At 39.3% G+C, this 57,671-nt stretch carries 40 protein-coding genes and 2 tRNA genes (1 of these 42 running past the window's edge); 25 read left to right on the forward strand and 17 right to left on the reverse strand.

Annotated elements, in window-relative coordinates:
• Positions 1-242 precede the first annotated feature (242 nt).
• Positions 243-674: a serine O-acetyltransferase gene (locus tag ASJ81_RS11275; RefSeq protein WP_212556068.1), complete on the reverse strand. Its 432-nt coding sequence runs from the start codon at positions 672-674 to the stop codon at positions 243-245.
• A 1,028-nt stretch (positions 675-1,702) separates the two neighbouring features.
• Here ASJ81_RS11275 and ASJ81_RS11280 point away from each other — a divergent pair.
• On the forward strand, positions 1,703-3,607 hold the full coding sequence (locus ASJ81_RS11280) for a phosphoadenosine phosphosulfate reductase domain-containing protein (protein WP_095644530.1): 1,905 nt from the start codon (positions 1,703-1,705) through the stop codon (positions 3,605-3,607).
• A 99-nt stretch (positions 3,608-3,706) separates the two neighbouring features.
• Here ASJ81_RS11280 and dinB read toward each other — a convergent pair whose 3' ends face one another.
• Positions 3,707-4,804: a DNA polymerase IV gene (dinB, locus tag ASJ81_RS11285; protein ID WP_095644531.1), complete on the reverse strand. Its 1,098-nt coding sequence runs from the start codon at positions 4,802-4,804 to the stop codon at positions 3,707-3,709.
• Positions 4,805-5,771: 967 nt separating this feature from the next.
• On the opposite strand from dinB, the gene ASJ81_RS11290 reads away from it, so the two are divergent.
• From ASJ81_RS11290 to ASJ81_RS11340, 11 genes are all read left to right on the forward strand, one after another.
• Positions 5,772-6,344 carry a DUF7344 domain-containing protein gene (locus ASJ81_RS11290; protein ID WP_141241684.1) on the forward strand — a complete coding sequence of 191 codons (573 nt, stop codon included), beginning with the start codon at positions 5,772-5,774 and terminating at the stop codon, positions 6,342-6,344.
• 919 nt (positions 6,345-7,263) lie between these two features.
• Positions 7,264-7,836: a DUF7344 domain-containing protein gene (locus ASJ81_RS11295; RefSeq protein ID WP_095644533.1), complete on the forward strand. Its 573-nt coding sequence runs from the start codon at positions 7,264-7,266 to the stop codon at positions 7,834-7,836.
• A 718-nt stretch (positions 7,837-8,554) separates the two neighbouring features.
• Entirely contained in the window at positions 8,555-9,067 is a 513-nt protein-coding gene (locus ASJ81_RS11300; RefSeq protein ID WP_170943289.1) for a TasA family protein, read from the forward strand.
• A gap of 213 nt (positions 9,068-9,280) precedes the next feature.
• Entirely contained in the window at positions 9,281-11,275 is a 1,995-nt protein-coding gene (locus tag ASJ81_RS11305) for a PKD domain-containing protein (RefSeq protein WP_095644535.1), read from the forward strand.
• Between the two features lie 147 nt (positions 11,276-11,422).
• A complete protein-coding gene (locus ASJ81_RS11310; protein ID WP_095644536.1) occupies positions 11,423-12,460 on the forward strand; it encodes a signal peptidase I in 1,038 nt (345 codons plus the stop codon).
• Between the two features lie 519 nt (positions 12,461-12,979).
• A complete protein-coding gene (locus tag ASJ81_RS11315; protein WP_095644537.1) occupies positions 12,980-14,101 on the forward strand; it encodes a DUF5305 family protein in 1,122 nt (373 codons plus the stop codon).
• A 427-nt stretch (positions 14,102-14,528) separates the two neighbouring features.
• Positions 14,529-15,512 (forward strand): ATP-binding cassette domain-containing protein, encoded by a 984-nt coding sequence (locus ASJ81_RS11320; protein WP_095644538.1) that lies wholly within the window; start codon positions 14,529-14,531, stop codon positions 15,510-15,512.
• Complete coding sequence (cbiQ, locus tag ASJ81_RS11325) at positions 15,505-16,353, forward strand: cobalt ECF transporter T component CbiQ (protein WP_245860080.1); 849 nt, start codon at positions 15,505-15,507, stop codon at positions 16,351-16,353. Before ASJ81_RS11320 ends, cbiQ begins: the two co-directional genes overlap by 8 nt.
• Positions 16,354-17,402: 1,049 nt before the next feature.
• Positions 17,403-18,389 (forward strand): hypothetical protein, encoded by a 987-nt coding sequence (locus ASJ81_RS11330; protein ID WP_095644539.1) that lies wholly within the window; start codon positions 17,403-17,405, stop codon positions 18,387-18,389.
• A gap of 1,213 nt (positions 18,390-19,602) precedes the next feature.
• Complete coding sequence (gene cbiM / locus ASJ81_RS11335; protein ID WP_095644540.1) at positions 19,603-20,268, forward strand: cobalt transporter CbiM; 666 nt, start codon at positions 19,603-19,605, stop codon at positions 20,266-20,268.
• A complete protein-coding gene (locus tag ASJ81_RS11340; protein WP_095644541.1) occupies positions 20,265-20,570 on the forward strand; it encodes a PDGLE domain-containing protein in 306 nt (101 codons plus the stop codon). Before cbiM ends, ASJ81_RS11340 begins: the two co-directional genes overlap by 4 nt.
• 87 nt (positions 20,571-20,657) lie before the next feature.
• Here the strand turns inward: ASJ81_RS11340 and nth are convergent, their stop codons facing one another.
• Positions 20,658-21,365 carry an endonuclease III gene (gene nth / locus ASJ81_RS11345; RefSeq protein WP_095644542.1) on the reverse strand — a complete coding sequence of 236 codons (708 nt, stop codon included), beginning with the start codon at positions 21,363-21,365 and terminating at the stop codon, positions 20,658-20,660.
• Between the two features lie 109 nt (positions 21,366-21,474).
• Entirely contained in the window at positions 21,475-22,827 is a 1,353-nt protein-coding gene (locus tag ASJ81_RS11350) for a dihydrolipoyl dehydrogenase family protein (protein ID WP_095644543.1), read from the reverse strand.
• A 352-nt stretch (positions 22,828-23,179) separates the two neighbouring features.
• Between ASJ81_RS11350 and purH the strand changes: the two genes are divergently transcribed.
• Positions 23,180-24,796, forward strand: a complete 1,617-nt coding sequence (gene purH / locus ASJ81_RS11355) for a bifunctional phosphoribosylaminoimidazolecarboxamide formyltransferase/IMP cyclohydrolase (RefSeq protein ID WP_095644544.1) — start codon at positions 23,180-23,182, stop codon at positions 24,794-24,796.
• A gap of 1,130 nt (positions 24,797-25,926) precedes the next feature.
• On the opposite strand, the gene ASJ81_RS11360 is transcribed toward purH, so the two are convergent.
• Positions 25,927-26,118: a hypothetical protein gene (locus tag ASJ81_RS11360; protein WP_095644545.1), complete on the reverse strand. Its 192-nt coding sequence runs from the start codon at positions 26,116-26,118 to the stop codon at positions 25,927-25,929.
• Between the two features lie 150 nt (positions 26,119-26,268).
• Here ASJ81_RS11360 and ASJ81_RS11365 point away from each other — a divergent pair, with 150 nt between their 5' ends.
• Both ASJ81_RS11365 and ASJ81_RS11370 read left to right on the forward strand, forming a co-directional pair.
• Positions 26,269-27,531 (forward strand): anion transporter, encoded by a 1,263-nt coding sequence (locus tag ASJ81_RS11365; protein ID WP_095644546.1) that lies wholly within the window; start codon positions 26,269-26,271, stop codon positions 27,529-27,531.
• A 185-nt stretch (positions 27,532-27,716) separates the two neighbouring features.
• A complete protein-coding gene (locus tag ASJ81_RS11370) occupies positions 27,717-29,825 on the forward strand; it encodes a methyltransferase domain-containing protein (RefSeq protein ID WP_095644547.1) in 2,109 nt (702 codons plus the stop codon).
• 548 nt (positions 29,826-30,373) lie between these two features.
• On the opposite strand, the gene ASJ81_RS11375 is transcribed toward ASJ81_RS11370, so the two are convergent.
• The 3 genes from ASJ81_RS11375 to ilvE all read right to left on the reverse strand — a co-directional run bounded on the left by ASJ81_RS11375 (position 30,374) and on the right by ilvE (position 35,649).
• Positions 30,374-31,468 (reverse strand): OBG GTPase family GTP-binding protein, encoded by a 1,095-nt coding sequence (locus ASJ81_RS11375; RefSeq protein WP_095644548.1) that lies wholly within the window; start codon positions 31,466-31,468, stop codon positions 30,374-30,376.
• Positions 31,469-32,387: 919 nt separating this feature from the next.
• Entirely contained in the window at positions 32,388-34,313 is a 1,926-nt protein-coding gene (locus tag ASJ81_RS11380) for a molybdopterin biosynthesis protein (RefSeq protein WP_095644549.1), read from the reverse strand.
• A 457-nt stretch (positions 34,314-34,770) separates the two neighbouring features.
• The gene (gene ilvE, locus ASJ81_RS11385) at positions 34,771-35,649 is read right to left on the reverse strand and encodes a branched-chain-amino-acid transaminase (RefSeq protein WP_095644550.1); all 879 of its coding nucleotides are present in this window, start codon (positions 35,647-35,649) and stop codon (positions 34,771-34,773) included.
• 351 nt (positions 35,650-36,000) lie between these two features.
• Between ilvE and ASJ81_RS11390 the strand changes: the two genes are divergently transcribed.
• Positions 36,001-36,075, forward strand: a tRNA-Arg gene (locus ASJ81_RS11390).
• 526 nt (positions 36,076-36,601) lie between these two features.
• Here the strand turns inward: ASJ81_RS11390 and ASJ81_RS11395 are convergent.
• The 9 genes from ASJ81_RS11395 to ASJ81_RS11435 all read right to left on the reverse strand — a co-directional run bounded on the left by ASJ81_RS11395 (position 36,602) and on the right by ASJ81_RS11435 (position 45,260).
• Positions 36,602-37,210 carry a sulfite exporter TauE/SafE family protein gene (locus ASJ81_RS11395; RefSeq protein ID WP_095644551.1) on the reverse strand — a complete coding sequence of 203 codons (609 nt, stop codon included), beginning with the start codon at positions 37,208-37,210 and terminating at the stop codon, positions 36,602-36,604.
• A 149-nt stretch (positions 37,211-37,359) separates the two neighbouring features.
• Entirely contained in the window at positions 37,360-38,523 is a 1,164-nt protein-coding gene (locus tag ASJ81_RS11400) for a 4Fe-4S binding protein (RefSeq protein ID WP_095644552.1), read from the reverse strand.
• Between the two features lie 502 nt (positions 38,524-39,025).
• Positions 39,026-39,739 (reverse strand): PspC domain-containing protein, encoded by a 714-nt coding sequence (locus ASJ81_RS11405; RefSeq protein WP_245860082.1) that lies wholly within the window; start codon positions 39,737-39,739, stop codon positions 39,026-39,028.
• A gap of 251 nt (positions 39,740-39,990) precedes the next feature.
• Positions 39,991-41,466: an SO_0444 family Cu/Zn efflux transporter gene (locus ASJ81_RS11410; RefSeq protein ID WP_095644553.1), complete on the reverse strand. Its 1,476-nt coding sequence runs from the start codon at positions 41,464-41,466 to the stop codon at positions 39,991-39,993.
• The gene (locus tag ASJ81_RS11415; RefSeq protein ID WP_095644554.1) at positions 41,463-41,810 is read right to left on the reverse strand and encodes an ArsR/SmtB family transcription factor; all 348 of its coding nucleotides are present in this window, start codon (positions 41,808-41,810) and stop codon (positions 41,463-41,465) included. Before ASJ81_RS11415 ends, ASJ81_RS11410 begins: the two co-directional genes overlap by 4 nt.
• 211 nt (positions 41,811-42,021) lie before the next feature.
• Positions 42,022-42,795 carry an energy-coupling factor transporter transmembrane component T family protein gene (locus ASJ81_RS11420; protein WP_095644555.1) on the reverse strand — a complete coding sequence of 258 codons (774 nt, stop codon included), beginning with the start codon at positions 42,793-42,795 and terminating at the stop codon, positions 42,022-42,024.
• A gap of 133 nt (positions 42,796-42,928) precedes the next feature.
• A complete protein-coding gene (locus tag ASJ81_RS11425; RefSeq protein ID WP_095644556.1) occupies positions 42,929-43,768 on the reverse strand; it encodes an ATP-binding cassette domain-containing protein in 840 nt (279 codons plus the stop codon).
• Positions 43,744-44,568, reverse strand: coding sequence for an energy-coupling factor transporter ATPase (locus tag ASJ81_RS11430; RefSeq protein WP_095644557.1), 825 nt, complete (start codon positions 44,566-44,568; stop codon positions 43,744-43,746). Before ASJ81_RS11430 ends, ASJ81_RS11425 begins: the two co-directional genes overlap by 25 nt.
• Positions 44,569-44,696: 128 nt before the next feature.
• Positions 44,697-45,260 carry a biotin transporter BioY gene (locus tag ASJ81_RS11435; RefSeq protein ID WP_245860084.1) on the reverse strand — a complete coding sequence of 188 codons (564 nt, stop codon included), beginning with the start codon at positions 45,258-45,260 and terminating at the stop codon, positions 44,697-44,699.
• A 428-nt stretch (positions 45,261-45,688) separates the two neighbouring features.
• Here ASJ81_RS11435 and ASJ81_RS11440 point away from each other — a divergent pair.
• The 9 genes from ASJ81_RS11440 to scpB all read left to right on the forward strand — a co-directional run.
• A tRNA-Arg gene (locus ASJ81_RS11440) sits at positions 45,689-45,763 on the forward strand.
• A gap of 777 nt (positions 45,764-46,540) precedes the next feature.
• On the forward strand, positions 46,541-46,996 hold the full coding sequence (locus ASJ81_RS11445; RefSeq protein ID WP_245860086.1) for an N-acetyltransferase: 456 nt from the start codon (positions 46,541-46,543) through the stop codon (positions 46,994-46,996).
• A gap of 225 nt (positions 46,997-47,221) precedes the next feature.
• On the forward strand, positions 47,222-47,887 hold the full coding sequence (locus tag ASJ81_RS11450) for a metal-dependent transcriptional regulator (RefSeq protein WP_095644559.1): 666 nt from the start codon (positions 47,222-47,224) through the stop codon (positions 47,885-47,887).
• A 45-nt stretch (positions 47,888-47,932) separates the two neighbouring features.
• The gene (gene feoB / locus ASJ81_RS11455) at positions 47,933-49,912 is read left to right on the forward strand and encodes a ferrous iron transport protein B (protein ID WP_095644560.1); all 1,980 of its coding nucleotides are present in this window, start codon (positions 47,933-47,935) and stop codon (positions 49,910-49,912) included.
• Between the two features lie 284 nt (positions 49,913-50,196).
• A complete protein-coding gene (locus tag ASJ81_RS11460) occupies positions 50,197-50,436 on the forward strand; it encodes a hypothetical protein (RefSeq protein WP_095644561.1) in 240 nt (79 codons plus the stop codon).
• 753 nt (positions 50,437-51,189) lie between these two features.
• Complete coding sequence (locus ASJ81_RS11465) at positions 51,190-52,206, forward strand: hypothetical protein (RefSeq protein ID WP_095644562.1); 1,017 nt, start codon at positions 51,190-51,192, stop codon at positions 52,204-52,206.
• Positions 52,207-52,263: 57 nt separating this feature from the next.
• Complete coding sequence (gene smc, locus ASJ81_RS11470) at positions 52,264-55,791, forward strand: chromosome segregation protein SMC (protein ID WP_095644563.1); 3,528 nt, start codon at positions 52,264-52,266, stop codon at positions 55,789-55,791.
• Positions 55,784-56,686 (forward strand): segregation/condensation protein A, encoded by a 903-nt coding sequence (locus tag ASJ81_RS11475; RefSeq protein WP_095644564.1) that lies wholly within the window; start codon positions 55,784-55,786, stop codon positions 56,684-56,686. The genes smc and ASJ81_RS11475 overlap by 8 nt, the downstream gene beginning before the upstream one ends.
• Before the next feature lie 343 nt (positions 56,687-57,029).
• A protein-coding gene (gene scpB / locus ASJ81_RS11480; protein WP_095644565.1) for an SMC-Scp complex subunit ScpB crosses the window boundary here: on the forward strand, positions 57,030-57,671 show its 5' portion. The gene runs 474 nt beyond the window's last position; only the first 642 of its 1,116 coding nucleotides appear in the window; its start codon is at positions 57,030-57,032; the stop codon falls past the right edge of the window.

Genomic DNA, 57,671 nt, shown 5'->3' on the forward strand with positions numbered 1-57,671 from the left:
ATAATTATATTTTAAATGGCATTAAGTTTTCGACATTTCAAGTGCGTAAGTCCTAATGAATTTAACCTTAGTTCCTAAATATTTCTGACAATTACTTTTAGTAATAGTAAGATTTTCCTTTTTCGGTTTAAATGCTTTACGACCTCATTTTCAGATTATTTCTGCCCCTGGAAATGAATTATCGGACAACCTATGAAAACCATGTATTTGTGGCCTTCTGCGCTCCCGATGTAATAAATTCGTTATTTGAGAACTGTTACTTGAGAGGGATCTACCTTCACAGCTAAGTTAGAGACATTAGAATGGAATAATTCCTTATTTGCGGTTAGAGTTCCATTTGATCCCTTATTATTTATTTTTTTAGCAGGAACTCCTGCGATAGAAATGCCTTTTTCATAAAATGATTTATTTACAACGGAATTTGCTCCAATTGCAATATCGTCCGCAATTGTAATATTCCCAAAAATTTTAGCCCCCGGCCCGATGTATACATTATTTCCTATTTGTGGAGCCGAAGTTTCGTCTCTGTTAGATCCTATATTGGTACAGGCATGTATCCTGCAATTTTCTCCAACCCTGACATTCTTGTTTATAATAATAGTTCCTCTATGAGCTATGCATAACCCTGGGCCAAAAACATTTAGGGGTATAGTAAACCCTAGACGAATACTCATCTGGTGATATCTGTACTGTATATATTTTAAATATAATTTGGAAATCAAGGATTTTTTACAATTAGTATAATACTCAACCTTTCTTAGGATTCTCTGAAATTTCCATATATCATCACCAACTAACTTAGGCTTCCGATAGTTTTTTCCACAAGCTAACTTATCTGCTTTAACATAAAAGTCGTAATCTGCTTTTGATTTGATTATAAAAACCCCCCCTTATTCAATAATAGGTACTAGGAATTTCCTATATCAATCTAGTGTCATGAAAATTTAGTTATTGGTAACCTTATGAGCTCAAAATCGGTGTATGCTGATGGAAGCTATCAAGATTATGCTCAACAATTAAATTGCCGAGACACTAGTGTCGAGTCAATCACTAAAGATTCAATAATTGCGAGTAATTGTAATCGATTTTATACGATATTTTGCTGTTAACTCAATACTGAAATTACAAATATATTCAATTGACCTGGTTAGTTCTGAAACAAAGATCAAAGTTTTAAGGAACGTCAATAAAGTAACTATACATATTTAATTAAAGAGATGGGAACTAAGATAAAATTTTCTTAAATGTTTAGAAAACTTTAACATTGTTGAAACTTTTAAACGATTTTTCGAAATAAATAAATTACTTTAAAATGCTTGGTTTTAATAATGTCCCTTAGTAGTTTTATGAGGTTCAATTAAAACTCAAGAGAGACCAAAGTTAAAACGGACATCGTTACTCAAAAATTAAGAAGAAAAATCGAGAAAACTTGAAAAAAAGAGAAAAGTTTTCAAATGAATTTTTGCTCAAGCTTTTTTTTAAAAAGCTCACGAAAAATCAAAATTTGTCAAATGAATTTTTGCTCAAGCTTTTTTTAAAAAGCTCACGAAAAACCAAAATTTGTCAAATGAATTTTTGCTCAAGCTTTTTTTAAAAAGCTCACGAAAAACCAAAATTTGTCAAATGAATTTTTGCTCAAGCTTTTTTTTAAAAAGCTTGAGCCAAAGCCTTTTAAAGGTTAACCTCTCTCAATCTGCATGACATGTCCAGACCAGCATATCTTGGAAAAATGCTTCTGCACTGGTGTGAGGCCTGTAATGTGCCTGTACTAGGTAAAAAGTGCGGATGCGGCAAAAGTACAAAAAAAGTTGAGGTAACCCCTCCGGGAGATATCCGCCCGGCTTTTGATTATGATATAAAACGCATAAACTCGATTTCGGAAAAGGAGTTCAATGCGCCCCTTATACCTGAAGGACACCTTGTAGTGCTAAATAAAGCTCCATATGAAGACCGAATGGACGAGATTATAGTTGACGGGGAAGTAATCGCGTCTCTCAGATTTGAGATCGAGAGCTGTGAATGGGTTCTGCTTCCCAGGCTCGAAGGGGCAAGAAGGCTTTTCCAGGGAAGGGATAAAAAAGCTCTGAAAAAGTGGGTTTTTATCGAGCAGTCAGTAGTGCCTTTTATTCTGGAAAAAGGAGCAAGTGTTCTGGCACCAGGGGTTCTTGATGCCGATCCACAAATCAAAAAAGAAGATGAGGTAATTGTACTGAATCCTGCGGGGGACGTAATATGCTGTGGGCGGGCCCGAATGACAGGAAAGGAGATGTGTGAGGAAAACCGCGGGCATGCCGTAAAACCACGCTGGAGCGGAGAACCAGAGCCTCAAAAAGCAAAACTTGGAGGACAAACCTGGGAAGATGCCGTAAAAGCCAATGAAAAAATTCTGGACGGCATGATAGAAAGATCCCACGCTTTCATAAAAAATGTCGCAGGAAGTATGGATCTGAAGGTAAGCGTATCCTATTCCGGTGGAAAGGATAGCCTTGCTGTGCTCCAGCTAGTTGATGAGAGTCTTGACGATTACGAGATTATGTTTGCAGATACCGGGCTTGAGTTTCCGGAAACCGTTGAGAACGTCAAGCAGGTTGTTGAGCATTATGGGAAAAAACTCAGGAGCTCAAGTGCAGGAGAAGCTTTCTGGGACTCGATAAGTGTTTTTGGCCCTCCTACCATGGACACCCGCTGGTGTTGTAAGATCTGCAAACTAGGACCGATCACCCGGTTAATTGATGAGAACTACGAAGGTGGATGCCTTAGTTTCATAGGACAGCGTCAATATGAATCTCATGCCCGTTCAATCAGTAAGAAAGTCTGGAAGAATCCATGGGTGGGAAACCAGGTAGGAGCATCTCCTATACAGGAATGGACGGCCCTTCATATCTGGCTTTACCTTTTCAGGACAAAAGCCCCCTATAATCCGGCTTATGAGAAAGGATATGACAGGATGGGATGCTGGCTCTGTCCATCTTCCTCCCTTGCAGATTTCTTCCAGCTTGAAGAAAGCCATCCCGAACTTGCAAAAAAGCTGAACTCCCATCTCCTTGTCTATGCTAAAAAAATGGGGCTCTCTCCTGAATGGGTAAGGTATGGTTTATGGCGCTACAAGCGGTATCCTCGGATTCTCCAGGAACTTGCTGAGAAAAAAGGAATTTCTCTTCTTCCATCCCAGGAGACACCAACAGAACTTCGTTTTGAAGTAGCAACAGGGTACAGGCCCTGCAAAGCAGGAGGAATTTCTGCGGACGGAAGTTTCGGGCAGGCAATTGATATAGAAACCCTGAAAGAAAGCGGAATGCTTTCACCCATAGGAAAGGCTTCTTTTATAGAAGGAGCTGCTTCAGTCGCTTTTAGAGAATCCAGAGCACAGGTTTTTGCCTCGGGAAATGTCAATGGGAGAAGTGAAAACGAAAAAGAGCTGAAAAAGCTTATGAGAATTATTGAGTTCTCGGTAAGAAGGGCTTTACTCTGTCAGGGATGCGGAGTTTGCGTGGGCCACTGTGAGCATAATGCAATTGAAATGAAAGAAAAGAAGGTAAGAATTAAAGAAAATTGTACTCACTGCGGAGCATGTATTGAAGTCTGCCCGCTTGTTAAATTTATATAAATTTTTACAATTGACACGAGTTAGAACTGGAGTAATATTGTAGAAAGAAAAAGTGAAGCCTTCGATAGAGGTAAATGTAAAACTTCAAAAAAGGCAAAGTTAATAATCAAAAAGGCTTTTCTGGCCTACCCTTTTCTGAAGTTCCCCTACCCTGACACCTATCCGCCTGAACTCAGTATGACTTTCCGAAACAAACTCACCCAGGATTTCGCGAGCTACCTCGAGGAGAGACTCCTTTGAATAAACAGGGTGGTTTAACGTACGGCTTTTGGTATACATTTTAAACTTTGAATTTATGACCGTAACGGTTACAGTCCTGAAGGAAAGATCCCTTGAATCGAGTTTTGAAATCACATCCTCTGCCAGCCTGTCAAGTAACTGAGAAATAAGATTGATGTCGAGCGTATCCTCAGGCAGAGTTGCAATCCTTCCTATCTGTTCCGAGCCATCCCTTTTTTTTACTGGAGAATCATCGATTCCTGCCGCAGCCTGTTTAAGCCAGATACCCCGTGTTTTTCCGAAAATAGAGATAAGATCAATAACATCGTGTTCAGCAAGGTCTTTTATTGTGACTATGCCCATTTCCTGCAGTTTTCCTGCAGTTACATTCCCTATCCCCCAGAGTTTGGACACTTTGAGAGGCCAGAGAAAATTCTCTAATTTATCCGGACTTATGACCGTAATCCCATCGGGTTTCTGGACAGAGGATGCCATCTTGGCAATAAGCTTATTTGAGCCTACTCCCACAGAGCAGGTCAGCTTCTCTTTATCCTTTATTTCATTCTTAATCTGGGTTCCAATCTCAAAGGCCAAGTTAAAGTCTCCACCTGTTTTTTCCGTAATTTCCAAGAAAGCTTCATCTATGCTTATCTGTTCAAACGCCTCTCCAGTCTCCCTGGCATCCGTATAACTCCTGAGAATTTCCATAATCCGATCCGAGACCGAAGTGTAGAAGTCCTTTCGGACAGGTAGAAAAACAGCTTCAGAGTTCAATTTTTTTGCCTTCGAACAGGACATGCCTGCTCTGATCCCGGATTCCCGTGCGATATAATTGCAAGTACTTACAGCTCCACTGAACTCGCTTCTTCCGGACAGCATGCAGACTACGATAGCTTTTCCCTGAAGTTTAGGGTTTTCCCGTTCTTCAATGGCTGCAAAAAAGTAGTCCATATCTACATGGAGAACAACACGTTGCATCGAAAAAAATAGGTTGGGAAGATTTGTATAATTATCTCTTAAGCTCTCTATAGGAAGAGTCCATCTTTATTACATTAATGATGTTTTAGGTCACACGGAGAGGGCATGCCCTAGAAACGTTGAACCTTACAGAAAGAAATATAGAAGCATTTGTTTCAAATAAATATACGTGAAAATACTGTATTATATACACTTGCAAATATGCTTAATAATATAAACTATTTCTTATAAACTTTTTCTTTTTAATGCCGATGCAAGAATCTATTAAAAAATTAAAGGGCATAGAAGGTATTTCCAGGCAGGACATTTCCATCAAGTATTCTCGTCTACTAATAAATATATAAGTAGATTAGATCTTCAACCAAAACGCAGTAAGCTAATCCTACAAATACTCTTTTTGAACTAACTTTTATTAATTGTTTTTTTAGTACAAAGCTTACAGACAACGATAATTTTTCATTAACACTCAAATTTCCGATATAAGTCAATAAATAATATAAAAAGAATATTTATATTATAACCTATAAATTTATATGTATACTTTAACATTAAAAATGGACACTGAATCTTCTGTTCACTTAGGTTTGTAATTTAAAGTCCACGAAAGTAACGGAAAAAGTAACACATTTCATACAAAGCTAGTGATCAATTGATTATAAATTTGGATAATATAGCATAAAAATTGTAGAATAAGTAAATAGAAAATCATAAGATATGTGAATAAATGAAACACAAAAAAGAAGGTCGTGTCCGTGAGTTACTGATTTCTGAAGCAGTGTTCTAAATTTGTTGTAAATTTTAATTCACATTTTTGTATACTGTATCTGAAACTGGTCTACCACGATTGAGTTTTCAATTTAACAACTTTTAAAAAAATTGGTATTTTATAGAACTTTCAGTACACTACTAACTCAAAAAAAGAGTAAATATTTTATGTTTAAAAAAATGGGAAAATGGAGAGATATTCTTGCGCTTGCATTTCTCAAGAATTAACACTTATTATCGAAAAGTAAATAAATTATTTAGTCCTCAGAAAACTGTACAAACACAATCGCAATTATCAAAGAGCGATATTTTTGGAGTACTCCAGAACAACCGAAGAAGGCTTGTGCTGGAACTCCTCCGCAATCAGGGAGGCCAGAGTGTACGCTCCCTATCCGAAGAGATAGCACATGTTGAATCCCAAGCCGAAGAGCCAAAAAGGAGTGTTAGAAAAAGTATATATGTTTCACTGCTTCAGACACATATCCCAAAAATGGAAAACCTGGGAATCATTACCTACAATAAGGAGAAGGACACTGTGGAACTTCTCCAAGCTTCCCAGGACTTTGACATCTACCTAGAAACTGTTAATAAAGGAGACATCCCCTGGAGCCAGTTCTATCTTGGCCTGAGCATACTTGCCTTTATCAGTAGCCTAATTATATTCATAGGAGTGATTAACTGGATCTCAAGTTATAAGTGGATGTTTTTCACAAATGGTCTTTTCATGGTAGCCTCAATAGCTTATAAACGCCACGCCCGCAAACTTGAGAAATGAACGCATTATAAATAGCGTAGACATTGCTGTCTTAGAGCCTATCCGAAAAGTGGTTATCTGCTATAACTTTTAGATATACAACATGCAAAACCGGAACAGATGCCGGGATATTTAGACCTATCGCAATTTTTGATATGCATTACTGACTTTTCGGATAGGCTCTTAATCAACTTTAGTCTTTTTTAAGATAATGGATAAATTTTTGACAACATATATTAAAAAATTAAAGCATTTTTAATTTTTTTCTTTTTTTATATCTTCTCTCTTACCTCATGCATTGGAGTATTTCTAGAACGGACATTTACTTCAAATCTTCTGATCTACTTAACATACTTAAATAAACATTTAATCTTACATAAAATGCAGTAAAATTAAGCCTTTACAAACTTGGTAACGTACTATTATTTGAATTAATTTATGATTAACTCCTTTTTCTCCTTAAAGCCTATTGATAATGGTAATTTATCGTTACCGGCTCAAAATTTCTGTTAATTAACCAATAACTAATACTAAAGAAGCACAATTATCATTGTAATTATGATACATTTTATGATACATTTTATGATACATTTTATGATACATTTTATGATACATTTGTAGTTAGTTAAGCCTGTTAATATAAGAATAACTACTACAATTATCGATTCTTTTCGGCTTACCTGATGAAGTTTATAGAATATAATAAAAACGATAAATATATTATAAAACGCCATAATAAATAATATAAATAAAATATAAAATAACATAAAATAACAGATTATATTGTAATATAACATAAAATATGTGACTGAATCAGGCTTCTATTGATAACTAAAACCAAGTCATTCATGAATGAAAAAGAAGGTTGTGTCCGTGAGTTACTGATCAATTCCGAAAAAGAGAGTAAATTTTCTATGTTTGAAAAATTGGAGAGATATTTTTGTGTTTACTTCTTTCAATAACTCAGGCCCATTACCAAAAGGAAAATAACACATGTAACCCTCAGATAACTGTACAAACACAGATGCAGTTAACAAAAAATGATATTTTCGGAGTCCTCCAGAATGACAGAAGAAGATGTGTCCTGGAAATCCTTCGAAGTCAAGGAAGGCAGAGTGTACGCTCACTGTCCGATGAAATCGCCCGGATTGAATCCCAAGCCGAAGAACCAAAGGAGAATATTAGAAAAAGCATATATGTTTCATTGCTTCAGACACATATCCCAAAAATGGAAAGTTTGGGAATCGTTGCCTATAGTAAGGAACAGGACACTGTGGAACTTCTCCCAGCTTCTCGGGACTTTGACATTTACATGGAAACTGTTAAAAACGGGGACATTCCCTGGAGCCAGTTCTATCTTGACCTGAGCATTCTTGCCATTGTCGGCAGCCTTATGATATTTTCAGGGTTAATCAAATGTATCTCAAGTTTTCAGTGGATATTCTTCACAATTGGAATTTTTATGGCTACCTCAATAGCCCATATGTACTACGTCCGCAAACTTGGAAAATGAGCTAAATTTATTACGCGAATACGTGTTCTTTAATTATTTGAGCTCATCCCAAAACCAATTTTTTTCCAAATATCATACTATTTTCATGTTAGAAATTAAAGCAATTGGCAGTGTGCCACTTTTTCTGTAAAATTATAAATCTTATAAAGTTTGTGGTTTGAAAATCCCCTAGCAAGAGAACTGAATTTTGTTCAGTATACAAAAATTTGACTTTGAATTTACAGAACTTTCGGCACACTGCAAGCAATTATTCAAAATTCAAGGTTTGGGGATAGGCTCAAGAATAGATGTCAAAAGATTGTTTTATTCTTTTTTAGTACTTAAGCGAAGGTACTTCTGGATACAACAGTCACCTCAACTTTTCATCTACCTTCCAGAACATTAAATAAGTATTTCGATCTTAACCAAGAATCTTTTTTTCCTACAAGCAACTTTTCAGAGTTAACTGTTGATTAACTTCTTTTTCAATACAAAGCTTAACGATAGTGGTAATTTTTCATTAACAGCCCAAAATTTTCGTTAAGTAACCAATAACTAATACTAAGGAAGAATGATAAGGAAAAAAAATCCTGATGTGAGATACTTGCAATTAAAAGATGAATAGAATTACTTATTCTAATTCTTCTAATACAGGCTCAAATAAATGAAAGTGCCTTCAAGTGTTTTCATACCAGATCTGATATTACAGGATTAAAAACCGAAAAAAGGAGGCCATATATTGGTTAATAAAAAAATAATATTGAGTATACTTATTATAGGCTGTATTGCCACCGTAGCAGGTGCAGGAACGTGGGCATACTACACAAGTTCTGCAACTAGTTCAGGAAACAGTTTTACTGCAGGAAATATGAATATTAGCGTAACCCAAGAAATTGGTAACGTGTCGATAAAGCCAGGTGATGAACTTGGTGATAAGACTATTGTTGTTAAGAATGGAGGAAGCATTGCCATAGGAAAAATAAACCTAACCTATAAACCCAGTAATAATCAGCTCAGCCAGCATATTGAATTTAGCAGTGTGGATATTGACGGCAAACAAATAGCTAAAAAAGGGGTACTTTCAGATCTTAGTAGTCAAACCAGTGTATATGAACCAGATAACCCTATTCAACCTGGTAACAGCTTTAAGATTACATTAAACGATTTGAAAATGGACGATAAGGTTACAGAAGGTCAGGGTCAAACAAGCACTTTGGTTATAACACTTGAGGCAGAACAAGTGCATAAATGAAGGTGACTAATAGAGCTAAAAGTTCCAAAAAAGTCAATAGTGACATACTGTAAAATGTTACAATAGAGTGTATATCGAGTACAAGCTAAGTTGTGATCTACTGTCAATTGTAAAAGTTACAGTAGGTCACAACACTTTTTGGACAGGCTCTAAAACCCAAATTCGTACACAAAGAAAACAGTACTTACTAGTAAAAACACTAGATGATCCAAAATGAGAACATCTAATAAGATTATTTTTTTGGGATTGATATTTGTTTTTCTCACCTTCACGTGTAGCACTTTACCTTTTTCAGATACATCCGCTTCTTTCAGTGATACAAAACATACGAATGCTGAGATCACCGCAGGTCTCTGGGACACCCCAGCAAGCATGATTGGATTATCGGATCCTAATCTTACCGCAAAAAGCGAAAAACTCAATAGAACTGTTAATAGTGCAAAAGGAGATAATGATTCAACATCCACTTACGAAAGTACCTTAGCCGAAAATTTTTCTAATAATGTAAGTTCATTTCTGAATAACATAAGTTCAGCAGAAAATCTGACTAATAATTCCTCTACAGCAGTAAACAGGACAATTACCCTGATAGAAGCCAGTGAAAACAACATGAGTTCAAGCATGGACTTGAGTTCAAGCATGGGCTCAAGTTCTGGTTCCACAACAACTATAGAAAAAGATGAGGAGATTACTCCGGTTGCAAACTTTAGAAGCAACGTAACTGAAGGTTATACCCCCTTGACTGTACAGTTTACTGATCTTTCGGAAAATGTAACCGAATGGAACTGGGAATTCGGAGACGGAGATACTTCAAGTGAACAAGATCCAGTGCATACTTACTCTGCAACAGGGACCTATGAAGTCAGCTTGATTGCAAACAATGAAAATGGTACAGATTCAAAGCTTGCCACAATAACCATTCATGAACAACCTGATGGAGCCATTCCGATTGCAAACTTCACCAGTAATGTAACAGATGGTTTTGCTCCTCTGACAGTTAAGTTTACAGATCTCTCGCAAAATGCAACTGAATGGGACTGGAACTTTGGAGACGGAGATACTTCAACTCAGCAAAATCAGATGCATACCTTCTCAGTAGCGGGAAATTATAACGTTAACCTGACAGTAAGTAACGAAAACAGCACTAGTTCAAAGCTTGCCACAATAAACGTTCATGAACAAATTGCAGTCATTCCGGTTGCAAACTTCACCAGTAATGTAACAGATGGTTTTGCTCCTCTGACAGTTCAGTTTACAGACAGCTCGAAAAATGCAACTGAGATAAACTGGAACTTCGGAGATGGAGATACTTCAACCGATCATGACCCAGTTCATATTTACTCTGCATCAGGAAACTATAGCGTTAATTTGACAGTACGTAATGAAAATGGAACAAGCTCGAAACTCGCCACAATAACTGTTCAAAAGCAATTTGCCGGAACATTCCCAGTTGCAAACTTCAGCAGTAATGCAACTGAAGGTTATGCTCCTTTGACTGTACAGTTTACTGATCTTTCTGAAAATGCAACTGAATGGAAATGGGATTTTGGAAATGGAGAAACTTCTACCGATCAGAACCCAGTGCATACTTTTTCAGAAGCAGGAAGTTATAAAGTTAACCTGACAGTAAACAACGAAAACGGCACTGGTTCAAAACTTACTAGTTCAAAACTTACTAGTTCAAAACTTAACACAATAACCATTTTACAACCCATATTTCCGGTTGCAAATTTCACCAGTAATTTAACTGAGGGTTATACTCCTCTGACAGTTCAGTTTACTGACCTTTCGGAAAATGCAACTATGATAAACTGGAATTTTGGAGACGGAGATACTTCAACTGAGAAAAATCCGATGCATCTTTACTCAGCAGCAGGAAATTATAACGTTAACCTGACAGTAAATAACGAAAACGGCACCAGTTCAAAACTTGCCACAATAACCATTTTACAACCCATACTTCCGGTTGCAAACTTCACCAGTAATTTAACTGATGGATATGTTCCTTTGACAGTTCAGTTCACAGATCTTTCGGAAAATGTAACTGAATGGGAATGGGATTTTGGTGACGGAAGCACTTCAAGAGAGCAAGAACCTGTGCATACTTTTTCAGAAGCAGGAAATTATAGCGTTAACCTGACCGCAGACAATGATAATGGCACGAGTGCAAAAACAAGTAAAATTATTGTGAATGAAATTCCAAGGTAACCTAATTTGAAAGATTTTACTTCGTTTGAGTTTAGTAAAGGCTACGTCAGTGAAATATCTCTGGAAAAGACTGAACTCAAAAATTGAAACTTATCCAAATTAGGGTTGATAATTCTGAAAATAGAAGTTCCAGTACGGGAATAAAAAATGAATAAAAAAGAAGTTCTTCAAGCAGCAATTGTCCTTATCATTGCGATTTTTCTGTTCAAGGCCTTGATTCCGTTCATTACAGGATCAGAGAAAGCTTTTATAGTATTAAGCGGGAGCATGACGCCCCTAATGCTACCTGGAGATATAATAGTTGTAAAATCGGTAGACCTGAACGACCTTACTGTTGGAGATATCTTAACTTTTCAGGATCCTGGAGGTAAACCTAATACCTACGTAACTCATCGGATCATCACCTTAAAAGAAGATAAGGAACTGATTTTTAAGACAAAAGGGGATGCAAACAATGCAGAAGACAACTTCAACGTGACCGCATCAAAAGCTGTCGGACAAATGGTCTTTGTCATCCCATTTGTAGGCTACCTACCGAAGATTGCAAAAAATAAAAATATTTTTTTCCTCATGGTTATATTGCCTGCAAGTTTAATCGTGATTGGTGAAATATGGAATATAATTCTATATAGTAGCCCTCAACATGCCAGAAAAATAGAAAGAAAACGCAAAAAAACAACGACGAAAGCTTTTTATGAAGTTAAAGGGAAGAAACTGACAGCACTCATTCTTATAAATGGGCTTATTTTTACAGGGATAATTACACAAAATCTGGGAGAAAATGGGCCTGTAATTCTAAATAAAGAAAACAATATAGAAAACTCAGGATTTCTTTCTATGATATATGTTTTCACGCCTGATGACCCAAAGCAAACACTTTCAATTGATCATTGGTACGGAGTGATTCCCCAGAATAATGAAACTCAAGTTATTGCGCCGGAAAATACCCCTGCAAAATTGAACACTGTCCCTTATATTCTGCCTGTTTTCTGGATACTAGAACTTACAAAAATAAATCCCTATCTTCCTGTAGCTGCCGAAATTGTAGTTTATGCCTCAATTTTTACACTAATATTACTTCCTATATGGTACAGGAAATCTACAATTGGAGGACGTAGGAAAAGGATTAGATTTTACCGAATGTTTGCACAGTGGAAACGAACTTTCCGCTTTGTAAATTTATAAGGAAGTTAGCTTAACGATATGTAATAAAATAATATGCAAATATAAGGATATATCAAAAAGTTTGTGAGCAAAAAGGCTGATTTGATGTCAATAAATATTTTGTAAATATCTTATTACTTTAATTATTTCGTTGTAAATATGAAACAGATCTGGAACAAATTCAACTTTATCTTGAGCTCATCCTATAACCGATTTTACTCTCAAAAATCAGTAAAATTTCAGAACTGTTTTTCACCTGAATCAGGTTAATTACTAGTGTATCGATTCAAAAATTGATCAATAATCGAAGGAAGAGTTTATTGATCAATGAATAGGTTTAGAATTTCAGTTTTATGAGTGTACTTAGGAATCGAAGTACTAGGATTACTGGGTTCAGAAAGAATATTGAGTTCTGGGACTAGCTATTAGATACCTTTAAATTTAGAATTAAATTTATAAAATTGTGATTATAAAACATTTTGATTAAATTGGAATGTTTATTCATTAGGGAAATATGAAGGCGATATTCTGAAAATTCTATTGTTTAAACTTAAAAATGCCATAATAGACAGACATAAAATACTCATACTTTTATTTGGAATAATGCTGATTCTTTGCGGGTTCTGGACTTACGAAACTTCAAGGGCCGTCTATGAAGACAAAGATGAAGTAGTTACTCTATATACACATCATGGGTCCTATAATTATACGGTGCCTGTAACAAAGGAAAATCCACTCTACGGAAAAGGAACCACGCTTAAATTGGGAATGCCTGCGTATTATTTTGCCGTATCTCCCACTGTTGACATGTCATTCACTTACAATCTTGAGGCTAATGATTCTTCTGATATCAGAGGAAAGATACAAACAATAGTTGTTGCAACTGATAAGGGAGAATCTGAGACTGATGAATATTATGGAAATAATGGATCTGAAACTGAGGGATCAGGTAAAGAAGAGAAAATTTTCTGGCAGAAAGTATTTCCTTTGAAATATAAAGAAGGTACTGAAACCTGGACTGGAACATCCGTAACTAGAAACTTTTCCCTTAACGTGTCCGAAATTCACTCAATAGTTAAAGACGTTCAGGAACAGCTAGAATGCTCAGATGACGCAACAATAGAAATTGTAAATCGCGTCAGTTATAACGGAAAAATAAACGGAGAGAACGTCCAGGGTACAAAAGATTTTGTTATACCTCTGGTAATAAGTTCTTCATACTATCAGATGCCTGAAGAACTGGAATTCAGTCAGGATACTAATGTAACTAAAAAGATAAGTGTCAAAAATTCCCCTTCACTGTCAACCATTAAGATACCTCTACTCTTATTCCTGCTTAACCTGATTTTTGTTGGGGTTACTCTACTCTGTGTGAAAACAAATAAAATCGAGCCGAATTATATTGAAAAACTAGAAAAGGAACGTAGCCGCGAACCTTTTAAGGAGTTCGTCAGCAAAGGCAAGCTTCCCGAAAATGTAAGTTCCCTTATCAAAGTTGAGATAGGTTCCCTCCAGGGACTTGTAGACGCAGCTGTTGATATGAATTCAAGGGTAATTTATGATTCTGAATCAAGGATGTATTTCATGATTCATAGTAGCGTGCTGTACATTTTCTTTGATACACCAAAGAGAGAAAACAAAAACCTATCAAACTCAGATTGATGTTGAGAGAACTAACTAGAAAAGTTGAAATTTATATATTTACTCCTTTATTTTTTCTTATTGGAAATTACACAAAAATTAAATTAGCAGTTATTTCGGAACGAAATTTTCTATAATTTGGGGAATATGTCCTACTTTAAGGTTATTTAGTTCTTGGGTTTCAAAATAATTTCATATTTGAGTATATATGTTTTAGGTATTTTCTTGGATTGCTTATTTCCGTCCTCAAGATAATTTTTATTAGGCACGCAACATAGCACTGCAAATTAAACTCGAATCAAAACGAAAATTAAACAAGATATAATAAGCAAAAGGAGAATTACAAACCATAACAAATAAGAAAGATAACTTCGTTAGTTGTAATACTATTTTTAAAAAAAGTTAGTTTTCAGAACTAGGCGCGATTTTCATACAGGATGTTTTCAGTATGAGTACTCCGAATTTCCCATACGACTCAGAAGAAACGGAAACTTTCCCGAAAGAATCAACAGACAAAACAAGCCAGATATCCGGAACATGTTCCGAAAAATCGGGCAAAGCCTTCGAAAGAAGCGGCATTCCTGTACTGGAAGTCAGAGACTTATGCCATAGATATCCTCATCTTGATTCGAACGCTCTGGATAGAGTCAATCTCAAAGTATTCAAAGGAGAAAGAGTTGCAGTGCTTGGGGCTAATGGAGCAGGAAAATCAACTTTGTTCAAACATCTTAACGGGATCCTTAGGCCTCTTTCAGGGGAAGTCCTGATAAAAGGGGAAAAAGTAACTAAGAAAAATCTCAGGAAATGCAGGGAAACCGTAGGAATCGTCTTCCAGGACCCTGATGACCAGGTGCTTGCTCCAAGTGTTGAAGAAGATATTGCTTTTGGGCCAATTAATATGGGTTTGCCCAGAAATGAAGTCGAAAGGAGAGTCAAAGAAGCCCTTGAAATGGTCGGACTCACAGGTTTTGAGGAAAGGGCCCCGCATCATCTTAGCGGAGGACAGAAGAAACTTGTAGCAATCGCAGGTATCCTTGCCATGCGCCCTGAAGTTATAGTCCTTGATGAGCCAACCGCCGGACTTGACCCTCTCAGTTCGGCTCGCGTTCTTGAGTTAATCATGAAGATGAACAGGAAGCTTGGAATCACCCTGCTTCTTTCTACCCATGATGTGGATGTGGTCCCTTATTTTGCAGAAAGAGTTTTTGTTCTCCATCATGGAAGACTTGAAGCTGACGGAAGCCCGAATGAGATTTTCAGCGACCCCGAACTTCTTAGGAAAGCCCACCTCAGACTTCCGAGAGTGGCTGAAGTATTTGAAATGCTCCAGCAAAAAGGACTCAATGTTAACATACAGATAACAGCAGAAGCAGCCAGAGACGAAATATTGCAGCTCGTAAGCTTGGGACATCAAAAGGTGAAGCTTGAGTGAAAGCCGGAAAGAGTCCTTCAGAGGAGAAGTTTCAATGGTAACGCTCACGGATATTGAACGCGAATCATATAAAGACAGTCCAGTACACAGGCTTGACCCCAGGATAAAGCTGCTCTTTGCACTTGCAATAATCATTTATGCAGTTAGCCTGCCCCGGATTCACGAAAAAAATATGGTCCGCCTTTTTTCCATAGAGGTTTATTTGCTGCTTCTGGTGCTTGTTGCAGGGCTCGACTTAAGGTACTTTTTCCTTCGTGTTCTTACGATTTTACCGTTCGGACTTGCAATTGTCCTTATCCAGCCATTCCTTAGACCTTCCTTTATAGAAAATTATACTCCATATCCTCTTGATCTGCCTTTCGGGCTCAGTATAACTTATGAAGGACTTAATTTTGGAAGCACACTGTTTGCGAAATTTCTGGTATGCATAACAGCTGTAATTCTATTTTCTTCTACTACGCGGCTCAGGGACATGGTTGCAGCTGCAAGCAGAATAGGTATCCCAGGTGAATTTACACTCCTTTTGAGCATGATGGTACGCTACCTCTTCCTTTTTTGGACTGTTCTCAAAAGGATAAAGACCGCACAGCAAACAAGGCTCTTTGATATATGGAACAAAGATGTGCCAAGAAGATGGATCATCGAGCAAGTAGGGAACAGCATGAGTTCAATTTTTATACGTTCCTACGAGCAGGGAGAAAGGACCTATATAAGCATGCTTTGCAGAGGCTACGGAAGTGGTTACGAAAAGGCCTACTATAGAACAAAAATAAGAACTCAAGATATCTTGTTTCTGCTCCTGAGTGCAGGCTTCATATTATATATTCACATGTCTGTATGAGAGGACTGCTTACACTGCTTTTTAACATTTTCTGAGTTTCCACTTCTTTTCAACATTTTAGAAAATTGAGCATTAGAAGGCTTACAGGTAACAGAGAGAAGACAAATGTGAGACGTCTTGGACTTAATTTATCCGGATTGCAGGAATTTGTTCTAATTTTTTCTTCCCCTAAATCAGAAAAATTGAGTTACTACCAAGAATCCTCTGTGGGACTGACTGCTTTTTCAACTGTGGGACTGACTGCTTTTTCAAATCTCTGTGCCTCCAGAAGAAGATTGACTGAGGCGTTTACAAATCCGATTTCTGAAAAAAGGAGAACTGGCAATAATTTTATTGCAGTCTATAAAACACTTCCACGGAATTATAAAATAAAGATCTTTCTACTTTCCTTTTTTCGGCAGTGTTGATAATTTCACATAAATTTGAAACCAGTCTCAGAAACTAATATCACTTAGTTCTATTGGTTGTTGTATTCTTCAGTGTCGCTCTTTACGACTAATGGTTTCGACTGAAGGAGTTTTATTTTCTGACACTTTATGCGTGCATTTTTTAGCCTAATACCACTTGCTCTTGCAATTTTCTCAGACATATTTTACTCCTTTCCTGACCTACAGGATTTTCTCAACTTCTTGTTCATACGTTTAACAGATTTCTTAAGATAGGTTAATTTCTATTGTTTATAATTTGAGTACAAAGTTAATAAATTTGTCTATAGAAATAATACCAGAGTGAAATTTAATAATAGAGATCAGTTAAAAAGGTCATTTCAAAGAATACAAATATTTCAGTAGATGTGGATTCAATAGGTTTCTATAAGGCTATTTTGAGAATTAAAAGCTTTAAAATCCCCCATCCTCAGAGCCGGCACTCCTAAAAATATAAGTAATCTGAGTTTCTATCCGCGTACTGAATTTTAATATTGTTTGGTTTAGTAGGATAAAGTATTTATTATTTAGGATATTTTAATATATAGTAATACTGAAATTAAATTTGTTAATACCTATTAACGTTTTGTTGTGGGAAAATAGGGTATAAAAGGGGTAGATACGGTGCAGGAAATCAGAACAAAGAAATTTTTGCCAAAGAAAAAAAATACTTTGCTGGTACATAGAGTGCGGGATAAGTTAATTCCTGTATCTTCACCAGTTCCTCCTACTGGCCTATACTTATCACCTTTTACTTATCCTGTTTCTAATCCTGCTCCTGACTGTTCATTTTGTTCTCCAGGTCTTCTCTATCTCGATTTGAATATTTATCGGGAAACTGTAATAAAAGCTCTTGTTAAAGAACAAAGTGAGGATCTGTACAAGCTAATTGAGGAAGTTAACTTTGACGGAAAATATTATCGGATAAAAAGTGTGCGTTTCAGGGAATGGGAACACTGCTGGGATCTGGCGGTTCGAGTGCAATTTTATGGAACAATGCCGGGATTAGCCTTCGAACCGAGAAAAATCATTTATAAAGAAAACAAGAAAATAATATATAAATCCCTTGTTCTGGTAAACCCATATGAGTTGTGGGAAAGAAAATTGGTTGAAAAATTATGGAATTTACAGGATAGAATTGAATTCCTTATAGCAAAAATCCTCTTTCACGAGTGCATCCATATTCTTATATTCCATGGAAAAACTCTACACTCAGGTTTGGAGCAGACAAATATTTTCCTTGAATTCAAAGAACTGCTTAAGTTTACAAACTCGAAAAAATTGTGCCCTGAAGGTTGCGGTGTCCGGTACCACCTACGAAATCTGGTTGACCTTTACCCAAGTTTTTCCAAAAACTCCGAAGAAAAATCAGATTTGGTTAGTGAACTTTACGAGTTTCTGATCCACGAAAAATACAGCATTAAAAAAACCGATCTGGCTTTTGGCCTTCCATGCAGCAACAGAAAAATTTCCCAGGACTATGTGAAACTGACAGCTTTGAAAACGGGACCCTGTATGGAAATTAATAAAAAAAATTGGAAAGAAGAAGTTAACAGGTTGCAGAAGGATCTGGAAAAACTGTATGATAGAATTGATGATAACCAGAGATGAGAATGAGGTAAATTGAAAAATTTGGGGCTAAATTAACTTATTTAGCTCAAAATCAGATTTAAATGATCGAAATAATAAACCATAGCATAAAGCTCGAAATCACTTATGATATTTACCAGAATTGAGTATATATGATTCTCTCACTAATCTGATTCTTTCACTAATCTGATTCTTTCACTAATCTGATTCTCTTATAGTATGTAAAAAATAAGAACATTCCTACAAAGGTAATAAAAATTGATAAATTTAGACAACAAACAGCTATGAAAAAAATCCTTAATTTAACTGGAAATTCTACACCTTTGCACTAAATCCCTGCCTGCTTTATTACCACAGGCAGGGGCAAAAAGGAGTTCAGATGACTTAGGCGATTTAGGAGGTAATTTTTTATTTGTGTCTGTTCGCCAGAGATCCTTTATCGATATTACCAGCTAATATTTAAGACTTTTGGTATATTTCCTGTTACAAATTATTAACTACAGCGAGATTATTCTTACGCAATCTGGACATTGTTTTATGGAGAATTTATCATCTTGAAGTGACAAAACATTGAGAGTGAGTGAAGAGTTTAAAAAGCTAGATAATATAGATAAACACAATGCAGGAAAATGACGCAAGGAAACAAAACAGTTTAACCCTTTTAGACTTAATCGACAAGTTTTCTCTATCTACGTTGGAACAAAAATCTCCAGTTATTTTTCATTAATTTCAAAACAAATTAGGGGATAGAGTCAAGAAATTAATGAGAACACATGTTTGACTTAATGGAAAACACATGTTTGACTTGTTTGACTTAATGGAAGATACAAGGATACTTAATCTGATTAAAAATAAAAATAAAAGTACTGAAGAAGGTGTCAATAAAAAGATTATCGAAAAAAGTAATATCAAAACGTATATATGTAATACTAAACAATGTGGTATTATCTAACTTGTTATTGATTGTATTCTTTAAAAACAGTTGCCTGAAACATTGTAGTAAACTCAAAAATATTAAGGCTGCTCCTGAAAGAACTTTTAGATTTCATGTTAAAGATATTTATCAATTCCTTGCTTCAGAAATATTCCTGAACCTAAAAAACTCCTGTTCGGATTTTTGCAGGAAACAAACATGATATTCCTTGAATAACATGCACAACTATATGAAAATGCATGCTGATGGCAGCATTTTCATGCTAAATAAGAAATAGGAGTAAAAAGAGGGAAAAGTGAAATGCATATACCTGATTCATTCATACCGCTTAGCCAGGCAGTGATTTACTGGATTATAGCCCTTCCGTTTATAATAACGTCAATGAAATGGGCAAAAAACGAGCTTGACGAGATGAAAGTACCGATTCTTGCCGCCCTTGCTGCAGGAATTTTTGCAATCCAGGCCATGAATATTCCCATCGGGATGGGAACAAGTGGACATATGGTAGGAGCAGCCCTTGTTGCTATTGTCTTTGGAAGCCCATGGGCTGGGGTTCTTGTGCTTACTCTAGTCCTGATTGTGCAAGGATTCGCCTTCGGTGACGGGGGAGTCACTACTATGGGAGCGAATATTCTGAATATGGGTGTTATTTCCGGATTTATCGGATATTATACATACGTTGCCCTTCGAAAAAGTGTAGGTACAAGTATTGCGAGTTTTGGAGGCGCCTGGCTCGGTCTCTTTATTTCGGCAGTAGTCTGTGCGGTTGAGATGTGGATTGCAGGTACTTTCCCACTGGTTCCCGGCCTGGTTGCCATGGGCACATATCATCTTATAATTGGTTTTATTGGTGAAGGCCTGATCACTTCAATTGTAATCATGGCGATTGCAAAATCCCGCCCTGACCTTCTTGAGGATAATTTTACTGCCAGATCAGAAAAGAATAAAAAGGAGACACACGCATGAGCGGAAAATCAAACGTGAAATTCTTTTACGTCGGAATTGCAATTGCACTTCTGCTTGCAATTCTAGCTCCTTTCCTTGCATCCTCCGACCCAGACGGACTGGAAAGTGCTGCTGGAGGGATAGTTGAAGAATCGAAAATTTCCCAAATTGAAGCGACTGAACCTGTAGTAAGCTCTCCAATGCCCGATTATTCAATAGAAGGCCTGGGAAAAGGGGGAGAAGTAGCAGCAATAGCCGTTGGAACACTTGCAGTACTGGCAATCAGTCTAGGGCTGGGCAAAGTTTTCAGCAAAAAAATCTGACATAAAATAGAGTTCTTTTTTCAAAAAATCGTTTCTCTTCCCGAAAGGTAGAGGAGAAACGACTTGCATATCTCTGGAAGAAACGTCTCAGCTACTGCCAATAAATATAATACTGGAAGGACATAAGTCCTTTACAATACAGATTTTACACTTTGGTCTCCTTGCCTGACAGATTTTCCTCCCATGATAGATCAGGGTCATGGAGATTGAATCAAGATCTTCCTTTCTGGCAAGTGAGATAAGATCCTGTTCAATTTTAGCGGGGTCGGAGTTTTTCGTGAGTCCCAACCTTCTGGAAACCCTTTTTACATGGGTATCTACAGCAATTCCCTCTACTACTCCGAATGCTCTGGAAAGTACTATATTAGCCGTTTTCCTTCCGACGCCTGGCAGACTAATAAGCTCTTGCATAGTTTTCGGAACTTCACCATTATACTTTTCAACAATCATCTGAGCAGCCGTTTTGATATTCTTTGCCTTGCTTTTATAAAAGCCTGTGGAATATAGATCATTTTCAAGTTCCCTGAGATCAGCACTGGCATAATCTTCTGCAGTCCTGTACTTTTTGAATAATTTATCAGTCACTCTGTTAATCTGTACATCGGTTGACTGAGCTGAAAGAACAGTTGCCACAAGAAGTTCAAGAGGATTGCTGTAGTTAAGAGAAGGTTTTACATCAGGATACTCTTCTTTTAGAAGAGCCCAGATCCGGTCGAAGTTATGTCTGTTATCAGGAATATTGTATTCAGAAACAAAATCCTCAGTATCAGATTTTTTTGGCTTTTTTTCAGGCATGTTAACTCCGTCTTCCAGTCATTTCATAATTTAGCCAGAAACTTATTTGTTTGAGGAAACAGTACTTTCAATGTCCCTTGAAGTTTGAGTTTATGTCCGATCCAGCAGGTTACAGCATATAAGGAATATCCGAACATGTAGTAGGATAGGTAAAGATCAGTCTTTTTATGTCCGAGGCTTTAAACCCCAGCCTCATTACCGCAGCAAAAATATTGATAGCTTCTTCGGCATTAGGACCCAGAATATGTGCTCCCATTATACGGTCGTTTGCTTCATCGATAATTACTTTTGAAGCCGCAAACTCCATTCCTGCTTTCCGAGTTGTATACCAATTGCTTCTGTCCTGGAAAATAACTTTATACTTATCACTATCTTTAGAGACACTGATTCCTACCGACGCGAGAACCGGAATGGTAAAGACTGCACTTGGAATGCCTTTATAGTCTGCCTCAATACTATCACCCTCAAGGACATTAATTGCGGCAACTTCTCCCTGGAGACTTGCAACAGGAGTTAATTGCACGCCCTCCAATGCGCAGTCTCCACCTGCATAGATCCGGGAGTTTGAGGTCCTCATGTGCTTATCAACCACAATAGCTCCCTTTTCGGTTTTAACTCCGGCGTTCTCAAGACGCAGGTTCTCTATATCGGCTACACGACCTGCTCCGTGCACTACCATATCCGTACGGAAAATCTGAGTTTCTGGTTCAGTTTCAGACTTAGATTTAGTCTTGACCAGAAAGCCATTCTCGTCTTTTTCTATCGAGACTACTGGTTTGTTTATAAGGATCTTAATTCCTGAGGCTTCAGAGGCTTTCACAAGCAGATTTACCATATCAGAATCAAAAGCTCCCAGGACCCTTTCACTTCTATGCAGGATTGTTACTTCAGCTCCAGTTCTTCGCGCAACATGAGCGAACTCCATGGATATATACCCGCCACCGATGAAAATAATTTTATCAGGAAGCTTTTTGGTTTCTAATAACTTCTCGCTTGTAGTAACATACTCCTCACCTGGAATATTGAGTTTTCTGGGCCTTGCACCTGTAGCCAGGAAAATATACTCTCCTTTAAGTTTGTCCTCTCCAACAATGACTGTGTTTTGGTTTTCAAAATGCGCTCTCCCATGATATGTATCAATTCCCATCTCAACCAGATGTTTCTCTGTTTTGCTGGAATATCCCTCCGTAAATGTCTTTTTGAACTCGATGAGTGAAGTCCAGTCAAGTTTTAAAGGAGTACCTATCCCTACACCTTTTCCTATTAGCCGATTATTAGAGTCAGTAACACCAGCAGTATTGGTAAGCACTTCTTTCGGATCACATCCCCTTAGAGGACAGGTGCCCCCATATTCCCTGGAATCAATTATAGCGATCTTTAACCCTGAATGTGCAACTTTACCTGCAAAGCTTCTGCCCGCAGTACCCGTCCCGATAATTATAATATCATATTTCTTTTCCATGAACTCCCCTACCCTCTGATATTATTTTCTGAAATGAATAAAGAAGATATTTTAAAAGTATATATTATATGCAATTTTTATCCATTTTGATTTCAGAGAATAAGTATTTCACCTGGACTCTGATCCAGAAAATGAAGCAAAAAGTGTGGCTTTAGAGAATTATGCATGAAAAGTACCAAAAACTTAAAGAACTAGATTTCCAGAAGGGTTCTGGCAGTACCTTAACGGAAATACTGAGTTTGTAAAATATAAGTCCGGTTTATCCGGAAAAAACGCCCTTTTTTAATATAATAATGTGTAGACCATAAGTTTTATAGCTAAGAATTTTTAAACCAAGGATATTGGTGATTTTTTGGTAAAGAGGGCACTGCTCAGCGTCTCAGACAAGACAGGAATTGCAGAATTCGCACGCGGGCTTGAATCATTTGGCGTGAAGATTATTTCAACAGGCGGGACAGCGAAAATTCTTCGCGACGCCGGCATAGAAGTTACTGATGTCTCGGAAGTCACAGGCTGTCCAGAGATGATGGGAGGAAGGGTCAAAACTCTCCATCCAAGAATTCATGGCGGGCTCTTATGCCTGCGAGAGAGCAAGGAACAGATGGCTGAGGCTGAAAGAGAAGACATTTCGCTTATTGACATGGTGGCTGTAAATCTCTATCCGTTTGAGGTAACAGTCTCAAAGGAAGGCGTCGAACTTGAAGAAGCCATTGAGAACATAGACATCGGAGGGCCAACTCTTCTTCGTTCGGCAGCTAAAAACTACCGTTCGGTTACAGTGCTCTCAGACCCTTCGGACTACGGGCATGTTCTCAAAGAACTTCGCTCAACAGGTGTAGTTTCGGAGACAACCAGAGCTGCTCTTGCAGTTAAGGCTTTCAGGCATACTGCGGATTATGATGCAGCAATCGACACCTATCTGAGCAGAACCCTGCTTGAGGAAAACGTGCTACGCCTGAACTTTACCGACGGTGTAAAACTTCGTTATGGGGAGAATTGGCACCAGAAAGCCTACTTTTATAAAGATCCCAAAATTGAAGGTCCTACCCTGGCAAAAGCTATCCAGCTGCACGGAAAAGAACTCTCCTATAACAACTATGTGGACGCAGACAATGCCCTTCAGACAATAAAAGAACTTGGAAATGCTCAGCCTGCCGTAGCGATCGTAAAACACAACAATCCATGCGGGCTTGCAACCGGAAGCACACTCCTACAGGCTCTTCAGGCTGCCTGGGACGGAGACCCAATTTCAGCTTACGGAAGCATAATCTGCACCAACGAAACCTTTGACCTTGAAGCTGCAACTTTTCTGAACGGAAAATTTGTGGAAATTATTCTTGCTCCTGACTTCAAACTCGATGCCCTTGAGTACCTGAAAAATAAAAGTGAAAACCTTCGACTCCTTAAGCTGCCTGAACTCAGAGAAGCTTTTGGGACAGAATACACATACAAGTATGTGATAGGAGGCATGCTCAAGCAGAGCCGTGATATTGGCCTCTACGAGAAATGGGAGTCAGTTACAGATATTCCCTATCCTGAAGAGAAGCGCTCTCTTTCGGAATTTTGCCTTAAAGCCTGCAAGTCAACTAAATCCAACGCAGTGATCCTTGCTCACGAGTACGAGCCAGGTTTCTTTATGGTACTTGCTATGGGTGCAGGACAACCGAATAGGGTTGACTCTATTCGCAAACTTGCAGCCACAAAAGCTGTTGAAAATCTCAGGGTAATTTACGAACGGGAAAATCCTCCAACTTCCTTTGAAGCTTACTGCAAGAAAGTTATGTCAGAGTGTGTAATGGCCTCGGATGCCTTTTTCCCCTTCAATGATAGTATAATTTATGCTGCAGAAAATAACATACACTATATAGTCTCTCCAGGTGGATCAATTCGGGACGGCGAAGTCATTGATGCTGCAAATCGGCTAGGAGTTGCCATGGCCTTTACAGGCATGCGACACTTCCTTCATTAACAAGCTTTTAAGGTGTCGATAAAGTAATAAATGAATATCCCTGAGCTAAAGACTCAGGGTTTTACGCTTCTTAACATAAGTTTGTTAAATGATTTGATTTAGTTTTAACTTTCTATTGACCTTAATTCTTTTTACTTTCGTTTATTGCCTGGTATTTTGTAAATGTGTTACCTTCCGGACTCTTTTATATAATTTTATAATTTGTCTGGTGATCTGCTATTTGATTTTTCGATATTACAGTCAAAATTTTTACTAACGTACTCTTGTTTCAAGTTTTAAACACTAAAAACTTATTTAACGTTAAATCAGGCTCCGATTTTAAAACTTTTTATGCGAAAGCATTTTTCGTTTCAGACTAATTTTTGATATAATTAATTTAAAATAATTAAAGGGATTATTTTATGTTGTACATAGAGATAACAGAAAGAGTGAGTACGGGTATGAATAGTTAGTAAAGAATTGCCTGGAAACTTTTGAACCTGTTCCGAGTAATATGCTTGGGGGAGCGTATTTTCGGATCAACCGTATCGGGGGCTACGGTAAAGGGAACATAAGTTTCCGGGCTTTTCCTTACCCTTCTTTTAATGTACGTTTCTCTTATTTTTTCTACTAATTCTATTATACTAATTCTATTATACTAATTCTATTATACTAAGTTTATATGCTAAGTTTATTATACCAATTTTGTTATACCAATTTTGTTATACTATTTTGTTATACCAATTTTGTTATACTAATTTTGTTATACTAATTCTATTATACTAATATCGTTAGCCTTTTTACTGTATTATCGTTAACCTTTTCACGGTATTTTTCACGATGACGGCAGACTATGAGCCTCTAGAACGGCAACAGTATCTGACCATTAACAGCCATTTCTAACACTTGTGAACTTTCTCTTTCAGTTATGACTGAGAAAAACCGTTGAATTGTTTCCAGAAAAATACTGCTTGTTCCTGATAGTTAACGGCAATCAGATAGACAATCAGAAGAATATATCAATCAAAAGAAGATTTCAATCAAAAGAAGATTTCAATCAAAAGAAGATTTCAATCAAAAGAAGATTTCAATCAAAAGAAGATTTCAATCAGAAGAATCTATGTTTTCAGAAGAAGATTATAAATTTAAACTCAGTAAAATATAATTTTGGAAAATCCCTGAGAAAGCTTTTCCCCCAGGAATTTTTCCACTTCTTCTTTCAGGTTTTCAATAGCTTCTTCAATAGTGGTTCCCTTGCAAATTATATCAGCTTCAGGGCAGATTGAGATATAGAAACTGTCTTCCTGACGGATAGTTGCGGAAAAAGGAAACCATATTGTCATGTTTTAAAAATCTGTCAGCCTACGTTTAAATGTTTTGTATCTTCTTGTTTATTAAGGTCTTCTTTGAGGAAGGTCTCCTTTTGAGCGCAGGAGTTTTATACTTAAGCTGAGATCACAGTCTAAATATATATTGTTAAGTTCGTGGGTCCTATGCCAATAGAGTTTATACTGTCTTCTCCTGTACCTTTACCTGACCTTTCAGTACTTACTCTTCTGGGCGTCTTTGTACTTACAGCTCTCAGGCAGGTCGGGTCTTTAAGGCTGCAGATCTGGCAAATCATGACCTTTGGAGCGATACTGGTACTGTTGCTCGGTGAGATTTCACCGCAAGAAGCTCTTGCAGCGATTAATACGGATGTGCTTGTCTTTCTTTTCGGGGCTTTTTGCGTAGGAGAAGCACTTAATAGGAGTGGGTATCTTGCCTGGATCGGGGATAGGATAGTTTCCAGGGCAAAGGATACGGATCAACTTGTTTTGCTTGTGCTGTTTTCTACAGGAATTCTTTCAGCTGTTCTCATGAATGATACTCTGGCTATCATGGGGACTCCACTTGTTCTGGGTTTTTCCAGAAAGTACAATGTATCTCCCAAACTCATGCTCTTTTCCCTGGCATTCGGGGTAACTACAGGAAGCGTTATGAGCCCTATAGGAAACCCACAGAATCTTCTCATAGCAATCAATGGAAATCTGGATTCCCCTTTTGTAGTATTTTTGCATTCACTCGCTCTACCAACCCTTATCTGCCTTTTAATTGCTTATATAGTGCTAAAACTCTTTTTCAGAGAGGAATTCGGAAAATCAACTTTTACTCAATCAGAAGAAATCATTACCGATCCTGAACTTGCCAGTACTGCAAAAAAGGCTCTTTCTCTTTTGTTAATTCTCATAATCTGTAAAATTTTCCTGGTGGAGTTTTTCCCTGCCTGGGATTTCAGTCTGAGCTGGATTGCTCTTATCTCCGCATCGCCTGTCCTGCTCAGTAAAAAACGCGTTGAGATCCTGAAAAATATTGACTGGTCAACCCTGGTTTTTTTTGTTTCAATGTTTGTGTTAATGCAAAGCGTGTGGATTTCCGGAACATGCCAGGAATTGCTTGCCAGGTTATCTCCTCAGTTAGGTTCAGTGTCAATGATCCTCGCACTCAGCATAGGACTAAGCCAACTCATATCTAATGTTCCCTTTGTAGCGCTCTATCTGCCTGCCATGGGTAGTACGGTTTCTCAGGGGCAGTTGATGGCACTTGCTGCGGGAAGTACAATTGCAGGAAATCTTTTGATCTTGGGAGCTGCAAGTAACGTTATAATTATTCAAAATGCAGAAAAGGAAGGAAAAACTATCTCATTTGTTGAATTTTCCAGAATTGGAATCTTAATTACAATTTTAGATGCTATTATTTACTTTATCTTTCTCTAATACTTATATGTTCTATATTATCTTATAATTGATTTGCAAGGTTTATTGCTACCTAAAACTCTATTTAAAGGAGTTTTGGTTTCAATAATTTTGTCTCTTTTTTAGTGAATAGAAATACTTTTCAACTCTCCAATAAACTTGATATACTCAAAGTGCATACACTTTTTTCTGGAAGATATAAGATCATGACCCAGAATAATACAGATCCAAATACCAGGCGTAAGCGCGCCAGGTGCACTGTACAGAAGAAAACCTTTGGGCCTGTTGAAGACCTTGAAACTCATGTCCGGTCCGACTGGTGGCAGACTCTTTTTAACTCACTTTACCTTAAGACCGATGCCGATCTTCTGGATGATATGGAGGTTACTAGAAAAGAGGTCGATCTCATTGTTTCCATTTTGGGAGTGGCTCCTGAAGAAAAAATTCTTGATCTATGTTGCGGACAGGGGAGACACGTACTTGAACTGGCAAGAAGAGGCTTTTCAAACGTAGAGGGATATGACAGATCTCAGTACCTTATAAGGAAAGCCAGAACAAGAGCACAGAAAGAGAACCTGCAAGTAAGGTTCAGAGAGGGAGATGCAAGAAAGCTTCCCTACCCATCTGATACTTTTGACGTGGTTACTATACTGGGTAACAGTTTTGGCTACTTTGACTCAACGCTCCAAGACCAAAAGGTCCTTGAAGAAATTTTTAGGGTTCTGAAGCCTGATGGCAGAGTTTTCATCGATGCCGTAGATGGAGACTACATGAAAAAGAGTTTTCAGCCCAGATCATGGGAATGGCTGGACAGGAAATATTTTGTCTGCAGGGAAAGAGCTCTTTCGGCCGATGGAGATCGGTTAATTTGCAGGGAAGTGATAAGCCGTATTGACAAAGGCGTGATTGCAGACCAGTTTTACGCTGAAAGGTTATACAATAAAGAAAGCCTTTTTGAGCTGCTTACAGTGTCAGGATTTAGTAGTCCCGCCTTTCACACTACTTTCAGTCCGGTGTCCGCTGGGACCCAGGATGCAGGCATGATGGAACAGAGAATTCTGGTCTCGGCCTCTGTTGAAAAACCGTGGCCTACATCTCTCCAGGCAGTCGGGAATAAAAAACCAATGAATATTGCAGTTTTGCTTGGAGATCCGCGAAAAGAAGATCAGGTTAAGCCTGCCTGTATCTTTGATGACGATGATTTTGATACCCTTGAGAGAATGAAAAAAGCACTTGCAGAGATTTCTTTTATGAAATTTACTTTTCTTGACAGGCATGAAACTTTACTGGAGGATCTGAAGAAGAAAGCAGCGAAAATTGATCTTGTACTTAATCTCTGTGATGAAGGATTTTATAACGATCCCACAAAAGAACTTCATGTCCCGGCTTTGCTTGAACAGTTAAATGTCCCGTATACAGGAGCAGGTCCTCAATGTCTTGCTTTTTGTTATGACAAATCCATTATAAGGGGAGTTGCCAGAGAGATGCGCATTCCTGTAGCAAAGGGAATGCTTGTAACCGAAGATGCAGAGCTTTCAAAGCTGTCTCTCTCTTTCCCCTTGCTTGTAAAGCCCAACTCAGGGGACTCAAGTTTTGGGATTACACAGAAAAGCATTGCCCATAACCGTGAGGAGCTTCTTGAAATTCTTGCGGCATCCCGAGAAAAGATGGGTTCTTGTAGGCCTTTCCTGCTGGAAGAGTTTCTTCCAGGAAAAGACATCAGTGTTGGCATTATTGGAAATCCGCCTTCATGCAATGTACTGCCTATTACGGAAGAAGATTACTCAGAAGTACCTGAAGAATTTCCAAAGATTTGCGGGTATGAGGCGAAGTGGCTTCCGGATTCTCCTTACTGGAACATAAAATCCGTGCCTGCTGATCTCCCTGAAAAAACCAGAAAGGAAATCGTAAAGTGCTGTCTTGCTCTCTTTACAAGGCTGGGTTGCCGTGATTATGCCCGTTTTGACTGGAGACTTGATGCCGAAGGCAAACCCAAACTTCTTGAAGTGAACCCCAATCCTGGATGGTGCTGGGACGGTCATTTGGCAAAGATGGCAGCTTATGCTAATATTTCCTATTCCGGAATGCTTGCGGCCATTATAGAAGCTGCAAAAGAAAGGTATGGCCTTGGAGCTTCTGAAAATCTCGAGCTGAGGAAAATGCCTGAAACCACTTCCAGAAAAAGCCCGGCTGAATGCGCTGCCGAGTTTGAAGAAGAAATTGAAGCAAGAGACTCTATGGATTCCGAAAATGCTCGGAAGAAAAGTGTTTTTTCAAATTCCTCCGAAACAATACAGGCTTTTGAGAGCGTATGACAACTTATATTAACTTATAAAAGAAGGTAAATGCGAAAGAATTAGAAATTTTCTTTTTCGCGTTTCCGTTTTTTCTTTATTTTTCCTTCTTGTTTTACTTCAGGATGTTTATATTTACTTGTTTTACTTTTGGATGTTTATGTTTACTTGTTTCCTACATTCGGCAGCAAGCACATTCCAACATCTAAATATTCTTAATTGTTATTTTTTGTAGGTTAAGTTAAAAAACAGCATCTTGCGGATTATCTATCTAGCATGATTTGTCTTTTATCTCATATATTATAAATATATATTAATTATGTTATGGTTAACATTTAGTAATTTTTGATTTAAATTAAATATCAAAAGTTCTAAAAAAAACGATATCAATAGAAAAATTGAATGGATTTTTATGTCGACCTGCCGAAAGCAGGTTGTTTTACTTCTGAATGTTTATATTTACTTGTTTTACTTCTGGATGTTTATGTTTACTTGTTTTACTTCTGAATGTTTATATTTACTTGTTTTACTTCTAGATGTTTATGTTTACTTGTTTTACTTCTGAATGTTTATTTCTGAATGATAATTGTAAGAATATCTTCATCCTGCATTCCATGGTCGAGGCCTACTCTCTGTCCCGGATGTTTTGCAGAGGTGCCCCAGATTTGAGCATAGCGGAACTTCCTGCGGAAGTCCCTGTGCAGACGGTCACAAATCTGGCCTATGTCGGTCCCACTCATAACTATCAGGGGCTCTTCCATATCTGCAGGCTGACCCTGTGGTTTTAAGTAAACTCGAATGAAACCCAGCGTGTCGTAAATAGCCTCTTTAAGAACCTCGATGTTAATGCCTTCATGGGCTGAAATAAAAATCGAGTTAGGGTATAGCTCTCTGCATTCTTCGATCAGTTGGGGATAGGCAAGGTCAACCTTATTAACAGCTATCAGAGACCTGACATAGCTGCGGTTACTCAGGACGACGTCAATAAGCTGGTCAACCGTTATGTTTTCTCTTATAAGCACACTTGCGTTGTGGATCTTATACTCATCCAGCACAGCCTTGATAGTTTCCTCATCCAGGTCAAGGTCAACGGTTGAATTGATCACTACCCCACCCCTATCTTTTTTCTTGAATACCACCTCAGGGGGTTCTTCATCAACGCGAATGCCGGCCTGGTAAAGTTCGTCCATAAGTACTTCGTAATGCTTGGGCTGGAAGACATCAAGCAAAAATATAACCATATCCGAGTTTCTGATAACAGATATGACTTCTTTTCCACGTCCACGCCCTGAAGATGCGCCTTTTACGAGCCCAGGGACATCAAGGAACTGGATTGTTGCACCTTTGTGTTCCAATACGCCTGGCACAACTGTAAGGGTAGTAAACTCATATGCTGCCACTGCAGAATTGGCACCCGTGATTTTGTTCAGAAGCGTAGATTTCCCTACTGATGGAAAACCTACAAGGGTGACGGTTCCATCTCCTGATTTTCTGACCGAGTACCCTTCCCCTCCTCCTTTTGCCGAGGCTTTTTTCTCAACTTCATCCCGCATGCGGGCTAGCTTGGCTTTGAGGCGGCCTATATGATGGGAAGTTGCCTTATTGTATACGGTCTTTCGAAGTTCGTCTTCGACTTCCTGTATTTGCTCCTGTATGCTGCTCATCTGGAACCTGCCGATTTAGAGACTAAAGAAATGATTTTCATATTGATTGGAAAAAGAAATCGCTCCAAGCGATATCTACAAACCCTTTTTGATCCAAAAGAGATCCGTGTCTGGATATTTTATTCTGAATAGTTAAATGAAATATATATACCTATGGAATGTTTTTGTTTACTAATTACGAGGCTATCAAATTAGCTCTAAAAAATTCAGATCTAATTTGACAATCGTTTTTATGAAGATCTCCTATGTGTATTCTTATCTCCAAACAGTTCTACGCTATCTTATTAGCAATCCAATATAAGAAAATAGATGCGTCCACGAATAGTGAAAAAGAAGATAAGTTTTTAAATCAAAATTCTAATTTGAGAACCTCGATTACGAATAATAGAGTTACTCAGAACGTTTATATTTCATAATAAATATAATAATATTTAAAGCTTATTGAAAACTGATCCTGGTAAAAGTTTATTCACCATGAACTGATTCAAATAGACAGTCACTCAAGTTTAATGGAGTAGCTGTCTCTTTTACTTAAAGGGACTGTCTCAACGGGGTTACCTCTCTTGTTTGAGGGAACACTATCTCTAAGAAATTATCTCTCTTGTTTGAGGGAACACTATCTCTAAGAAATTATCTCTCTCGTTTGAGGGAACATTATCTCTAAGAAATTATCTCTCTTGTTTGAGGGAACACTATCTCTAAGAAATTATCTCTCTCGTTTGAGGGAACATTATCTCTAAGAAATTATCTCTCTTGTTCGAAGGAAAACTATCTAAAAGGGATTACCTCTCTGTTCGAAGGAAAATTATCTCAAAGGGATCACTTTTCTTGTTCAAGTAACTGTCTCAAAGGAACTTCACCTCTAATTCAAAGGGGCTATCTCAAAGGACAATCTCTCCCATCCATTATGATTATTTCATTAGAAGAAGATTATTTCTCCTGTCCTCTCATAAACGTGCAGCCCGGAGGGGAGCTTTGAAGCGAATTCTGTGGAGGTAAGAGTTTCTAGAAACTTGCGGACTTCGGAAGTTTCCAGAATTTCCTTCCTTATAAGGAAATCGTATTCTTCTTCTGCAATTTTTATAAAGTGGAGACCATTCTTTTCGGTACAGCTCCTTATTCCCACCCCTACTTCGGCCTTTCCTGAGGTAACTGCCTCACATACAGCTACTTCCGATTTCGCTCCGGATGCATAGCCAGGAATCGAATCTGTAAACTCTTTTTTACTAATTCCTTTTCCAGCTATAAATTCTGCAATTTTCAGGTCTAATAAAGCTCTTGCACCTGAACCCCGATTCCTGTTAATAAGGTGCTTTCCAGGAAGGCCCAAGATCCCAGAGACCAGGCTATCCTGCCTGACAATAAGTCCGACTTCACGCCTGTAACCTTTGACAAGAACAGTCCCTGAAAGTCCCATATTCTCGATTGTAGGGACGTTAGACAGGATTCCGTCCTGTCCTCTTGGGTCACTTGACGGCATATTCACACCTGCAATATCGGCTGTGTTTGAGGCAATTGCGCTGAAGCCTCCGCTTGAACTTGTGAAAAGGGTCCTGAAATAAAGTCCACTAAGGTCTTCAAGCAGATCAAGGCCAGGACAGAAGCCACCTGCTATCAGAAGGTCAGGTTTTTCAACCTCCCCAAAAAGAGTCACTTCTACAGGAGTTCCCGCTTCAATAAACTCTGTACTTGATGGAATTTTAATAAAGCCATCTGCTCCGGAAAGCGAGGTTATGGCACCTGAGCCTCTGTCTGCAGGATAAACCCTTCCCCGGATCAGGCCTACTGGGAGAAGTTGCTGTCTTCCTTCTGAACGGAAACGTGTGCCCATAATTCCACTCTCCGTTTTTTTAAGTGCTTTATCTTCTCCAAGGGCTTTTCTGAGCATGGGAGCTACGAACTCGTTAAAAATCATCAATGCAGATGTAGGGTTTCCGGGCAATCCTATTATGGGAACCCCTTGTATTATTCCAATAACCACAGGTTTTCCAGGTTTTATACTTATTCCATGTGCAAGAGTTTCTCCGATCTCGTCAATGAGCCTGTACATAATGTCTCCTGCTCCCGATGATGTGCTGCCAGAAGTCAGGATAAGGGCACACTCCGAAACCGCAGTTTCAAGTGTTTTTTTCATTGCGGTCTCATTATCTTTCACAATCCCATAAAGCAGAGGGAAGGCTCCACACTCACGTATGCCGGCATATAAAGTGTAAGAATTTGCGTCATATATCTTCCCGGAAGTAAGTTTTTCTCCGGGTTGCACAAGCTCGTCTCCTGTTGAGATTATCCCAACCTGTAATTTTAGAACAGGCACATCCTTTTTTCCGATAGAAGCAAGCACTCCTATTTCTCTGGTTCCGAGCTTTCGTCCTGCCCTGAGCACGCGTTCTCCCTTCCGTATGTCAGAACCGGCTTTCATGATATTTTCTCCCACAGTTACAGGACTGTAAATCGATACTGTTCCGTCTCCTTCAGAGCTATATTCAACCATGACCACAGCGTTTGCGCCTTCAGGAATCGGAGATCCGGTAGATACTTCCACGGTTCCCCCTGCCGAAACCTTGAGTTTTGCATCCGAGCCTGCTGGGAGGTTTCCCAGGAGTTTGAGTTCTACAGGCCTGGTTTCACTGCATGCATATGTATCCTCTGCCCTGACCGCATAACCGTCCATTACAGCTCTTGGAAAAGGAGGAACATTAATTTCGGTAACAATATCCCCGGCAAGGATTTCACCGTAAGCGTTTTCAAGGGCCAGGCTTTCCGGTCTGGGAAAAACTTGCAGGTTGTTTATTATTTCACGTGCTTTCTCTACAGAGATAAGTTTCCGAAATTCTTTGCGTTTCATAGAAATTCAACCCTAATTTATAGGCCTTCAGATAAATTTTCTAGTTTAATAGCATTTCCAGACATGTTTTATACTTACCTTTTCCCCCTCGAAAAACCTTGAAGGCAAGTTAGTTAAAAGCTGCTCAATTGAAGTCTAAAAAGAAACTCAAATATTAGTCCAATTAGCAGTTTAAATAGAAACTCAAAATTATTTCAGGTAGCAATCTAAATAGAAACTCAAAGCTATTCCAAATAGAAACTTAAGTAGAGAATCAGAAAACTTAGAATAAACTTAGAATATGGATTTGAAACAAAAGCTTAAAAAATTCAAAAGAAACTCAAAAACAGTAGGTAGGAATTTAAAAAAGGTTCAGGCAAAAGCTGCTTCAGAAAATTGTCCAAAAAGAACCATGGCGGGAAAAATCCCGCTTGATTTTACTGCCCTTTTTGTTTCTTTAATTTTTCAGGGCTGCCCTTTACTTATAAATTGGTGTTCCCGTACTCTGAGTTATTTTCTCAAAAGCTTCAACCATCTTCATCGTCATGGGCCCGGGTTTGCCTGTGCCTATAATCCTTCCGTCAAGTCTGGTTATAGGAGCAGCTTCAGCTGCAGTGCCTGTGACAAAAACTTCATCAGCTGTGTAAAGGTCAAACAGGCCAAGATTTGACTCGGTAACTTTGCATCCCATCTCATCCAGAAGTTCAATAGCTGTGGCTCTGGTAACCCCTTTTAAATTGCTGATTGTAAAGGGAGTAAGAACCTTATTGTTCTTGACTATGAAGATATTATCTCCGGAACCCTCACAGACAAAGCCATTCTGATCCAGGAAAATGGCTTCATCTCCTCCTTTATCATTGGCTTCAATCTTTGCCAGGATATTGTTCAGGTAGTTCAGAGACTTGATATTCGGGGATAGGGCATCAGGGGCATTTCTCCGGACACAGACACTGACAGCTTTGAGCCCGACTTCATACAGGTCGCCGTACATGGCACCCCAACCCTGGGCTATGACAACCACGCAGGGCTTCCCACAATTGCGGGGGTCAAGTCCGAGATCTCCAACTCCCCTTGAAACAATAGGGCGTATATAAGCATCTTTGAGGTTATTTTTCCTGAGGGTTTCAAGTATTGCTTCGCTCATCTCTTCTTTTGTAAGGGGGATATCCATTGCAATCGCTTTTGCCGAGTCATAAAGCCTGTCAACATGCTCTTTTAACTTAAAGACACGGCCGTTGTATGCCCTTATGCCTTCAAAAACACCGTCGCCGTAGAGGAAACCATGGTCATAGACCGAAACTTTGGCTTCGGATTTGGGAACAAACTTCCCATCCAAGTAGATCAGTAACTCACTCATTTGCGAACAATCCTCTGCAATCTTACTATTTTATAGAGTTTACCTATTTTCTTGATAATGTCAGTTAAATATGGTTGTAATATGCAAACCCTATAAACCATTTACTTTTTTCACTCATTGACAGTATGTAAGCTCTGCGAGGGGTTTAAATAAATCAAAGCCTCAGGGAAGTTTCCATACTGGCAAATTCCTAAGCAAAATGCCGAATAAGTCAGTATATACTAAATATATATTACAATTCCGCTTCTATATAAATATTTTAAGATATTTGCAGTCCCAATTAATGTATCCATGCAAAAAGCTTTTATGTTAAAACGCTCATTTCGTATTCCGCAGTAGGAAAAGCGAACAGGGCTCGTGGCTTAGCCAGGATATAGCGCTGGGCTTCTAACCCAGACGTCGGGGGTTCAAATCCCTTCGAGCCCGCTTAATTCTTTACCTTTTTCCACCCAGCCTTAGAAAATTGTTTTTCAATTCTCTATTTACTTCAAATTAACCTGCGCAAACTATTTTCACTCTCTTTCTTTCCAACATGCTTACCCTTTTTCTGTAGAGCTTTATACTTTCTATCTGCCCTCTCTGTTTTTAGGCCTTTTCTGTAGTAAAGAGTCTTAACGTAAACTGCAGTTTTACCAGAGTACGCGCAGCTTTTGATTTGAAACGTTTCATATTAAAATTATGGATCGAAATTGCAGGATTAAAACTATAGGGTTAAAATTAGAGAATCAAAATTGCAGGATTAAAATTGTAGGGCTAAAATTGGAGAATCGAAATCGGAGAATCGAAATCGGAGAATCGAAATCGGAGAATCGAAATCGGAGAATCGAAATCGGAGAATCGAAATCGGAGAATCGAAATCGGAGAATCGAAATCGGAGGAGACATAGATAGAGTAATGTATAAAAAACTCTGTAAAATATGAAGCCTAAAAAGTCACTGGATGAAATCTGTTTTCATAATAACAGGTACCCCAGTCCCAATGTGAGAAACATTAACCCTGACATTACTGAAGTGATCAGCCCGATCTGCCTTATATTTTCCACTTTAGCTGCGAGACCCAGCGGCACCAGTAATATGAGATAAAATGAGGTTCCAACAAAAAATCCTCCAAATAGTAATACGCTGCCTGCAATACTGGCGTACGACAAAGCTGCGGACATTGCCAGAAGGAATGGAGGACACACATTAATTCCTGTCAGGAAGCCAAAAAAGGCAGGATAATTCATGTATTTTTTACTTAGCTTGCATAACCCGAAGTGAGGCCATTTTTTTACTGCTACGAAGGCTAGCATCAAGACGGAAAGTAGAATCATAGCAATCCCGATAGCTCTGTTAAGCCATGAACCGTCTATCTGCTTGCCGAAAATTCCCAGGATCAGACCGAAAAACAGGTAGGCAATTAGCCTACCCATTGCAATCTCTACAACGGATAGTATATTTCGCCTCAACTTTCGATCTTCCGATAAGACAAAAGGCACATATACAGGAGCGCAGGTGACCAGACAGAAAATACCCGTGGACAGCCCTAAAAGTATGCCCTGGGAAACAGCCTCTATGATCATCAGCCACCATTCAGAACTTCGCTAACAACGCAAAACCGGCAATCACGATAAGAATCGTGTACAGATACATTACCCATATCCTGATATTTTTTTTGTCAATAGCCATTTCAGAAACTTCCATTATTATCAGTTAACAAAAATAAATGCAATTATGGGATACTCCCTATCTCACCGGTCGTCAGATATTGTACAATCATCCATACAAAGCCTGACACAATAAGCAAGTTAAAAATAATTGCCAGCGGAATAAAATATAACCTAATTCTCTGATCAGTAAACATCAACTTGTAATCGATCGCACCTGCAGGACATTTGTCCATGCACTTTCCGCACTTGGCACACTCTATTGTCGTTTTTCCCATTGCAAGCGATTCTTCATTGATCGCGAACAGTTCACAATTTTTTATACATAAACCACATTTCTTGCAAAGATTTGTGTCGATTTTTACCTTAAACGGATTGATGACCCCAATTATAGAATTAGCAGGCATAAGTGGACATATAAAGCTACAGAACAGTCTTTTCTTTGTGAGCAGCGGGCCTATCACCAGAAAAATCAGTCCGCCAGTCACGAATATCAGTGCTGTAATCCATTGGAAAGTCGTTGTCACGCCAGGCGGATCATAGATGATACGCAGCGGGCACATATAAGCGCAGAAGATAGGTATCAGAAGGACAGCACTGACCAGGATCAGGAACAACATAAATGCGTAAGGAAATAATTTTGCCCATTTTGGTGAGTTTTCAAGAGGTATGATAGGCTTCTTTAATAGAGATGCGAAAAACTGATCCATCCATCCGAAAAAACATATCCAGCCGCACCACCCTCTTCCCAGGATAAGTACAAGACCGAGCCACATGAAGAGAACAGCAAACAGCGATGTGACCGGAGATGGAAAAATCATTTTTCCCTCGATAAAGTATGGCACCGCTACGAACGGAATCGTAATCGGACAGATCGGAGCGCTATTATTGTTCAAGGCTTGACTTGTCAGCAGAATGCTGCCCCTGTTCACCTCATGTTCCAGACTAAGCGCTATGGTAAAAATTAAACCATCCATTCCAATAAAGGTTACCATGCGGAGAAGGTTAACTCTGCCAGTCCACAGGATGAAAAAAGTTATTGCTGTACCTACCATAACAATAAACGCGGTGATTGCCAGGTGAGCTGAAGAAGAATCTCCATGTCCTATAAGAAAAAATAAGATTAAACCAGTGATGACTGCCGCAGTAAGACTAACCGCTAAAGAATATTTTAAACGGTCTTTATCGCATCGTGCTTCTTTACTCTTGCTTTTGTTTAATTGACACACTTGCTTACCTCATCTGACACCAAAAAGCTGGTCTGACATCAAAAAGCTGGTCTGACACCAAAAAACTGGGCTCACTGACTAACAAGAATAATTTTCTCTGCCACTTATATAAAAACTTATCGAAATTTTTTGGAAATATATATTAATATTTCAACGCCAGCTAGATGTTACTGCTGCTGTTTTCTGAGGCTTGATAAACTGACTAATTTCGAAACTAAGAAGTTAACATTTACTCAGAAAAAAGTCACATATTTACGCTTTGGATTTAGTATTCACATGACACTGATCAAAAAAACTTGATATGAGCTCATAGATGAACTTAAAAGTTGAAAAAGGAAAGTGCTAAGAGAAAGAAATAAAACATGAAAAAGGAAAGTGCTAAGAGAAAGAAATAAAACATGAAAAAGGAAAGTGCTAAGAGAAAGAAATAAAACATGAAAAAGGAAAGTGCTAAGAGAAAAAATTTACAAAATAGAATTTTTTAAAATTTCACTGCTGGAAGTTACTGCCCTGAGCTAGAAATCATTTTATATCCCTCTCCAGAAGGCATAAGTATTGCCAGGATAATATACAGGGCAATACCAATTCCCCCTTGCAGAGCAAGGGCTGCGAAAGCAAGCCTCATAAAGGTAGGGTCAATGCCAAAGTACTCACCCAACCCTCCGCAGACCCCGAAGAGCATACGTTCTTTCTTGCTTTTAGTCAGACGCTTTTTCATAGTGTAGGCAGTACGCTTTTCTCCTCTAGCTTCTTCCTGGGCTTTCCTGGATTCTTCTTTGACCTTCTCTCCAGCTTCTCTAGGAAATTCCTCTTTTTTTTCTCCAGGTTCTATGATAACCCTCCCTTCCATATCTATAGGCTTTGTCCAGGATCTCTCAGTATAGCCGGCCTCAAGTTCTCCCGGAGCCTTGAACTCGCTTTTATCCGGGACTTTTCTCTCTTTGAATGTTGGACTTCCTACAGCTTCTTCTTCCATATTTTCAGGTTTTTCCCAGGATTCCTCTTTATAGCCAGTTTCAAGCTCTCCTTGAGATTTGAATTCGTTCTTTTTCGGCTCCTTTCTTTGCAGAGGTTCTCCACTTTCACTGGTCATGTCGGTCTTCCCCCCAGGTTTCGTACTTGTTCCTCTTTCAGATTCGGCTTTAGCTATCCCTGGAACTTCAAAAAAACTTTTTTTAGTTACCTTTTTTTCTTGAGATTCGGGATTTTCCTGCATAATGATTATTCTATTTTTGAGGATTTATAATATGCTGGTACCTTTTCTATTCTCTTTGCTATTCTATTTTCTTTGCTATTCTATTCTCTTTGCTATTCTATTCTCTTTGCTATTCTATTCTCTTTGCTATTCTATTCTCTTTGCTATTCTATTCTCTTTGCTATTCTATTCTCTTTGCTATTCTATTCTCTTTGCTATTCTATTCTCTTTGCTATTCTATTCTCTTTACTATTTTCATTTCCTCCTCGATTTCAGTGGCATTCCGAGCAGCCGCATTCATTTTTACTGCGGAAAATTCCATATAACATCAAGGGGAGAAGGAAAAATGCAAAACCCAACTTTAGATCTTCGGGAAGCAGCTCTTTTGCAGCCCCTACGGTTGCTACTGCACTGATCCCGAGTTTTAGATAAAACCAGTCCAGCAGAAAACCTGCTCCAAGAGCGCAGAGGGAAATCACACCAAGATATAGAGCTGCCGAACGTTTACCAAGAAAACGCGCAACCATCGTTATAGTTGCTGCATTGGTTGCCGGGCCTGCAAGTAGAAAAACAAAAGCTGTACCCGGACTCATGCCCTTGGATATGAGGCTTGCGGCAAGAGGAGTAGAAGCTGTTGCGCAGATATAAAGTGGAATTCCCACTAAGAGCATGACCAGCATTGAATTAAAGCCGCCTCCCAGGTAATTCTGAATCAGATTTTCAGGAATTGCATAGGAAATTATTCCTGCAAAAAAGATTCCGATGAGCATCCATTTGGAAATCTCGGCTGGCAGCTCGATATAAGCATACTTAACTCCTTTAATCAGCGTGGATTTTATAGACTCCTTATTTTTTCTATCTTCTCCGGGCTCCAGATTTATCCCTTCTTTTCCGGGTTCCATATTTATGCCTTCTTTTCCGAATTTTTTATGTTTCCCATCTTTTCCCAATTCTTTTTCTTCGTACCCGCATTCCTGACATCCACAGGAAGAAACCTCTTTCCGGAAGTCCGGACTTACCATGGAAAGCCTCTGGGTGTTTTCAGAGTTATTATTGATTTTCAGAAGCTTTGATCCTGAAGGCTTTACATCTATGGCCCTAGTCATAGTGCCTATAGACTCAGTTTTTTCGCTACCGGAATCTGCTGGCTTATGGCAACTGCAAGAAGAAGAAGAAGAAGAAGAAGAAGAAGAACTACACGTTTTTTCCTGTAAAGGGGTACCGATAAAGGTTGAGACTGCAAGAACTCCTGCTTTTTTCCCGTAATTTTCCGGTTTTTTGAGATTCATCTTTTCCGAATTTTCCCCGATCAAAAAATTATCTGCTAGCCCTGCAAGGACAGCGGTCACAAGGGCAGCAAGTGGACGGAAAACTGCCATCAGAGGATCCAGGAGAGCGTAACTAACCGCTATAGAGTCTACTCCTGTCTCAGGAGTTGAGATGAGGAAGGAAAGGGTTGCTCCCCTATTAGCTCCCCTTTTTCTGATTGACATAGCAGTAGGAACCACTCCACAAGAGCAGAGCGGTAAGGGAAGGCCTGCAAGGGCTGCATTGACAACAGAGCGAACTTTTCCTGCCGACGCTCCAAGATAATCCACGATCTTCTGGTCAGGCACCAGGACATTGAGAAGACCTGCAATACCCAGGCCGAAAATCAGATAGGGAGCCGTTTCTACGAAAATATTCCAGGATTCCAGGAGAACTCCTAAAAGAAAAAACAGAAAAGTGTTTAAAAATTCAAAGTTCATGCTTTTTCCTCCACATGTTCGAGGCACATTTCAATTAGTGTGCGGACGTGCTTGTCTGCAATATAATAAATTGTAAATTTTCCTTCCCTTCTGACCCGTACGAGGTCAAGCTGCCTGAGGGTTCGAAGCCCGTGCGATACTGCGGATTGAGTGACACTAAGTACCTGTTCGAGTTCACAGACGCACATATCCTTTTGCTTTAGTAAGAAAAGGATCTTAAGACGAGTATCTGACTGGAGCGCCTGAAAAACTGCAGCCATCCGCGTGATACTTTCAGGGTCCGGAACTTTTTGTAACAATTTTTCTAGCTGTATTGAGTCAACTCGTTCACAGTTGTCATGCATGAATATATGAACAGCTGTTCATATATTAATATCTATTTAGGAGTTGCATCACCTAAGAAAGTTGTCAGAACCCTGGCGTTATGTTAAAACTCTAGAGTTTGTTAAAACCTTTAGATTTATCAAAACTGAGAGTTTGTCAAAACTTAGGCTTCTTCGGGTATAAAAAAGCTGCTCGAGTGTTTATTTCATAAAAATCCTCTTGAGCACTCGTTCAGAGAATTAGAATAAAGAGAATAAAAAGTGCGAGCATAAAAAGGGCTCTCCAGTCGTTTTTATGCATGGAAAGCTCGTGTATTGATGTCCTTCGGCTTCCCTGATAACCTCTGCCCTCCATTGCAAGGGCCAATTCTTCTGCATCCCGAATTATGCCTCTTAGCAAAGGAATTGCAAGGGCAGGAATTGAACGGAGAGGATTTTTTACGAAATCCATTCCTCTTGCAGTCTGAGCCGCTTTTGTCCGCTCTACCCTCTCGAACAGAAGGGGGAAAAATGCTATAGATATGTTCATCATTGTGGCAAGCTCAAAAGAGCTGATTCCCAGCCAGCGCAATGGCAAAGGCCTTACCATCCTTTCTACACCGCAGGTAATTGCAGACGGATCAGTGCTGGCTGTCAGGAGGGCTGCAAAAAGCAAAAGGAATATAAATCGGGCAGCAAGTTTGAGCCCTTTTTCCAGCCCTTCCAGACTTGGCTGCAGAATCCAGTAAGAAGCAAAGGGCCTTCCATCAGTAAAAAACATCTGCGTAAGAAAGATAAAAAATATAAACAGCATCATAGGCTTTACTGCTCTGAGAAACACTTTTACTGGCAATCCTGAGAGTAAAGCGAGGACAAAGAAAAATGCGAAAAGAGCCACTATTCCTGCAAAATTATCAATCCTGAATGTCAGAATTCCGAGCAGCATTACGGCTGTAACTTTTGTCCTGGGGTCAAGCCTGTGGATAATGGAAGCCCCAGGCACGTAACTGAAGACAGGTTCCTGCATGTTTCCTTCGACTTTCTTTATAAATTATCTTTCAGGAATTTTTCGGAGCTTCCCGTTTTAGTTAATTCCCGTTTTAGTTAATTCCCGCTTTAGTTAATTCTCGTTTTAGTTAGTTAACGTTCCAGTTAATTACCTATTTATTCTCATTATTGTCTGTTCCAAGAATCGATTTTAATTTCATAATCTCTTCAAGAGCGTCTTCAACCGTGAAGACTGTAAGGTTTACTGGCAGTCCTCTTACTCCGAGTTCTTTCATCATGGAAGCTATAGGCGGAAGAGGCTCGAACCCTTTTTTGAGGTAGCTTTCCCGGCTTCCCTGAAAAGCTATTCTTCCTTCCCTTAGGAGAACTATTTTTTCCAGCAAGGGGAAGAATCCTTTAAGATTATGGGTTACAGTTATGACTGCGGTACCCTTTTCTTTTATTCTGTTAAGTGTCTTAAGAATGTCATTTTTCCCAATCGGGTCAAGCCCTGTTATGGGTTCATCGAGTACCAGATAGTCTGGCCTGAGGGCAAGAGCACTTGCAAGAGCAACTCTTTGCATTTCTCCTCCACTCAGGCTGAAAGGGTCTCGAGAAAGCTCGGTCTGGTCAAGAGAAACAGCTTCAATTGCCTCATATACCCTTTGCTCGGTTTCTTTTTTTGAGTACCCAAAATTCAGGGGCCCAAAAGCTATTTCCTCATACACAGTCTTACAAAAGAGTTGATCAGCAGCTTGTTGGAAAACCATCCCTATCTTACGTTTTGCTTCTCTTGAAGAAGGATCAAGACCATCCACACGAACGATTCCGGTTTCCGGCTTAAAAATTCCGTTAAAAAGTTTTGTTAGGGTAGATTTCCCTGCGCCTTTTTCCCCCAGTATTCCTACAAACTCTCCTTTTTCTATCCGCAGGTTAATTTCTCTCAAAGCGGAGGTTTCTAGAGGAGTCTTTTTGGAGTAGGAAAAGCTTACGTTTTCAAGAATAATTGGCATATTTCCTCTGCAAAGCTCTGGGGGGAAGCGGTTTTTTCCCAGGGAATTATTACTCCATGTGTTTTAAGGGTCTCTGCTAGCTCTATCAGGGAAGGCAGGTCAAACCCAAGGGTCTTGAGGGAAATATCGGAAAAAATACTTTTCGGCTCGCCTTCAAGCATTACTTTCCCTTTTTCCATGACAATAATTCTGTCTGCGTCATGAAGTTCTTCGAGATTGTGAGTGATATATACAATTGTTTTTCCTTTCCTGTGCAACTTTTTTATGATTTCCATGACAGAAATTCCGGATTCGGGGTCAAGCATGGAAGTTACCTCATCAAAGATAAGACATTCAGGCCTCATTGCAAGAACTCCTGCCAGAGCTGAACACTGTCCCTGTCCTCCACTCAAAGTTTTCGGAGAACGATGCCTGTACTTCTCAAGACCGGTTTCGGCAAGTGCCATATCAACACACTTTCTGATTTCCATGGGGGAAAAGCAAAGATTTTCTGGGCCAAAAGCCAGATCTTCTTCGACTGTCCGGCCTACAAATTGAGTTTCAGGATTCTGGAACACGATACCTACGAACTTTCGGATTTCTGGAAGTTTTGAGGGATCACGGGTGTCCATTCCCCTTATCATTACCCTTCCGGCCTGTGGTTTCAGGAGCCCACTTAGTTGAAGGGCAAGCGTGGATTTCCCACTGCCATTTTTTCCGATTATCCCAATAAATTCCCCTTTTTTTATAACCAGATTTAAGTTCTCAAGTGCAGGGGTACCATCAGGATAACTGTAACTCACTTTTTCAAGCCTGATCATGTTTACTCTGAATTGTAAGTTTCATTTCAAATTTTTTACAAATCTCTTGATAACTTGAGTTTCGTTTTTATTTTTTGCTTATCTAGAAAAAATTAAAAGAAAATAGGTTTAGAGCTTTGAAAGTAGCTTTAGAGCTTGTAGGTTGAAGTAATATATGCGGCAACTCCAGCTTTTATAATTTCTCCAGGCAGAAAAGGAACGACGCCAAGAGCAAGGGCTGCTCCAGGCCCGATTTCAGACACAAACATTAATTGAATAAATCCGCAGGTATAGATAACCAGGACTCCTACACTCATATTAATGACATTAATCAGGAGGCTGGACTTGTCAGCGTTTTCAGCCTTCTCGAAGAGCTTTCCCACAGTATAAGCCGCCAGAATGAAACCAATTATGTACCCGCCTGTTGGCCCAAAAAGTACGCCCATTCCGGAACTACCTCCTGCAAACACAGGAAGTCCTGCAATGCCAAGCAGGGTATATACTATTATGCTCAAGCCTCCCCATTTGCTTTTCAGCATGCTTCCGGCAAGCAGGACAAAGAAAACCTGCAGTGTAACAGGAACTGGAGAGAAAGGTATAGGGATCTGTATGTAAGCTCCTGCTGAGGTCAGAGCTGCAAAAAGAGATGCGAAAACCATCATTCTTAGTTCAGGGGTCCGGTTGGAATAGGGTTCGTTGCTTTTTATATGCACATATTTTCCTCTTATCAGTTTTATTAGGTTTTTCTAATTTTTTTCACATTTTTCAAGCCTGTCAAAGCTTTTTATGCCCCTAAATTGGCAGGCAATATAATCTGGTGCAAAGTAAAGGATATAACAGATAGAAAGACTGGAACCGCAGTAACCTTACTATCCATAATGATAACTTCATAAAGGTTAATTTAAATCCTGGAAAATATATCTCAATTGAAAATCTTGAAAATGTGAAATATTGTTAACCTTTGGGAGATCAAAGGTTAACATTGGATTTAAAACTTTCCTGAAAAATCCTGGTTCTTGTTTCCAGGTTTACATTCAGTTATGAAGCGATAATTTGATATATATCTTATACCGGTATTATGGATCACCTGAAATGTAAATAGTAGATAGTTGCAAGATTGCATTTTGAGGAAGCTTTTCATGGGCGTGTGGCCTAGCCAGGATATGGCGGCAGCCTCCTAAGCTGTAAATCGGGGGTTCAAATCCCTTCGCGCCCGCTAATTTCCTTTAATATGTCTTTTTCGTAACGAGTATTTACTTAGCTGTCTTTTTCGTAACCAGTATTTACTTAGCTGTCTTTTTCGTAACCAGTATTTACTTAACCTGTCCTTTTGTAACTCTATTTGTTAAACTTGTCTTTTTCGTAACCCATATTTACCTGATCTGTTTTTTTGTAATCTTATTCCTACATTCGGCAGCAAGCACATTCTAACACTTAAATATTCTTCATCATTAGTTTTTGTAGTTTTAGTTAAAAATCAGTATCATGAGGACTAAATATCTATTCAGATTTGTCGTTTCTCTCCTTTTGTTACAAATATATATTAATAATGTTATGGTTAACATTTAGTAATTTTTAATTTAAATTTAATTTAAATAGTTCTGAAAAAAACGATATCAATAGAAAAATTGAATGGATTTTTATGTCGACCTGCCGAAAGCAGGTTATTTATTTAACCTGCTTTTTTCGTAATCCTATTTGTTTAACCTACTTTTTTCGTAATCCTATTTGTTTAACCTGTCTTCTTCGGTTTTTTCAAGAAACGAAAGTCTATTTTTGAACTACATAGCTTTCAACTCTAAGGCTTTCTGAATATTCTGCCTGCTTAGAAGAACCGAATTTTTCTGAGTAACTGGGTACTCTTGTAAACAATGGAAAATTTCTTATCCGGAAAGTAAGTATTGCATAGAAGTACACAATAAGGTTTTATTATTATAACCCAGTGGATTCTGTTTTATTAGAAAAGAAAATGCTAACCCAGAGGAAACACGAATTGATCAGAAAAGCCAGAGTAAATGACGTAGTTGTAATGAAACAAATCATCAATACTTATTCGAAGGAAGAGTTGATGCTCGCCCGTTCTCTGAGTGAGATATACGAGAACATCAGGGATTATTACGTCTGTGAGATTGATGGAGAAGTTGTAGGCTGTTGTGCCCTACATGTAGTGTGGGAAGACCTTGCAGAGATACTTGCCCTTGCCGTGAACCCGGTCTGTGCAAGAAAAGGAATAGGTACAAAGCTTGTTTCTGCCTGTCTTGAGGATGCTAAAAACCTTGGTATGAAAGAAGTTTTTGCCCTTACTTACGTACCCGGCTTTTTCGAGACTCTGGACTTTAAGGTTGTAGACAAAAACAGCCTTCCTAGAAAGATCTGGTCCGGCTGCTTGAGATGCCCTAAGTTTCCGGATTGTAATGAAATTGCTGTTATGAAGTCGGTTAATCCCTGAACTGCTTATGAAATCCTTCTCCAGGATCTTTCTTTTCTATTTTTTGAATATAAAACTTGAAACTCGAAACTTGAAATTCGAAATTTGAAATACAGGATTTAAATTTGCAAGATTTAAAATAAATGTAAATAGCCAAAGATCAAAAATTATTTATTCAGGTGGTTACATTTTTAGGCTATCCTAATACCGGATCTTGAATCAGGCATACGCTGGCGGGATGACGTAATGCATATCGATCGATTTGAAGAATATCTTGAAACTATTCTCTATCTCATTAGAAAAAATCAGAGCCCTGCAAAGACAAAACAGATCTCTGAAGAACTCAACGTATCTCCGCCGAGCGTGACGGAAATGATAAAAAAGTTACATTCTTCAGGGCTTGTAGAGTATACACCTTATCAGGGAGTTGAATTGACAAAGAAAGGAACTGATCAGGCTATCAAGATCAAAAGAAAACACCAGGTACTTGAAACCTTCCTGGTTGATGTCCTTGATTTTGATAGGAAGGAAGCCCATAAAGAAGCCTGTGAACTTGAGCATGCAGTCTCGGATGCCGTACTTGAAAAGATATACGAATTTCTGGGATGCCCCGAATATTGCCCTGACGGGAATCCTATCAATATTGATAAAAATAATATAAGGCAAGAGGAAAGTTTTATCCCGCTTGATGAAATGGAAGAAGGTAGTTCAGGCAAAGTTGCCAGAGTGACCCTTCCAAGAGAGACAAAAGAGCGTTTGACTTCCCTTGGTATTCTTACAGGAGAAGATATCGAGATTAGGAGAAAACAGAAACAGGGCTGTATCTCGGTTATAGTGGTAGGATCAGAAATAGCTCTCGGAAGGGACATTGCAAAGAAAATATTCATAGCTCCAAAAAGCAAAAGAGTGTAAAAGTACGAGAAGGCATACAACTGGAACGGAGTAAAATAACTAGAGATGACAGGAATTTCAAGTTCATGCTGCACTTCGGGAAGTGAAAGTAAGAACAAAAGTCCCTATGACCTTACAATAGCTTTCATAGGAAACCCAAGCGTTGGAAAAAGCGTATTCTTCAGTAGATTAACCGGGGTAGGTGTAGAGATCTCGAATTATCCGGGTACGACAGTTGCTCTTAAAAGGGGAATTGTAAAGGCTCGGGGAAAAACTATTGAAATCATTGACCTGCCAGGCATTTATTCTCTTGGGGTCACAAATGAAGATGAGAAAGTAACTAAGAAATTTCTGATTGAGGACCGGCCGGATGTTATAATCAATGTCGTTGACGCAAGCAGGCTTGAAAGGAATCTGTACCTGACTCTACAGCTTCTGGAACTCGATATTCCGATGGTTGTTGCGTTAAACCAGGTAGATCTGGCTGCAGACCTCGGAATTCTCGTTGATAAGGACGGACTCTCAGAACTTCTTGGCCTGCCTGTAGTGCCAACAGTTGCGACCTGGGGAATAGGGCTCGATGAGGTAATGCTTGTAGCCCTTGACGAACAGAATAAAAATCAGGAACACCATCAGGTAAGATATAGCCAGTGGATCCGGCAGGCTCTTTCTAGCCTTGACTATGCTTTTCCCAACATACCTCCAATCGTAAAAATGGCAGCTCTACTAAATGATGCTGAGTTTGTAGAACTCTGCTGTATGCCGCCTGAGGCTAATGCCTTGCTCTCTTCTGCCAGACGGTTAAGACAGAACCTGGAGATCGAACAGGGAATTTCAGTACCTGATACTGTTGCAAGAGATCTCTATGGAGAAACAGGATATATTGTGGACAGCGTGGTTTCAAGGTTTGAACCTAAAAAAAATATAAGAGAAAGAATAGATGCCATCCTTACTTCCCCGAATTTCGGAATTGCAGTGCTCATATCTGCTCTGCTCTTTACTTTCCTTCTTGTTTTCCGGGTAGGAGGCTTCCTTGAGACCTGGATTGTGAATGAAATCTTTGAGCCTCATGTGATCCTTCCTGCCGAAGCCGCAACTTCGGGCATGTCGCCTATCATGAAAAATCTGATTATATATTCTCTTCGGGGAGTAGAGGCCGGTTTTGCAATTGCCATTCCATACATCGCAGTTTTTTACGCCATTCTTTCCGTATTTGAGGATTCGGGTTATCTTACAAGGGCGGCTTTTCTGCTCGATAATCTTACGCATAAGCTTGGTCTTCACGGAAGAGCCGTGATTCCGCTGGTTCTTGGCTTTGGTTGCAATGTTCCTGCAATTATGGCAGTGCATTCCCTTGGCACGCAGAGGGAAAGGAGGATAGCTTCTCTTCTTATATCTTTAATTCCCTGCTCTGCACGGACCGTCATTATCCTGGGACTTGTTGGAACTTTCGTAGGTTTCTGGCCTGCAGTTTCAATCTATCTTATGGAGATTTTCATTATTGCTGGCATGGGTTTGATTCTGGGAAAGAGCCTGCCAGGACAGAGGAGTGGCTTCATCATGGAAATGACTCCTCTTAGAAAACCGGAACTGAAATCTACCCTCAAAAAGACTTGGATGAAAAGTAGAGAATTTTTGTATATTGCTTTCCCGCTTCTACTCGTTGGAAGCGCTTTTTTGGGAATTGCCGATGCTCTTGGCCTTCTTTCCATCTTCCAGGACTTTGTAGAGCCTATATCCGTGGGAATGCTGGGCCTTCCGGCATTTGCGGCAACTGCCCTGGTTTTTGGGATACTTAGAAAGGAAATGGCTCTTCAGATTCTTGCAGTACTTGCAGGTACAGCCAATTTTGCAGCTGTAATGACACCTGTCCAGATGTACCAGTTTGCTGTAATTACGACCATTTATGTGCCATGTGTGGCAACGATTGCAGTACTGAAGCACGAACTTGGAATAAAGGATACGGCTTTGATAGTTATTTTCACTATACTACTGGCTATTGGAATGGGCATCCTGATCCGGATTTTTGGGCCTATTTTTCTGTGATTTCTTCATTCCGGTTTCTGTTTTGTTCTTTATTCCGGTTTCTGTTTTGTTCTTTATTCCGGTTTCTGTTATTATACTATGTTGCAGGTCTTCTTACCCAGACTTACCTCATAAGTAACTATCTTTCTCTACTTATTTATCTAAGTGTATGTGATTAATCTAGCAAAAGGAAAATTTTGCTATATCTGGCGCAACATTTATATATTAATAAATGTGTTTCTTCTTTTCAAAAAATTCTGTTTTTATCGCAAACTATTAATATTTGATACATAGTGTTATTCCCGATGACCCGAATTACCACTCACTTACACAAAAACGTGTTGAGTGTTATTATGGATATAATCGAAATGGACAATTTCCGCGAGCCTGGACTTGATGAGGTTCAATTTTTCCTTGAAAGCACCGGAACTCACGGTTCCGTTGTTAATGAAGATGCTGCGGAAATGGACTGTACCTCTTCCAAAATTCAATCGAGGGAGAATGTACTGGTCGATTTTAATAGTTCCTTTTCGTCCATTAACTAACACTTCCCTTAAGGATATTTCTCCCTTCTTGAAATCCAACTCTTTAACTCTTTTATTTTAAGTTAAACTTGGGTTTCATTTACTTATTTTACAGTTTATGAACCTTTTTTCTCTGGATTTCTCTGTAAATATATCGGGATTTGAATATTACTCTCACTCGATTTGTTCAGGCATGCAGGAACTGCACAAGTATATCTATTTATTACTTATCATGCATATATCGAAAAATATTTATATAAATTTTCGATCAAGTTATTCCTCTTTTGCTTCTTAATTTTCTTTTGCTTCCTAATTTTCTTTTGTTTCCTCAATCCTCTTTTGTTTTTAATTTTCTTTTGTTCCCTAACCCTCTTTTATTCCCTAACCCTCTTTTGCTTCCTAATTTTCTTTTGTTCCCTAACCCTCTTTTATCCCTTGATCCCTTTTAGTCCTCTTCTATTGTTTCCTTGAAAAATCAGTTCCCGCTTCAGGAAACTTTTTATCACAGTTTTTGGTATCTCCAGCACGATTTACGGAATATTTCGGCAAAAATTAAATAAAAAGATTTTTGTTCCTCTTTGTAAGAGTTAGAAAAGGCAGGAAAAACTATCGATTACCATATATATTTAAAGTAAGATTACATGTACTTTGTATATATTATTTAAATTCCTATGATCTAATCAATTTAATTATTATTGTGCTGACTGCTTTATCACCAGAAAATTCCAGGCAGTCAGAAAATCGGAACCCGAATTTATCATAAGAGGTACTTTTATGAGAACTGGACAGAGGGATGTGCACAATACACCGCTTAAAAGGCGATTATCGGTAACCTATGAGGAGCTTGAGACTCTCAAGAAATCGATTAAGGTTTCGGTTCTCAATGAACTGCGGGCCGAAATGGAAAATGTTTCCGATCAAGACTCCATCAAAGATCTTGTCCTTTCCGAAATCAGAACAGAGCTTATGGGAATTCCTAACCCTGCCTTACTCAAGGCTTCAATCCTGAACGAATTAAGAACAGAATTGAAAGCATCAGGAGAAAATGACTCGGGAGCAGCTGACAGGAAACTTAGGGAACTTGGAAGCATTCAGGATGGGCTTGTCCGCGAATTGCTTGACCAGAAAACGATAATAAAAAAACTGGAAACACAGATAGGGGATCTTGCTAAACAACTGGATAACGCAAAAAAAATTGCTCCGGTTGCTCCACCTTCTGTGGTCCCGTCTTCTCCTTCTACTGTTCCATCTTCCATTACTCTGCCTCTTCCTGAAGACCCTCTTGACCTTCCGCCCCTTTCCAGAAAAGCCAAACCGAGACCTGAGCTTAAAAAAGAAAGACCGGCATATAGACTGGGACAATTTAAGGAAGCTCCTGCCTCCCTGCCAGGTATAGGCGCAAAAGTTCAGCTAAAACTCAGAGAAATTGAGCCGGCAGATCTAGACAGAGATGAAGCCGAAACTAAGTGTGAATATATTATTGCAGAAAGTGGTGATAAAAGAGGGCTTAGAGGCATTATTAGACAGGGACACTCAGTTAGAGAACCTGCCAGGCAACAACAGCCGATCAAAACACAGTTCAGGCAGCCATCCCCGGTACCGTCGTTACATGAAAGACAGCCTTCTACTGATAATACCGGCTCTATGAATCAACCCGCAGATGATTATAAATGTGAGTATATAATTGCTGAGAGGCCTTCGAAAAAGCATTTCATAGAAGAGTCAGTGGACGTGCGGGAAAAAGAAGATGCCGAAGTTATCACATGTAGCCGGAAAAAAAATTCTCGGTGAAATAAAGCTTAAAAAGACAGAAACATTCTCAAAAACGTAAGATTACAGAGGCATTCTGTGTATATAAAAGAGATTGAATTTGTTAACTTTAAGTCTTTCGGAAAAAAAGTAAAGATTCCCTTTTATAATGACTTTACTACAATTTCGGGTCCGAACGGGAGTGGGAAGTCTAATATAATAGACGGGATTCTTTTTGCACTCGGGCTCACAAGTTCAAGGACTCTTCGTGCTGAAAAACTTACCGATTTGATTTATAATGGCGACGCGTCAAAAAAGCCTGATTTTGCTCAGGTTACGATCCGTTTTGATAACTCTGACCATAAGTTACCTTTAGAGCTTGATGAAGTTGAGGTCTCAAGAAAGATCCGGCGGACAAAAAGCGGATACTACAGCTATTTTTATTTCAATGGAAAAGCCGTAAGTCTTGGAGAAATCCATTCCCAGCTTGAAAAAGCCGGAATAACGCCTGAAGGCTACAATGTGGTTATGCAGGGAGATGTAACGCAAATTATCTCCATGACTTCCGTAGAAAGAAGAAAGATTATAGACGAAATCGCAGGAGTTGCGGAGTTTGACGAACGAAAGCAAAAGGCACTTGATGAACTGGAAATCGTAAGACAGCAAATCGAGCGAGTGGATATAATCCTTGAAGAGGTACGCACTCAGTTAGGAAAACTTGCAGGGGAACGAGACCAGGCATTAAAATACCAGGCGCTCAAGGCTGAAAAAGTAAAATTTGAAGGATATCTCCTGCTTTCCAAACTCAAGGACGCTAGAGCTGAACTGCAAAATGTTGATAAGGAACTCACAGGCAAGGAAGAACACCTTGAAAAAGTCCAGCTACTCCTGAACGAAAGAATGAAGGAACTTCAGGCTCTTGAAGAAACCCTAGAAGAGCTTTCAGTCGAAATCCGAAAGAAAGGAGAGGATGAACAGCTTCAGGTTAAGAGGGAGATCGAAGAAATAAAGGGAGAAATTTCTCGCTGCGTAGATAGTATAGAGCTTTCGGAATCCGAACTTGAGGAAGCTGACTCACGACGCAGGAAAGCCTTTGTAGAAATCGATTCCACCAAGGGTAAGGTCAGAGAACTCGAAGAAAAGATTGAAGCCGAAAACCTGAGAAAAGAAAGCATTTCTTCAGAGCTTTCCGAGCGTAAAACAGAACGCATGCTGCTCCAGAGCAAGATTGCTGATGTAGATGCAAAATTTACTGCTACACGGGATGAGCTCATGACTGTCAGGAAGAAGCTGGAAGATGTAAAAAATGAAAAAAACGAACTGATCCGAACAGAGGACCGACTTCTTGACACACTTAGGAGAAAATCTTTGGAACTTCGGGAGATCGAAAACCAGATCAGAGACGCCGAAGCAGCAGTTGCTACCTCTGACAGTGATACGCTTTCTGTCAGGTACGAGCTTGAAAAGCTTTCCGAAAATCTGGAATCTCTTATTCGGGACCGTGATGATATCGAAAGCAGCCATTTCAGGATAAAGGAAGATATAAAGAAACTTGAAAACAAACTCCACAGCCTCCAGCAGGAGTACACAATCACGGAGGCAAGAGTGCGGGCATCTGAACAGGGCGGAGGCTATTCCAGGGCTGTGGAAATGGTAATAGGGGCTGCAAGGCAGGAAGATCTTTTTGGAATTCACGGGACCATTGCCCAGCTTGGAAGAGTGGACAGGCAATACTCAATAGCTCTGGAAGTTGCTGCAGGAAACCGAATGCAGGCAATTGTTGTGGATACTGATGCCGATGCTGCCGAAGCAATCGAATACCTGAAGCGTAGGAAAGGAGGACGAGCTACCTTCCTTCCCCTCAATAAAATGAAAGAGCCCAGACGACTTGGAAACCTGAGCTACGAAGATGGAGTAATAGGGTACGCAATTGACCTTATTCAGTTTGATTCCAGTTTTGAACCTGCTTTCTGGTATGTTTTTCAGGACACTCTTGTTATGGAAAACCTTGCAAGTGCCCGTCGCCTCATGGGAAAGGCGAGAATGGTAACCCTTGAAGGCGAACTTCTGGAAAAAAGCGGAGCAATGGTAGGAGGATCAGTTTCCTCTAAATCAGGAGCTTCTTTTGCGGCTGCAGAAAAAGATAAACTGCTTGAACTTGCAGAGGAGATCAGGTCCCTGGATGCAAGTCGGAATGCAGCCATAAGCAAGCAGGACAGCATTGAAAGCCATCTTTTCGAGCTGAGCAGGAAAATTCGGGACTGTGAAGCTACGATCTCAAGAAAAGAGAACCAGCTTGAGGAAATTGCAGGCAGGGAAGCAAAACTTGCTGAACTTCTTGAATCCAAACAGGCCGACCTTAAATCAATCGAGGAGTCCAGAACCGAACTCGGAACTGAAATGGAAAAGGTATCTGCGGAGAAATCCGACAAGGAAAATACCGTATCCGAGCTTGAGGAGCAGATCTCAGGGCTTGAAACTAAACTTGCTGATTCCCCTCTGCCTGAAATCAACAAAAAAATAGAATTCGTTGACGAAGAACTCCGCAGGCTAGATGGCCGAATCCGAGATATTGAAGCCACATTAAATGCCTTGCAGCTTGAAAAAGAGTATACCGAACAGAAAATTGCTGAAGCAAAGGAAGTTATCAGGGAACTTGATGAGAAGAAAGCTTCAAGAATGGAGAAAGTTAATAATCTGAAGATAAAAATAAAGGAGTTTGAAGAAAAACTTGAAGAAAAGAAAGTCAGGGAGGTTGAACTCTCAGACGAACTGCTAGGTCTTCAGCAAGAGCGGGAAAAAGTTCAGGTTGAACACAATGCGGTCAAACGCAGGGTAAGTATTGCCTCAACCACACTTGAAAAAGCGAAGCAGCAGGTGCTTACGCTCACGGCTACTAAAAACGCGCTTTTAGACCAAGAAAAGCAGTTTGCTGAAGAAATCCTGAAAAGAGGCATAGAGGAGACTGATGAGGTTCCGAATTACGAAACCGTTTACATGCGGATTCAGGCAATCGATGAAGCCCTCAGGCGGCTTGAGCCCGTCAACATGCGAGCAATTGACGAGTACAATGAGGTAGAACTCAGGCTTTCGGATTTGCAGGGAAAACGTGACACTCTCTTTACCGAGAGAGAGCAGCTCCTTGAGCGCATTAACCAGTATGAGCAATTAAAGCGAGATGCCTTTATGGAAGCCTATACAGGTATTAATGCCAATTTCAGGGAGATTTTTCATGAGCTTTCCGATGGCATGGGTGAACTTTTGCTTGATGATCCCGATGACCCCTTTGCAGGAGGGATGACTATTCAGGCGCAGCCCAAGGAAAAAACTCTCCAGCGGATCGAGGCGATGTCCGGAGGGGAAAAGAGTCTTACTGCACTTGCTTTCATTTTCGCGATCCAACAATACCGTCCTGCTCCTTTCTATGCTTTTGATGAAATTGATATGTTTCTGGATGGCTGGAACGTAGAGAGGGTTTCAAGGCGCGTTAAAACCTCAGGATCAAAAGTCCAGTTTATTGTTGTTTCCTTAAGAAAACCTATGATCCAGGCCGCGTCCAGGACAATAGGGGTTACAATGCAGGAAAATAATCTCACAAGCATTACCGGAGTGAGACTTAATGGCTGAACTTATGGATAACGAGGGGGCAGCGCTTGAAGTACCGCTTCTTCAAACTAATAAGGTTTCCGAATCCGGAGAAAATGACTCTCTTTTTGTGAAATCCGAGATTTATGAACTGTCAGGTACTGTTTCAAGCCTTGGAATCGATTGGAACCTGCTTGATATTTCGGAGTTTGAGACCTCAGAACCTCTGGGCATACTGGTTGAACTTGCCCGAGCAGGAAAAATCGATCCCTGGGACATAGACATAGTACAGCTTACTGACAGTTTTCTGGGAAGGGTGGAAGAGCTAAAGCAGATGGACCTTAGAATTTCCTCAAGGACGCTTCTTTATTCTGCTATTCTCCTGCGCATGAAGTCCTCGGGAATCCTTGAGGTAGAGGAGGAAGAGGTTGATACATTTGATTCGGATTTCCCTGAAGATCCTGATTTCCCTGAGCCTGCAGAGTTTCCTATCCCGAAACTTCCAGTTCGTCGTGTTTCCACAAGGCCGGTAACACTCAATGAACTGATTCTGGAACTCAAGAAAGCAGAAAAACACCTCTCAAGAAAAAATGAAAAAAAAACCAGCCAAAGTTCAGAAGAATCAAGTCCTCGTCCAAAGCTTACTACGGGAGATATCCTGGGCATTGCACACGATGAAGCCATAAGCTCTCGGTTATCCCTTATGTGGCAAAGGCTTGCCGAACTATTTGCGAAGCAGTCTGTAGTGGTTTTTTCCAGTTTACAGGAAAGAAGTGAAGACAAAATTATGGATTATCTTTCTCTTCTTTTTCTTGCCTCAAGCAGGAAGATATGGCTTTTCCAGAATGGACTTTTTGAAGAATTATACATTTATCCGGGAGAAGAATCCGGTTTTTCCACCGAGGCTAATCCATCCATTTTCCGCGAAATATTGTAAAATCAAAAACTAAACCTTCAAAACCTGAAATTAAAGACTCTTCGGAACCAAATTTGACAGAGGAGATTCCTTCACATGAAAACCAGGAGGAAGAGCCGAAGTTAATTGTGAATTGATATTTACCCTTATACTTTGACATTATACTCGTAATTTGACATACTTTGTATCTTGAATATTATCTTGAATATTATCTTGAATATTATCTTGAATATTATCTTGAATATTATCTCGTGTTCTAAGGTTTTAATCTTAGTAAAAGCCTGCAAAAACGATTAATTAACCCCGTCTTATTACCAATTAACCTGATTAAAGAATATTTGTTCTTTTTCTGGAAGTGAAAATTATGAGTGAGCTTGAGATTATAGAAGCCGCGCTTTTTGCTGCTGGCAGGGCTGTAAGCCTCGAAAAGCTTACAAAAATTACAGGAAAACCAAAAAAAGCAGTTCTTTCGGCAGTACAGAAATTGACAGAGGCTTATTCTTCCCGAGGATCCGGGATTGAGATTCTTGACCTTGGAGAGAGATATGTTATGCAGGTCAAACCCGAATACTCCGAGCTTATGCGGGAAGTAGCCCCAAAAGAGCTTTCAGCCCCAAAACTTCGTACCCTTTCCATGATTGCCTATCATCAGCCCCTGCTCCAGTCAGACCTCATTGATATGAGAGGAAGCGGAGCCTATGACCATATAAAGGACCTTATAGAGCGAGGTTTTGTAGACTCTGTGCCTTGCGGGAGAAGCAGGCAGCTTTCCACAACTCCTCTTTTTGCAGACTATTTCGGGCTTAAAAGAAATGATCCTAAAGCAATAAAAGACAAAATCCTTGAACTTTTGAGATCACAGGCCGGGCAAAGTGATATCAACCTCTGGATAGGAAGGAAGACTATTGCCGTGACACCCATGTACGAATCTTTTATGAACATGTGCGGAATTAAGGAATATTTCATAGCAAATGCTTACTCGCCTTCAAAGGAGGAAATTTCCCGG

The sequence above is a fragment of the Methanosarcina spelaei genome (genome assembly GCF_002287235.1).
In the GTDB taxonomy this organism is placed as follows: Archaea; Halobacteriota; Methanosarcinia; order Methanosarcinales; family Methanosarcinaceae; genus Methanosarcina; species Methanosarcina spelaei.

Bases quoted from the DNA above. Each gene is read 5' to 3' on its own strand.
- ASJ81_RS11275 (WP_212556068.1), bottom strand. From the start codon at position 674: ATGAGTATTCGTCTAGGGTTTACTATACCCCTAAATGTTTTTGGCCCA.
- ASJ81_RS11280 (WP_095644530.1), top strand. From the start codon at position 1,703: ATGTCCAGACCAGCATATCTTGGAAAAATGCTTCTGCACTGGTGTGAG.
- dinB (WP_095644531.1), bottom strand. From the start codon at position 4,804: ATGCAACGTGTTGTTCTCCATGTAGATATGGACTACTTTTTTGCAGCC.
- ASJ81_RS11305 (WP_095644535.1), top strand. From the start codon at position 9,281: ATGAGAACATCTAATAAGATTATTTTTTTGGGATTGATATTTGTTTTT.
- ASJ81_RS11310 (WP_095644536.1), top strand. From the start codon at position 11,423: ATGAATAAAAAAGAAGTTCTTCAAGCAGCAATTGTCCTTATCATTGCG.
- ASJ81_RS11320 (WP_095644538.1), top strand. From the start codon at position 14,529: ATGAGTACTCCGAATTTCCCATACGACTCAGAAGAAACGGAAACTTTC.
- cbiM (WP_095644540.1), top strand. From the start codon at position 19,603: ATGCATATACCTGATTCATTCATACCGCTTAGCCAGGCAGTGATTTAC.
- ASJ81_RS11340 (WP_095644541.1), top strand. From the start codon at position 20,265: ATGAGCGGAAAATCAAACGTGAAATTCTTTTACGTCGGAATTGCAATT.
- nth (WP_095644542.1), bottom strand. From the start codon at position 21,365: ATGCCTGAAAAAAAGCCAAAAAAATCTGATACTGAGGATTTTGTTTCT.
- ASJ81_RS11350 (WP_095644543.1), bottom strand. From the start codon at position 22,827: ATGGAAAAGAAATATGATATTATAATTATCGGGACGGGTACTGCGGGC.
- ASJ81_RS11360 (WP_095644545.1), bottom strand. From the start codon at position 26,118: ATGACAATATGGTTTCCTTTTTCCGCAACTATCCGTCAGGAAGACAGT.
- ASJ81_RS11365 (WP_095644546.1), top strand. From the start codon at position 26,269: ATGCCAATAGAGTTTATACTGTCTTCTCCTGTACCTTTACCTGACCTT.
- ASJ81_RS11370 (WP_095644547.1), top strand. From the start codon at position 27,717: ATGACCCAGAATAATACAGATCCAAATACCAGGCGTAAGCGCGCCAGG.
- ASJ81_RS11375 (WP_095644548.1), bottom strand. From the start codon at position 31,468: ATGAGCAGCATACAGGAGCAAATACAGGAAGTCGAAGACGAACTTCGA.
- ASJ81_RS11380 (WP_095644549.1), bottom strand. From the start codon at position 34,313: ATGAAACGCAAAGAATTTCGGAAACTTATCTCTGTAGAGAAAGCACGT.
- ilvE (WP_095644550.1), bottom strand. From the start codon at position 35,649: ATGAGTGAGTTACTGATCTACTTGGATGGGAAGTTTGTTCCCAAATCC.
- ASJ81_RS11395 (WP_095644551.1), bottom strand. From the start codon at position 37,210: ATGATCATAGAGGCTGTTTCCCAGGGCATACTTTTAGGGCTGTCCACG.
- ASJ81_RS11405 (WP_245860082.1), bottom strand. From the start codon at position 39,739: ATGCAGGAAAATCCCGAATCTCAAGAAAAAAAGGTAACTAAAAAAAGT.
- ASJ81_RS11410 (WP_095644553.1), bottom strand. From the start codon at position 41,466: ATGAACTTTGAATTTTTAAACACTTTTCTGTTTTTTCTTTTAGGAGTT.
- ASJ81_RS11415 (WP_095644554.1), bottom strand. From the start codon at position 41,810: ATGCATGACAACTGTGAACGAGTTGACTCAATACAGCTAGAAAAATTG.
- ASJ81_RS11420 (WP_095644555.1), bottom strand. From the start codon at position 42,795: ATGCAGGAACCTGTCTTCAGTTACGTGCCTGGGGCTTCCATTATCCAC.
- ASJ81_RS11425 (WP_095644556.1), bottom strand. From the start codon at position 43,768: ATGCCAATTATTCTTGAAAACGTAAGCTTTTCCTACTCCAAAAAGACT.
- ASJ81_RS11430 (WP_095644557.1), bottom strand. From the start codon at position 44,568: ATGATCAGGCTTGAAAAAGTGAGTTACAGTTATCCTGATGGTACCCCT.
- ASJ81_RS11450 (WP_095644559.1), top strand. From the start codon at position 47,222: ATGCATATCGATCGATTTGAAGAATATCTTGAAACTATTCTCTATCTC.
- feoB (WP_095644560.1), top strand. From the start codon at position 47,933: ATGACAGGAATTTCAAGTTCATGCTGCACTTCGGGAAGTGAAAGTAAG.
- ASJ81_RS11460 (WP_095644561.1), top strand. From the start codon at position 50,197: ATGACCCGAATTACCACTCACTTACACAAAAACGTGTTGAGTGTTATT.
- ASJ81_RS11465 (WP_095644562.1), top strand. From the start codon at position 51,190: ATGAGAACTGGACAGAGGGATGTGCACAATACACCGCTTAAAAGGCGA.
- ASJ81_RS11475 (WP_095644564.1), top strand. From the start codon at position 55,784: ATGGCTGAACTTATGGATAACGAGGGGGCAGCGCTTGAAGTACCGCTT.